The 56,093-nt window shown below is 70.2% G+C and carries 52 protein-coding genes and 5 tRNA genes (1 of these 57 running past the window's edge); 22 read left to right on the forward strand and 35 right to left on the reverse strand.

Translation table 11 applies throughout. The features are described from left to right. Positions 1–42 precede the first annotated feature (42 nt). Positions 43–228, forward strand: coding sequence for a 50S ribosomal protein L28 (gene rpmB / locus ACFPQ9_RS20505; protein WP_003993230.1), 186 nt, complete (start codon positions 43–45; stop codon positions 226–228). A 127-nt stretch (positions 229–355) separates the two neighbouring features. Here rpmB and thiD read toward each other — a convergent pair whose 3' ends face one another. Continuing rightward, the gene (thiD, locus tag ACFPQ9_RS20510) at positions 356–1,147 is read right to left on the reverse strand and encodes a bifunctional hydroxymethylpyrimidine kinase/phosphomethylpyrimidine kinase (RefSeq protein ID WP_380854837.1); all 792 of its coding nucleotides are present in this window, start codon (positions 1,145–1,147) and stop codon (positions 356–358) included. Continuing rightward, the gene (locus ACFPQ9_RS20515; protein WP_380854839.1) at positions 1,144–2,112 is read right to left on the reverse strand and encodes a thiamine-phosphate kinase; all 969 of its coding nucleotides are present in this window, start codon (positions 2,110–2,112) and stop codon (positions 1,144–1,146) included. The genes thiD and ACFPQ9_RS20515 overlap by 4 nt, the downstream gene beginning before the upstream one ends. Before the next feature lie 206 nt (positions 2,113–2,318). Here ACFPQ9_RS20515 and ACFPQ9_RS20520 point away from each other — a divergent pair, with 206 nt between their 5' ends. Next, on the forward strand, positions 2,319–2,552 hold the full coding sequence (locus ACFPQ9_RS20520; protein WP_380854841.1) for an Lrp/AsnC family transcriptional regulator: 234 nt from the start codon (positions 2,319–2,321) through the stop codon (positions 2,550–2,552). 20 nt (positions 2,553–2,572) lie between these two features. Further along, the gene (locus ACFPQ9_RS20525) at positions 2,573–3,082 is read left to right on the forward strand and encodes a DUF3515 domain-containing protein (protein ID WP_380854843.1); all 510 of its coding nucleotides are present in this window, start codon (positions 2,573–2,575) and stop codon (positions 3,080–3,082) included. 12 nt (positions 3,083–3,094) lie between these two features. Here ACFPQ9_RS20525 and ACFPQ9_RS20530 read toward each other — a convergent pair whose 3' ends face one another. The 3 genes from ACFPQ9_RS20530 to ACFPQ9_RS20540 all read right to left on the reverse strand — a co-directional run bounded on the left by ACFPQ9_RS20530 (position 3,095) and on the right by ACFPQ9_RS20540 (position 6,111). Continuing rightward, on the reverse strand, positions 3,095–4,252 hold the full coding sequence (locus ACFPQ9_RS20530; RefSeq protein ID WP_380854845.1) for a D-alanine--D-alanine ligase family protein: 1,158 nt from the start codon (positions 4,250–4,252) through the stop codon (positions 3,095–3,097). Between the two features lie 69 nt (positions 4,253–4,321). Then, complete coding sequence (locus ACFPQ9_RS20535) at positions 4,322–5,332, reverse strand: NAD(P)H-dependent glycerol-3-phosphate dehydrogenase (RefSeq protein WP_380854847.1); 1,011 nt, start codon at positions 5,330–5,332, stop codon at positions 4,322–4,324. After that, positions 5,329–6,111, reverse strand: a complete 783-nt coding sequence (locus ACFPQ9_RS20540) for a lysophospholipid acyltransferase family protein (RefSeq protein WP_380854849.1) — start codon at positions 6,109–6,111, stop codon at positions 5,329–5,331. The genes ACFPQ9_RS20535 and ACFPQ9_RS20540 overlap by 4 nt, the downstream gene beginning before the upstream one ends. Before the next feature lie 213 nt (positions 6,112–6,324). Between ACFPQ9_RS20540 and cofC the strand changes: the two genes are divergently transcribed. Beyond that, complete coding sequence (gene cofC / locus ACFPQ9_RS20545; RefSeq protein WP_380854851.1) at positions 6,325–7,020, forward strand: 2-phospho-L-lactate guanylyltransferase; 696 nt, start codon at positions 6,325–6,327, stop codon at positions 7,018–7,020. Positions 7,021–7,030: 10 nt separating this feature from the next. Next, on the forward strand, positions 7,031–7,234 hold the full coding sequence (locus tag ACFPQ9_RS20550; RefSeq protein ID WP_380854853.1) for a hypothetical protein: 204 nt from the start codon (positions 7,031–7,033) through the stop codon (positions 7,232–7,234). A gap of 63 nt (positions 7,235–7,297) precedes the next feature. Here ACFPQ9_RS20550 and ACFPQ9_RS20555 read toward each other — a convergent pair whose 3' ends face one another. From ACFPQ9_RS20555 to leuC, 4 genes are all read right to left on the reverse strand, one after another. Next, on the reverse strand, positions 7,298–7,939 hold the full coding sequence (locus ACFPQ9_RS20555) for an HU family DNA-binding protein (protein WP_380854855.1): 642 nt from the start codon (positions 7,937–7,939) through the stop codon (positions 7,298–7,300). Positions 7,940–8,076: 137 nt separating this feature from the next. Continuing rightward, positions 8,077–8,307 (reverse strand): SCO5555 family protein, encoded by a 231-nt coding sequence (locus tag ACFPQ9_RS20560; RefSeq protein WP_380854857.1) that lies wholly within the window; start codon positions 8,305–8,307, stop codon positions 8,077–8,079. Positions 8,308–8,572: 265 nt separating this feature from the next. After that, positions 8,573–9,166: a 3-isopropylmalate dehydratase small subunit gene (gene leuD, locus ACFPQ9_RS20565; protein WP_380854859.1), complete on the reverse strand. Its 594-nt coding sequence runs from the start codon at positions 9,164–9,166 to the stop codon at positions 8,573–8,575. A 6-nt stretch (positions 9,167–9,172) separates the two neighbouring features. Continuing rightward, the gene (leuC, locus tag ACFPQ9_RS20570) at positions 9,173–10,603 is read right to left on the reverse strand and encodes a 3-isopropylmalate dehydratase large subunit (RefSeq protein ID WP_380854861.1); all 1,431 of its coding nucleotides are present in this window, start codon (positions 10,601–10,603) and stop codon (positions 9,173–9,175) included. A 202-nt stretch (positions 10,604–10,805) separates the two neighbouring features. On the opposite strand from leuC, the gene ndgR reads away from it, so the two are divergent. Further along, entirely contained in the window at positions 10,806–11,522 is a 717-nt protein-coding gene (gene ndgR, locus ACFPQ9_RS20575) for an IclR family transcriptional regulator NdgR (RefSeq protein WP_031485194.1), read from the forward strand. 71 nt (positions 11,523–11,593) lie between these two features. On the opposite strand, the gene ACFPQ9_RS20580 is transcribed toward ndgR, so the two are convergent. Further along, entirely contained in the window at positions 11,594–12,118 is a 525-nt protein-coding gene (locus tag ACFPQ9_RS20580) for a DUF4188 domain-containing protein (RefSeq protein ID WP_380854863.1), read from the reverse strand. An 88-nt stretch (positions 12,119–12,206) separates the two neighbouring features. On the opposite strand from ACFPQ9_RS20580, the gene ACFPQ9_RS20585 reads away from it, so the two are divergent. Beyond that, positions 12,207–12,851, forward strand: coding sequence for a MerR family transcriptional regulator (locus ACFPQ9_RS20585; RefSeq protein ID WP_380854865.1), 645 nt, complete (start codon positions 12,207–12,209; stop codon positions 12,849–12,851). A gap of 53 nt (positions 12,852–12,904) precedes the next feature. Here the strand turns inward: ACFPQ9_RS20585 and ACFPQ9_RS20590 are convergent. From ACFPQ9_RS20590 to ACFPQ9_RS20635, 10 genes are all read right to left on the reverse strand, one after another. After that, positions 12,905–12,977, reverse strand: a tRNA-Glu gene (locus ACFPQ9_RS20590). A 28-nt stretch (positions 12,978–13,005) separates the two neighbouring features. After that, a tRNA-Gln gene (locus tag ACFPQ9_RS20595) sits at positions 13,006–13,077 on the reverse strand. A gap of 20 nt (positions 13,078–13,097) precedes the next feature. After that, positions 13,098–13,170, reverse strand: a tRNA-Glu gene (locus tag ACFPQ9_RS20600). Positions 13,171–13,189: 19 nt separating this feature from the next. Next, a tRNA-Glu gene (locus ACFPQ9_RS20605) sits at positions 13,190–13,262 on the reverse strand. 21 nt (positions 13,263–13,283) lie between these two features. Then, positions 13,284–13,355, reverse strand: a tRNA-Gln gene (locus ACFPQ9_RS20610). A gap of 92 nt (positions 13,356–13,447) precedes the next feature. Further along, on the reverse strand, positions 13,448–14,179 hold the full coding sequence (locus ACFPQ9_RS20615; RefSeq protein WP_380854867.1) for an HAD family hydrolase: 732 nt from the start codon (positions 14,177–14,179) through the stop codon (positions 13,448–13,450). A gap of 109 nt (positions 14,180–14,288) precedes the next feature. Next, positions 14,289–14,702, reverse strand: coding sequence for a hypothetical protein (locus tag ACFPQ9_RS20620; protein ID WP_380854869.1), 414 nt, complete (start codon positions 14,700–14,702; stop codon positions 14,289–14,291). A 198-nt stretch (positions 14,703–14,900) separates the two neighbouring features. Beyond that, positions 14,901–16,385, reverse strand: a complete 1,485-nt coding sequence (gene gltX / locus ACFPQ9_RS20625) for a glutamate--tRNA ligase (protein WP_380854871.1) — start codon at positions 16,383–16,385, stop codon at positions 14,901–14,903. Continuing rightward, positions 16,378–17,163: a fumarylacetoacetate hydrolase family protein gene (locus ACFPQ9_RS20630; RefSeq protein ID WP_380854873.1), complete on the reverse strand. Its 786-nt coding sequence runs from the start codon at positions 17,161–17,163 to the stop codon at positions 16,378–16,380. Before ACFPQ9_RS20630 ends, gltX begins: the two co-directional genes overlap by 8 nt. 133 nt (positions 17,164–17,296) lie before the next feature. Further along, positions 17,297–17,479 (reverse strand): hypothetical protein, encoded by a 183-nt coding sequence (locus ACFPQ9_RS20635; protein ID WP_380854875.1) that lies wholly within the window; start codon positions 17,477–17,479, stop codon positions 17,297–17,299. A 563-nt stretch (positions 17,480–18,042) separates the two neighbouring features. Between ACFPQ9_RS20635 and ACFPQ9_RS20640 the strand changes: the two genes are divergently transcribed. The 9 genes from ACFPQ9_RS20640 to ACFPQ9_RS20680 all read left to right on the forward strand — a co-directional run bounded on the left by ACFPQ9_RS20640 (position 18,043) and on the right by ACFPQ9_RS20680 (position 31,647). Further along, entirely contained in the window at positions 18,043–21,747 is a 3,705-nt protein-coding gene (locus tag ACFPQ9_RS20640) for a sensor histidine kinase (RefSeq protein WP_380854877.1), read from the forward strand. Between the two features lie 9 nt (positions 21,748–21,756). Next, the gene (locus tag ACFPQ9_RS20645) at positions 21,757–22,170 is read left to right on the forward strand and encodes a roadblock/LC7 domain-containing protein (protein ID WP_005479910.1); all 414 of its coding nucleotides are present in this window, start codon (positions 21,757–21,759) and stop codon (positions 22,168–22,170) included. Between the two features lie 115 nt (positions 22,171–22,285). Next, on the forward strand, positions 22,286–22,684 hold the full coding sequence (locus ACFPQ9_RS20650; protein ID WP_003997626.1) for a DUF742 domain-containing protein: 399 nt from the start codon (positions 22,286–22,288) through the stop codon (positions 22,682–22,684). Beyond that, positions 22,665–23,240, forward strand: coding sequence for a GTP-binding protein (locus ACFPQ9_RS20655; RefSeq protein WP_030051303.1), 576 nt, complete (start codon positions 22,665–22,667; stop codon positions 23,238–23,240). Before ACFPQ9_RS20650 ends, ACFPQ9_RS20655 begins: the two co-directional genes overlap by 20 nt. 387 nt (positions 23,241–23,627) lie before the next feature. Beyond that, complete coding sequence (locus tag ACFPQ9_RS20660) at positions 23,628–26,876, forward strand: sensor histidine kinase (protein ID WP_380854880.1); 3,249 nt, start codon at positions 23,628–23,630, stop codon at positions 26,874–26,876. A 10-nt stretch (positions 26,877–26,886) separates the two neighbouring features. Then, the gene (locus tag ACFPQ9_RS20665; protein WP_004983065.1) at positions 26,887–27,300 is read left to right on the forward strand and encodes a roadblock/LC7 domain-containing protein; all 414 of its coding nucleotides are present in this window, start codon (positions 26,887–26,889) and stop codon (positions 27,298–27,300) included. 94 nt (positions 27,301–27,394) lie between these two features. Continuing rightward, positions 27,395–27,967: a DUF742 domain-containing protein gene (locus ACFPQ9_RS20670; RefSeq protein WP_030948717.1), complete on the forward strand. Its 573-nt coding sequence runs from the start codon at positions 27,395–27,397 to the stop codon at positions 27,965–27,967. Further along, positions 27,948–28,529 carry a GTP-binding protein gene (locus ACFPQ9_RS20675; RefSeq protein ID WP_026248371.1) on the forward strand — a complete coding sequence of 194 codons (582 nt, stop codon included), beginning with the start codon at positions 27,948–27,950 and terminating at the stop codon, positions 28,527–28,529. Before ACFPQ9_RS20670 ends, ACFPQ9_RS20675 begins: the two co-directional genes overlap by 20 nt. Positions 28,530–28,629: 100 nt before the next feature. Next, positions 28,630–31,647 (forward strand): NACHT domain-containing protein, encoded by a 3,018-nt coding sequence (locus ACFPQ9_RS20680; RefSeq protein WP_380854884.1) that lies wholly within the window; start codon positions 28,630–28,632, stop codon positions 31,645–31,647. A gap of 61 nt (positions 31,648–31,708) precedes the next feature. On the opposite strand, the gene ACFPQ9_RS20685 is transcribed toward ACFPQ9_RS20680, so the two are convergent. The 3 genes from ACFPQ9_RS20685 to ACFPQ9_RS20695 form a co-directional block, all read right to left on the reverse strand. Continuing rightward, entirely contained in the window at positions 31,709–31,900 is a 192-nt protein-coding gene (locus ACFPQ9_RS20685; RefSeq protein WP_380854887.1) for an acyl-CoA carboxylase subunit epsilon, read from the reverse strand. Between the two features lie 46 nt (positions 31,901–31,946). Beyond that, positions 31,947–33,530, reverse strand: a complete 1,584-nt coding sequence (locus ACFPQ9_RS20690) for an acyl-CoA carboxylase subunit beta (RefSeq protein WP_380854890.1) — start codon at positions 33,528–33,530, stop codon at positions 31,947–31,949. A gap of 154 nt (positions 33,531–33,684) precedes the next feature. Then, positions 33,685–36,006 (reverse strand): polysaccharide lyase 8 family protein, encoded by a 2,322-nt coding sequence (locus ACFPQ9_RS20695; protein WP_380854893.1) that lies wholly within the window; start codon positions 36,004–36,006, stop codon positions 33,685–33,687. Between the two features lie 129 nt (positions 36,007–36,135). Between ACFPQ9_RS20695 and ACFPQ9_RS20700 the strand changes: the two genes are divergently transcribed. Continuing rightward, positions 36,136–36,741: a YceI family protein gene (locus tag ACFPQ9_RS20700; RefSeq protein WP_380854896.1), complete on the forward strand. Its 606-nt coding sequence runs from the start codon at positions 36,136–36,138 to the stop codon at positions 36,739–36,741. A gap of 52 nt (positions 36,742–36,793) precedes the next feature. Here the strand turns inward: ACFPQ9_RS20700 and ACFPQ9_RS20705 are convergent, their stop codons facing one another. Beyond that, on the reverse strand, positions 36,794–37,363 hold the full coding sequence (locus ACFPQ9_RS20705; protein WP_380854899.1) for a YdeI/OmpD-associated family protein: 570 nt from the start codon (positions 37,361–37,363) through the stop codon (positions 36,794–36,796). A 58-nt stretch (positions 37,364–37,421) separates the two neighbouring features. Beyond that, a complete protein-coding gene (locus ACFPQ9_RS20710; RefSeq protein WP_380854902.1) occupies positions 37,422–38,042 on the reverse strand; it encodes a TetR/AcrR family transcriptional regulator in 621 nt (206 codons plus the stop codon). Between the two features lie 74 nt (positions 38,043–38,116). On the opposite strand from ACFPQ9_RS20710, the gene ACFPQ9_RS20715 reads away from it, so the two are divergent. After that, entirely contained in the window at positions 38,117–39,139 is a 1,023-nt protein-coding gene (locus tag ACFPQ9_RS20715; RefSeq protein ID WP_380854905.1) for a DMT family transporter, read from the forward strand. Positions 39,140–39,374: 235 nt separating this feature from the next. Then, positions 39,375–40,157 (forward strand): S1 family peptidase, encoded by a 783-nt coding sequence (locus ACFPQ9_RS20720; protein WP_380854908.1) that lies wholly within the window; start codon positions 39,375–39,377, stop codon positions 40,155–40,157. Positions 40,158–40,296: 139 nt separating this feature from the next. On the opposite strand, the gene ACFPQ9_RS20725 is transcribed toward ACFPQ9_RS20720, so the two are convergent. Next, positions 40,297–41,304 carry a GlxA family transcriptional regulator gene (locus ACFPQ9_RS20725; protein WP_380854911.1) on the reverse strand — a complete coding sequence of 336 codons (1,008 nt, stop codon included), beginning with the start codon at positions 41,302–41,304 and terminating at the stop codon, positions 40,297–40,299. A 159-nt stretch (positions 41,305–41,463) separates the two neighbouring features. On the opposite strand from ACFPQ9_RS20725, the gene ACFPQ9_RS20730 reads away from it, so the two are divergent. Then, positions 41,464–42,042 (forward strand): cysteine hydrolase family protein, encoded by a 579-nt coding sequence (locus ACFPQ9_RS20730; protein ID WP_380854914.1) that lies wholly within the window; start codon positions 41,464–41,466, stop codon positions 42,040–42,042. A 140-nt stretch (positions 42,043–42,182) separates the two neighbouring features. On the opposite strand, the gene ACFPQ9_RS20735 is transcribed toward ACFPQ9_RS20730, so the two are convergent. Beyond that, positions 42,183–43,535 carry a hypothetical protein gene (locus ACFPQ9_RS20735; protein ID WP_380854917.1) on the reverse strand — a complete coding sequence of 451 codons (1,353 nt, stop codon included), beginning with the start codon at positions 43,533–43,535 and terminating at the stop codon, positions 42,183–42,185. A gap of 369 nt (positions 43,536–43,904) precedes the next feature. Here ACFPQ9_RS20735 and ACFPQ9_RS20740 point away from each other — a divergent pair, with 369 nt between their 5' ends. Next, complete coding sequence (locus tag ACFPQ9_RS20740) at positions 43,905–45,767, forward strand: lectin (protein ID WP_380854920.1); 1,863 nt, start codon at positions 43,905–43,907, stop codon at positions 45,765–45,767. Positions 45,768–45,771: 4 nt separating this feature from the next. Here ACFPQ9_RS20740 and ACFPQ9_RS20745 read toward each other — a convergent pair whose 3' ends face one another. The 7 genes from ACFPQ9_RS20745 to ureA all read right to left on the reverse strand — a co-directional run bounded on the left by ACFPQ9_RS20745 (position 45,772) and on the right by ureA (position 53,661). Beyond that, positions 45,772–46,206, reverse strand: a complete 435-nt coding sequence (locus ACFPQ9_RS20745) for a VOC family protein (protein WP_380854923.1) — start codon at positions 46,204–46,206, stop codon at positions 45,772–45,774. A gap of 55 nt (positions 46,207–46,261) precedes the next feature. After that, positions 46,262–47,866: a citramalate synthase gene (gene cimA / locus ACFPQ9_RS20750; RefSeq protein ID WP_380854926.1), complete on the reverse strand. Its 1,605-nt coding sequence runs from the start codon at positions 47,864–47,866 to the stop codon at positions 46,262–46,264. Between the two features lie 319 nt (positions 47,867–48,185). Further along, entirely contained in the window at positions 48,186–49,472 is a 1,287-nt protein-coding gene (locus tag ACFPQ9_RS20755; RefSeq protein WP_380854929.1) for a TolB-like translocation protein, read from the reverse strand. Positions 49,473–49,587: 115 nt separating this feature from the next. Further along, a complete protein-coding gene (locus ACFPQ9_RS20760) occupies positions 49,588–50,187 on the reverse strand; it encodes a TetR/AcrR family transcriptional regulator (protein ID WP_380854932.1) in 600 nt (199 codons plus the stop codon). A gap of 9 nt (positions 50,188–50,196) precedes the next feature. After that, complete coding sequence (locus ACFPQ9_RS20765) at positions 50,197–51,237, reverse strand: agmatine deiminase family protein (RefSeq protein WP_380854935.1); 1,041 nt, start codon at positions 51,235–51,237, stop codon at positions 50,197–50,199. 10 nt (positions 51,238–51,247) lie between these two features. Next, entirely contained in the window at positions 51,248–52,960 is a 1,713-nt protein-coding gene (locus ACFPQ9_RS20770) for an urease subunit alpha (RefSeq protein WP_380854938.1), read from the reverse strand. After that, the gene (gene ureA, locus ACFPQ9_RS20775; RefSeq protein WP_380854941.1) at positions 52,957–53,661 is read right to left on the reverse strand and encodes an urease subunit gamma; all 705 of its coding nucleotides are present in this window, start codon (positions 53,659–53,661) and stop codon (positions 52,957–52,959) included. The genes ACFPQ9_RS20770 and ureA overlap by 4 nt, the downstream gene beginning before the upstream one ends. A gap of 138 nt (positions 53,662–53,799) precedes the next feature. Here ureA and ACFPQ9_RS20780 point away from each other — a divergent pair, with 138 nt between their 5' ends. Then, positions 53,800–55,251 (forward strand): cytosine permease, encoded by a 1,452-nt coding sequence (locus ACFPQ9_RS20780; protein WP_380854944.1) that lies wholly within the window; start codon positions 53,800–53,802, stop codon positions 55,249–55,251. Here the strand turns inward: ACFPQ9_RS20780 and ACFPQ9_RS20785 are convergent. Beyond that, on the reverse strand, positions 55,248–56,093 hold the 3' portion of the coding sequence (locus tag ACFPQ9_RS20785) for a branched-chain amino acid aminotransferase (RefSeq protein WP_380854947.1). It continues 243 nt past the right edge of the window; 846 of the gene's 1,089 nt are visible here — the last part of the coding sequence; the start codon falls outside the window, past its right edge; it ends in the stop codon at positions 55,248–55,250. The two genes, ACFPQ9_RS20780 and ACFPQ9_RS20785, sit on opposite strands and share 4 nt — an antisense overlap.

Raw genomic sequence — 56,093 nt, forward strand, 5'->3', positions numbered from 1 at the left:
CGGGATCATCCGTAAGTGCATCTGAAGTCTTTGGAGTGACCCGTGGCTGCCAACTGCGACGTCTGCGGCAAGGGGCCGGGCTTCGGCAACAACATCTCGCACTCGCACCGCCGTACGTCCCGCCGCTGGAACCCGAACATCCAGCGCGTCCGTACCGTGGTCGGCGGGACGCCGAAGCGCGTGAACGCCTGCACCTCGTGCATCAAGGCCGGCAAGGTCTCGCGCTGACGCCCACAGCTGAGCGCGCGGCCACTGCTGGTTCGCTGCACTGAGCCGGTCCACCTCGGGTGGACCGGCTCTTTGCTGTGCCCAGCTGCCGCGCCCGGCGACCGTGCCCGGCAGCCGCCCGCGAGGCCTACGCGCCGTCGCGGAACCGCCACCCGTGATCCACGGGCCCGATGCCCCCGCCCAGTGCGAACCCGGCCTCGATCGCCCCGGTCACGTACTCCTTCGCCGCCGTCACGGCCTCCGGTACGGCGAGCCCCTTCGCGAGCCCCGAGGCGATCGCCGAGGCGAGCGTGCAGCCCGTCCCGTGCGTGTGCCGGTTGTCGTGCCGGGGTGCCCGCAGCCAGTGCTCCGCGGAACCGTCCGTGAGCAGATCCACGGCGTCGCCGGTCAGATGACCGCCCTTGATCAGCACCCAGCGCGGACCGTACGCCAGCACGGCCGCCGCGGCCTCCCGCAGCTGCTCCTCGGAGTCCACATGCACGCCGGTCAGTTGCGCCACCTCGTCGAGGTTCGGCGTCGCCACGGTCGCCACGGGCAGCAGCTTCGTGCGCACCGATGCGAGCGCGGAGGCCGCCAGCAGTGAGTCGCCGTGCTTGGAGACGCCGACCGGGTCGACCACGGCGGGCGCGTCGGTGCCGCCGATCAACTCGGCCACCGCCTCGACCAGTTCGGCCGACGCGAGCATGCCCGTCTTGACCGCCTGGACGCCGATGTCGTCGACGACGCTGCGGTACTGCGCCCGCACCGCCTCCACCGGCAGCTCCCAGGCACCCTGCACACCGAGGGAGTTCTGCGCGGTGACCGCGGTGATCACGCTCATGCCGTGCACGCCGAGCGCGAGCATGGTCTTGAGGTCGGCCTGGATGCCCGCTCCCCCACCGGAGTCGGAGCCGGCCACCGTCAGAACGTTGGGGATCATGACTCGATGTCCCCGCCGAAGTGGTCCCAGCCGCCCTTCCTGGTCCACGGCGCCCCGTCCACCGTGACCTGGGGCAGCGCCGAGGGGTTGAGGACCTCGCCGATGACCTTCCAGCGGGCCGGCAGCTTCACGTCCGGCGGGAAGGTCGCCACGATCGCGTGGTCCTCTCCCCCGGTCAGCACCCACTGCATGGGGTCGACGCCGACCGCCTGGCCGATGTCGTTCATCTGGGTCGGGATGTCGATCGCACCAGAGCGGATGTCGATACGGACCTTGCTGGCCTCGGCGATGTGCCCGAGGTCGGCGATCAGCCCGTCGCTCACGTCGCACATCGCGGTCGCGCCGAGCCCCGCAGCGGCCGGACCCGCGTGATACGGCGGCTCGGGGCGCCGGTGCGCCTCCACGAAGGCGCGCGGCGAGCGGAAACCACGGGAGAGCACGGCGTATCCGGCCGCGGACCAGCCCAGCCAGCCGGTCACGGCGACCATGTCGCCGGGCTGCGCGCCGGCCCGCGTAACGGGTTCCTGGTTGCGCAGATCGCCGAGTGCGGTGATCGACACCATGATCGTGTCGCCCCGTACGACGTCGCCGCCGACCACCGAGGCACCGGCGACCTGGCACTCGTCGCGGATGCCGTCCATCAGCTCGCTCGGCCAGGTGACCGGGAGTTCGGCCGGCACGACCAGGCCCAGCAGCAGCGCGGTCGGCACGGCGCCCATGGCGGCGATGTCCGCGAGGTTCTGCGCGGCGGCCTTGCGGCCGACGTCGTAGGCCGTGGACCAGTCGCGGCGGAAGTGCCGTCCCTCCAGCAGGATGTCCGTGCTGGCGACCACCCTGCGGTCGGGCGCGGCCACCACCGCGGCGTCGTCGCCCGGGCCGACCCGGACCGCCGGGGTGGTGGTGAGACGGGAGGTGAGCTCCCTGATGAGCCCGAACTCCCCGAGCTCACCAACAGTGCCCTTCATTGCCCTTACGCCCCTTCTGTCCCAGTCCGCACCCGGTCACGGGTCCCTGCGGTGCTCGCTACGGTCGAGATGTACGTCAACTTCGGTCGTCCCCGCACCACGGCGCGGGGGCCCTGGCCATCGAGGGTCTCCCCGTGACGAGCGGCAACGCGATACCGTGGCGTTCCTTTTCCCCACATGATCCTCGTGGCCGCCCTGGAGGTTCCGTGGTACAGGCGTACATCCTGATCCAGACGGAGGTCGGCAAGGCGTCGACCGTCGCCGAGACGATCAGCAAGATCCCTGGCGTCATCCAGGCCGAGGACGTCACGGGACCGTACGACGTCATCGTGCGCGCCCAGGCCGACACGGTCGACGAACTGGGTCGCATGGTGGTCGCGAAGGTCCAGGGGGTGGACGGCATCACCCGCACCCTGACCTGCCCGGTCGTGCATCTGTAGCCCCCGTCTACCCTTGGCCGGTGAACTCTTTCCGTCACCGGCACATTTCTGTCCTCGGGCTGCCCGCGCTCGTCCTGCTGATCACCGCGGCGGGCTGCTCCTCCGCAGACGACAGCAGGTCGGCCGCGGTTCCCAGTCCCGACGCGACCGTGGCCGGGCTGTGCCGGAATCTGGACAAGGTACTGCCGGCCAAGGTGGACGGAGAGCGCCGTGAGGACCCCTCGCCCGCTTCCGCACTGACGGCGGGCTGGGGGGACTCGGCGATCATACTGCGGTGCGGTGTCACGCGACCGCCGAAGATGATCGACCCGGACGTGGCCAACGGGCACGACGCCGACGCCGTTCCGGGCGGGGTCGAGGGCGTCGACTGGCTGATGGAGAAGCAGGACGCGGGCGCGTTCCGCTTCACCACCGCCAATCGGGACGCATATGTCGAGGTGACGGTGGTGTCCGGGGAGGACACCTCGGGTGTGCTGATCGACCTGGCTCCGGCGATCAAGAAGGCGATTCCGGAGCGCAGGACCATCTGAGCACCGCGGGGTTCAGCGCAGCCCGGTCGACCGCCGCAGCGCCGCCTCGATCAGCCGGTCCACCAGGTCCGCGTAGCCGATCCCACTGGCTTGCCACATCTGCGGGTACATCGAGATCGGCGTGAAACCGGGCATCGTGTTGATCTCGTTGATCACGAACTCCCCGTCCTCGGTGAGGAAGAAGTCCGCGCGCACCAGGCCCTCGCAGGACGCGGCGTCGAAGGCGTCCACGGCCAGCCGCTGCACCTCGGCCGTCTCCTCGGGCGTCAGCGGCGCCGGGACGATGCCGGGCGTGGAGTCGATGTACTTGGCCTCGAAGTCGTAGTACGCGTGCGCGTCAGGGGGCGGGATCTCCGCCGGTACGGAGGCACGCGGGCCGTCCTCGAACTCCAGCACCCCGCACTCGATCTCCCGGCCGCGCAGGGCCGCCTCGACGAGGATCTTCGGGTCGTGCCGCTGCGCCTCGGCGATCGCGTCGTCCAGGCCGGACAGGTCCTCGACCTTGGTGATGCCGATGGACGAACCCGCGCGCGCGGGCTTCACGAAGAGCGGCCAGCCGTGGTCGCCGGCCAGGTCGATGATCTTCTTGCGGGCGGCGGACTCGTCCTGCTGCCACTCGCGCGGCCGGATCACCACGTACGGGCCCACCTTGAGCCCGAAGGAGGTGAACACCCGCTTCATGTACTCCTTGTCCTGGCCGACGGCCGAGGCGAGCACGCCCGCGCCGACGTACGGCACCCCGGAGAGCTCCAGCAGGCCCTGGAGGGTGCCGTCCTCGCCGTAAGGCCCGTGCAGCACCGGGAAGACCACGTCGATCTCGCCGAGGGCCTTGGGCACCGATCCGGGCTCGGTGTAGACGACTTCGCGGTTCGCGGGGTCGACGGGGAGCACCACGCCGCCCTCGCCGGACTCGGCCAGCTGCTCGACGTTGGGCGTACGGCGCTCGGTGATCGCCATGCGTTCCGGTTCGTCGGCGGTGAGCACCCACCGGCCACTCTGCGTGATGCCGATCGGCAGGACGTCGTACTTGGTCCGGTCGATCGCGCGCAGCACGGCGCCGGCGGTGACCATGGAGATCCCGTGTTCGGAGCTGCGTCCGCCGAACACGACGGCCACGCGCGGCTTGCGCTGCGACCGGTCTGGGCTCTGGGGGAGGTTCTCGGTGCTCATATCGCGTTGAGAGTACCCGCCCGTAGGGTCCGAGTCAGCGTCCGGAGGGTGGCGTTCCCCCGGCGTCGCTCAACGTCGCTCCGGCTTGGCGCTGCGCGACATCAGCTCCTTGAGGGCGACGACCGGCGGCTTGCCCTCGTGCACGATGCCGACGACCGTCTCCGTGATCGGCATGTCGACGCCGTGCCGGCGGGCCAGATCTGCCACCGACTCGCAGGACTTGACGCCCTCGGCGGTCTGCTTGGTGACCGCGATGGTCTCCTGGAGGGTCATGCCCTTGCCGAGGTTGGTGCCGAAGGTGTGGTTGCGCGACAGCGGCGAGGAGCAGGTCGCCACCAGGTCGCCGAGGCCGGCGAGTCCGGAGAACGTCAGCGGGTCGGCGCCCAGGGCGACCCCGAGCCGGGTCGTCTCGGCCAGGCCGCGGGTGATGAGCGAGCCCTTGGCGTTGTCGCCGAGGCCCATGCCGTCCGCGATGCCGACGGCGAGGCCGATGACGTTCTTCACGGCTCCGCCCAGTTCGCAACCCACCACGTCCGTATTGGTGTACGGGCGGAAGTACGGCGTGTGGCTGGCGGCCTGGAGGCGCTGGGCGACGGACTCGTCGGTGCAGGCCACCACGGCCGCGGCGGGCATGCGGGAAGCGATCTCGCGGGCCAGGTTGGGGCCGGTGACCACGGCGATGCGGTCCTGGCCGACCTTGGCGACGTCCTCGATGACCTCGCTCATCCGCATGGTGGTGCCGAGTTCGACGCCCTTCATCAGCGACACCAGGACCGTGCCCGGCGCCAGCATCGGCGTCCACTCGGCGAGGTTGGCACGCAGTGTCTGGGAGGGGACGGACAGCACCGTGAAGTCGGCGCCGGCCATGGCCTCGGCGGGGTCGGTGGTGGCCCGCATGCCCTGCGGGAGCTCTACGCCGGGGAAGTAGTCGGGGTTCGTACGGGTCGAGTTGATGGCGTCGGCGACCTCGGGGCGGCGCGCCCACAGAGTGACCTCGCAGCCGGCGTCGGCCAGCACGATGCCGAAGGCCGTGCCCCACGAACCGGCACTCAGGACTGCCGCCTTGACGGGCTTGCTCACGTGCCCTGCCCCTCTTCCTGCTCGGCGTTCGCCTGCCGGTTGTTCTGCGCGGCGGTCCTGCGGCGCTGCTCGATGCGCTCCTGGCGCGGGTCGTACGTCGTCTCGGGCGCCTTCTCGCCGCGGATCTCCTCCAGCTGGCGGGTGATGGCGGCCATGATGACCTCGGTCGCCTCCTTGAGGAGGTCCGGGGTCATCTCCTTGTCGTAGAAGCCCGTCAGGTCCACGGGCGGGCCCGCGAGAACCTGGTGGGTCTTGCGCGGCAGGAGGTTGAGTTTCTTGGCGTAGGGCGGCAGCAGTTCGTTGGCGCCCCACTGCGCGACCGGAATCACCGGGCACTTGGTCTGCAGGGCCACGCGCGCGGCGCCGGTCTTGCCGGTCATGGGCCACTGGTCCGGGTCGCGGGTGATGGTGCCCTCCGGATAGAAGGCGACGCATTCGCCGCGCTCCACGGCCTCGATCGCGGCCCGGAAGGCGCTCAGCGCGTCCGTGGTCTCCCGGTAGACGGGGATCTGACCGGTGCCGCGCATCGCGGCGCCGACGAATCCCTTCTTGAAAAGCCCGCTCTTCGCCAGGAATCGCGGAACCCGGCCGGTGTTGTACTGAAAGTGCGCGTACGCGAAGGGATCGATGTGCGAATTGTGGTTCACCGCGGTGATAAATCCGCCCTCGGCCGGAATGTGCTCCATTCCACGCCAGTCCCGCTTGATCAGAACCACCAGCGGCGGTTTGCAGAGCACCGCGGCGAAGCGGTACCAGAAGCCGATTCTGCGGCGGGGCACGCGTGCACCTTCCTCTAGGGAGCAAACGACGTCGGGCCTGGGGGCCGCACAAGTGTCGCCCCAGGCCGCCGGTCTGTCGAGAACACCGTACGCCCGCCCGTCTCCCACCCCCACCCTTGTACGAGCTTCGCACCCCTCCCCGGCCGCAACCACCAGATGGCCCTGGTGACGGCTGAGTGACAATGACCGCGACTAGAGAGGGACGGAACACCGGTGCAGTGGACCTTGGTCGTACCCCTGAAGCCCTTGGCTCGGGCGAAGAGCAGGCTTTCGGACACCGCGGCGGACGCACTGCGTCCGGGCCTGGCGCTCGCGTTCGCGCTGGACACCGTGGCCGCGGCGCTGGCCTGCCCGGCGGTGAAGGATGTGGCCGTCGTCACGGACGACGCCCTGGCCGGGCGCGAGCTGGGCGCACTTGGCGCGCACATCGTCCCCGACGAGCCCGGCGGCGGCCTGAACGCCGCACTGGCGCACGCGGCGGCGGTCGTACGCATGTCCCGACCCGAAACCCCGGTCGCCGCCCTCAACGCCGATCTTCCGGCGCTGCGCCCGCTGGAATTGGCCCGGGTACTGGACGCGGCGACGGAATTCCCGCGCGCTTTTCTCGCCGACGCGGCGGAGATCGGCACGACTCTGCTGGCCGCGTCCCCCGGATATGAATTGGCGCCCGCATTCGGCGAGGATTCCCGGTCCCGGCACCGCGCTTCGGGCGCGAGGGAACTCGATCTCGAAGACGTCGACTCCGTACGCCAGGACGTGGACACCGGAGCTGATCTACGAGCGGCGCTTGCCTTGGGCGTGGGCCCGCGGACGGCGACGGCGGCGGCACACCTGCCGCGTCCCGAAGGGGCGCGGGGAACTGCGCGACCAGCCCCCACCAGGCCGCACCCGAACCCCAACCCGTCATAGGCTGACGCCCATGCAGGCCACCGCATACACCTACGACGCCGACACCCGCTCGGGCAGCGTCCTCCTGGACGACGGCACCCCCGTCAACTTCGACGCCCCCGCCTTCGACGCCGGAGGCCTACGCCTGCTGCGCCCAGGCCAGCGGGTCCGCATCGAGACGGAAGGCGAGGGCGAGACCCTGCGCATCACCCTGGTGACGTTGCAGACCCTCTGAAACACGCCGCGGGCCGGACTCCGTGCGGAGTCCGGCCCGGCGCGTGAGTGCCCCTGTGCGGTCCTACCTGCTGCGCGTGGTCCTCTTGGCCGTGGACTTGCGCGCGGTCGACTTCTTGGCCGGTGCCTTCTTGGCGGTGGCCTTCTTCGCCGGAGCCTTCTTCGCCGTCGCCTTCTTGGCGGTGGCCTTCTTCGCCGCGGTGGTCTTCTTGGCGGCGGCCGTGGTCTTCTTGGCCGTCGTCTTCTTCGCGGTGGTCTTCTTGGCGGCGGCCGTGGTCTTCTTGGCCGTCGTCTTCTTCGCGGTCGTCTTCTTGGCGGCCGCCTTGGCGGTCTTCTTGGCGGCGGCCTTCTTGACCGTCGCCGCGGCACCACCGGTCAGGCTGCCCTTGGGCGCCTTCTTGACGGCGACCTCGCCGCCCCGGGGGAGCTTCTTCGAGCCGCTCACCAGGTCCTTGAAGCCCTGACCCGCACGGAAGCGCGGAACGGAGGTCTTCTTGACCCGAACCCGCTCGCCCGTCTGAGGGTTACGGGCGTACCGGGCCGGGCGGTCGACCTTCTCGAACGAACCGAAGCCGGTGACCGAGACCCGCTCACCCGAGACAACCGCGCGGACGATCGCGTCCAGTACGTGGTCGACAGCATCGGCGGCCTGCTGGCGGCCGCCCATCTTGTCGGCAATCGCTTCTACGAGCTGCGCCTTGTTCACGTCTTCCCCTTCGGAGACATCGCCAGAACGAAAGTGTTCAAGCTTTTTCGCACGTTAGGCAGATATATACCGCAAATCAAACACGAAACGGGCTAATCACCCTTGTGCCGCAACAGACTCGACGGTCTCGAAGGTGTTCAGCGTTCCTCTTCGGGGAATCGCCCCGCGTCGAGATCCGCCATGAACCGCTCCAGACGCCTTGTCGCTTCGGCGACGTCGTGCTTGGCCGCGGCCGTAATGACCAGCAGCTTCCGGGTCAGCGCCATCCGTACGCCCTCCGGGACTTGCAGTGCGCGCACCCTTGTGTGCGCTTCCTTCAGTTGGACCGCGACTGCCGCATAGAGCTCGAGTTGGCCGTCGTGTTCCATGCACAGATTGTGCCATCTGGGGCGAGTTGTCGCCTGCCAGGGGTGCAACTCCGGCCTCAAATGGCCTTCCGGGCACTTGCGGAAGTCGCCTGCGCATCACTCGCGTACCCCGGTAACACCCGCCCTAACGTGGGAAGTTGAGCGGCGCACGTATCCGGCACAGGACCGTTCGGGTGCAGACATGCCAGTACCCCCGATCGGGCTGATCGGGGGTACTGGGAGGGTGTTGCGGTGTCCGAAAGTCGCCTTGCGGACGGGCCTCGGGTCAGATCTGGAGCGTGCGGGGCTTGAACGACGGCCGCTTCGCCTCGTAGGCGGCGATGTCGTCCTCGTTCTGGAGGGTGATCGAGATGTCGTCGAGGCCGTTCAGCAGCCGCCAGCGGGAGTTCTCGTCCAGCTCGAAGGAGGCGGTGATGCCCTCGGCGCGCACCTCACGGGCCTCCAGGTCGACCGTGACCTCGGCCTGCGGGTCCTTCTCCGTGAGCTCCCACAGCGCGTCCACGATCTTCTGCTCCAGAACCACCGTGAGCAGGCCGTTCTTGAGCGAGTTGCCGCGGAAGATGTCCGCGAAGCGCGAGGAGATGACGGTCTTGAAACCGTAGTTCTGCAGCGCCCACACGGCGTGCTCGCGGGAGGAGCCGGTGCCGAAGTCGGGGCCGGCGACCAGGACCGTGGCGCCCTGCCGCTCGGGCTGGTTGAGGATGAACGTCTCGTCCTTGCGCCAGGCCTCGAACAGCCCGTCCTCGAATCCGTCCCTGGTCACCTTCTTGAGCCAGTGAGCAGGGATGATCTGGTCGGTGTCGACGTTGGAGCGGCGCAGCGGAACGGCCCGGCCGGTGTGCTTGGTGAATGCTTCCATGGCTGATCAGACTCCAGCGGGCGTACGGGTCTCGGCGTCGGACAGATCGGCCGGGGAGGCCAGGTGGCCCAGAACCGCGGTGGCCGCCGCGACCTGCGGCGACACCAGGTGCGTACGACCGCCCTTGCCCTGCCGGCCCTCGAAGTTGCGGTTGGAGGTGGACGCGGAGCGCTCACCGGGGGCCAGCTGGTCCGGGTTCATGCCCAGGCACATCGAGCAGCCCGCGTGCCGCCACTCGGCGCCGGCCTCCTTGAAGACGACGTCCAGGCCCTCGGAAACGGCCTGCAGACCGACCCGCGCGGAGCCGGGGACGACCAGCATCCGTACGCCGTCGGCGACTTTGCGGCCCTTCACGAGCTCGGCGGCAGCGCGCAGGTCCTCGATACGGCCGTTGGTGCACGAGCCTACGAAGACGGTGTCCACCTTGATGGAGCGCAGCGGCTGACCGGCCTCCAACCCCATGTATTCCAGGGCCTTTTCGGCGGCGAGGCGCTCCGAAGCGTCTTCGTACGAAGCAGGATCGGGGACGGACGCCGAAAGCGGCGCGCCCTGGCCCGGGTTGGTGCCCCAGGTGACGAACGGCGACAGCTCGGCGGCCTCGATGACGACCTCGGCGTCGAACTCGGCGTCCGCGTCCGTCTTCAGCGTCTTCCAGTACGCGACGGCGGCGTCCCAGTCCTCGCCCTTGGGCGCGTGCGGTCGGCCCTCGAGATAGTCGAAGGTGGTCCGGTCGGGGGCGATCATGCCCGCGCGGGCACCGGCCTCGATCGACATGTTGCAGATGGTCATCCGGGCCTCCATCGAGAGCTTCTCGATGGCGGAACCGCGGTACTCCAGGACATAGCCCTGGCCGCCGCCCGTGCCGATCCGGGCGATGATCGCCAGGATCAGGTCCTTGGCGGTGACACCGTCGGGCAGCTCGCCGTTGACCGTGATGGCCATGGTCTTCGGGCGGGCCATGGGCAGCGTCTGGGTGGCCAGCACATGCTCGACCTGGGAGGTGCCGATGCCGAACGCCAGACCGCCGAAGGCGCCGTGGGTGGAGGTGTGGGAGTCACCGCAGACGACGGTCATGCCCGGCTGGGTCAGGCCCAGCTGCGGGCCGACGACGTGCACGACACCCTGCTCGACGTCGCCCAGCGGGTGCAGGCGCACCCCGAACTCGGCGGCGTTCTTGCGCAGCGTCTCCAGCTGTACCCGGGAGACCGGGTCCGCGATCGGCTTGTCGATGTCGAGGGTCGGGGTGTTGTGGTCCTCGGTGGCGATGGTCAGGTCGAGCCGGCGCACCCGGCGACCGCTCTTGCGGAGGCCGTCGAAGGCCTGCGGGCTGGTCACCTCGTGCAGCAGGTGCAGATCGATGAAGAGGAGGTCGGGCTCGCCCTCGGCGCGCCGGACGACATGGTCGTCCCAGACCTTCTCCGCGAGTGTCCTACCCATCGCTTTCCCTTCGGCCGGTCTACGGTCCACCGGCCCAACTAGAGATCTTGAGAAGGCGACCGCCGCCCGCGCCCCTGCTTCCGGGCGTCCGCCGCCAGGCCCGCTCTGGTTTACGGGCCGCTCTGCCTTCGTTCTTCCAGAGTGGCGTGTTCCACGGAAAATTGAACTTGCGTTTCACAGAGTGAGACGCGAGTATCGTTTCATGGACAACAGTAGCGGCGTCGGCGTTCTGGACAAGGCAGCCCTTGTCCTGAGCGCCCTGGAGTCCGGTCCGGCCACCCTCGCAGGGCTCGTCTCGGCCACCGGACTGGCACGACCCACGGCCCATCGACTGGCCGTGGCTCTGGAACACCACCGCATGGTGGCGCGTGACATGCAGGGCCGTTTCATTCTCGGCCCTCGCCTGGCAGAACTGGCCGCGGCCGCGGGTGAGGACCGTCTCCTGGCCACTGCGGGACCGGTCCTCACCCACCTCCGTGACGTCACCGGCGAGAGCGCACAGCTCTACCGCCGCCAGGGCGACATGCGCATCTGCGTCGCCGCGGCGGAACGCCTGTCCGGCCTTCGGGACACGGTCCCGGTCGGCTCGACGCTCACGATGAAGGCCGGTTCGTCGGCACAGATCCTCATGGCCTGGGAGGAGCCGGAGCGGCTGCACCGCGGCCTCCAGGGCGCCCGCTTCACGGCCACCGCGCTCTCCGGCGTACGGCGCCGGGGCTGGGCCCAGTCGATCGGCGAGCGCGAGCCGGGCGTCGCGTCCGTCTCCGCGCCGGTGCGGGGCCCGTCGAACCGCGTGGTGGCCGCCGTCTCGGTCTCCGGCCCCATCGAGCGCCTCACCCGCCACCCGGGCCGTATGCACGCCCAGGCGGTCATCGACGCCGCGGCCCGCCTCTCGGAGGCCCTGCGCCGCACGGGCTGACCCGGGACACTTCAGCGGGGAGGGCCCGCCTCAACGCCGCGGCAGGCCCTCCCCGTCCCCCGAGCCCCCCGTCATTCGGCTTCTTCGGCCACCTTCGCCTTCGCCGACCGGTGCGCGAACCGGTCCTTGGCGTAGCGGCCCCGCTTCTCCACCGGCACCTGCCCGTGCGCCGCGGCGAGTCCGAACGCCGGCATGTCCGAGTAGATCGACTCGTACGACCCCTCCGGCACGACGTATGCCTCGTGCCACATCCCCACGTGCTGCCTGACCTTCCCCGCCTTCTCCCTGCGGTTGAAGATCGTCCATGCCCGGCGGTGCGACATGTCCGCCGCGTGCGCGTAGGCGTAGAGCTTCGCCTTCGATTCCCAGTACTGGACGACGTAGTACGTCCGCGGCGAGGCCGTCAGCAGGACATGGCCGAGCAGTCCACGCTCGGGCGCTTTCCCCAGCTCGCGCAGCATCCGCATCATGCCCACCGCCACCGGCAGCCAGTGACGCACGGCCCGGAAGTGGTTGATGCGCATGCCGATCAGCAGGACGACCACCTCGCCCTCGGCGTCCGCGGTGGTGCGACCCGGTACCGGCCTGGCGAGCATGTCGAGCCCCGTTTCCTCTATCGGATAGCGGCACTATCCTTCCAAGTGGTGCTTGGATAGTGGCACTCCCCAAAGAAGGGCGCAAGAGATGCGGCTGGCCGAACTGAGCGAGCGCAGCGGGGTGTCCACCGCGACGATCAAGTACTACCTGCGCGAAGGCCTGTTGGCGCCCGGCCGCCAGATCAACACGACGACGGCCGAGTACGACGAGGAGCACCTGCGGCGGCTGCGACTGATCCGCTCGATGATCCAGGTCGGCCGGGTGCCGGTGGCGACGGTCAGGGAGGTCCTGGCGCATGTCGACGACGACTCCCTGCCCCGCGCGATCCGCCTGGGCGCGGCGATGTGGACGCTGCCACAGGTGCCGGAGCCGGACGAGGACGACGAGTACGTCCGGGCCGCACACCAGGAGGTCACCGAACTCCTGGACCGGCTCGGCTGGGGGAACGCCAAGCAGCTCACGACCATCTCCCCCGCGTACCGCTCGCTGGTGGTGGCGGTGGCCGCGTTCCGCCGGCTCGGCTACGGCTTCGGGGCCGAACTGCTCGCGTCTTACGCCGAGTTGATGCACCGGACGGCCGTCCTCGACCTGGACAACATGGAGACGTACGCAACGGAGGCGGAGCAGATCGAGTTCGCGATCCTGGGAGCGATCCTCAATGAGCCGGTGCTGCAGGCGCTGCACCGGCTGGCCCAGGAGGAGGAGACGACGCGGCGGTACGGCTTCGAGTGACCGGTGCCGGGCACGACGAAGGCCCTCCGCCTAAGCGAAGGGCCTTCATGGTGTACCCCCGACCGGATTCGAACCGGCGCTACCGCCTTGAGAGGGCGGCGTGCTAGGCCGCTACACAACGGGGGCGTGGATCTTACGTTTCCGCAGATCCGAGCTGGTCTACCTGGACTCGAACCAAGACTAACTGAACCAGAATCAGTCGTGCTGCCAATTACACCATAGACCAATGTGGTTTAGACCAGTTCGTACCCCCGACCGGATTCGAACCGGCGCTACCGCCTTGAGAGGGCGGCGTGCTAGGCCGCTACACAACGGGGGCCTTGATCCCTGAGGATCCGTACCCCCGACCGGATTCGAACCGGCGCTACTGCCTTGAGAGGGCAGCGTGCTAGGCCGCTACACAACGGGGGCTTTGCAGATGAGCTCTGCGAGCTGGCCTACCTGGACTCGAACCAAGACTAACTGAACCAGAATCAGTCGTGCTGCCAATTACACCATAGGCCACTGGAACGCAAGCCCCTGGGGGGATCTTGTTCTAGTTTTGCTCCTCCGGTTCCCGGCCTTTCGGCCCGCTCCCCGGCGGCGCAGGAAGAACATTACCTGAAGGTGGACGGGGCTCCAAAACGGGTATCCGAGCCGAGGATCGCGGGGAGTTCGGACAGGGAGGCGATCCGGTGCGGTCCGCCGGGGTCGTCGTCGCTGGTGTACGCCCCGTCGCGGTCGATCCAGACCGACATCAGCCCGGCGTCCGCGGCACCCCGCCCGTCGATCTCCGGGTGATCCCCGACGTACGCCACGTCGTGCGGGGCGAGGCCGAGGGCGGCGCAGGCGGCGTGGAAGGCACCGGCCTCCGGCTTGGAGATGCCGAGCTCGGCGGCGCAGAGGATCGCCTCGAAGCGGTCGTGGACGCCGAGGACACGCAGCTTGCGGTCCTGGACGTGAATGCTGGAGTTGGACAGCACCGCGTGCCGGTGGCTGGCGGCGAGGGCGTCGAGGGCGGGCAGGACATCCGGGAAGAGGGCCCAGGCGGCCTCGTAGTGCCCGATGTACCGCTGGAACCAGGCGTCGGCCTCCGCGTCGCTCAGTTCCTCGCCCAGGAAGACTCGCACCCGGTCCCAGCGCTGGCCTTCGAAGGACACCTCCCCCGCGGAGAACCGCCTCCACTGGACATCGGTGATCTCCCGCCAGCGCGAGAGGGCCTGCTGGACGCTTTCGTATGCGTCCAGCAGGCCCTCGGCCGCCAGGTGTCGGCGCATTCCGGCACGGTCGGACCCTGTGTAGTCGAAGAGGGTGTCGTCAACGTCCCAGAGCACGGCACGAATGCTCATGATCCGACAGTAGCCTGTGGCGACCGACTCCGTCCGTGAACCGTGGAAGTCCTTGATTAGGTGCGGCGAAGCAGCTGGTCACACGGCCCCGAAAGGGGGCACTCGTGAACTAGTTGGCGGCGCAGGCCAGATCCCAGCCGCCGTAGGAGCCGCTGACATAGGCGCCGTTGTCCACGTGGCCGACGCGGAAGTAGAAGCAGGCGTTCTCGTTCATGTCGGTGTCGTAGACGTACGCATTGTTCAGGTCGTACCCGGTGTAGCCGCCGGTGTAGTCCACGTGAATCTTGGTGTGGCTGGTGGAGGGGCTGCCGGTCGTGGGGCTCGTGTACTGCAGGCGCACGCCCTTGCCGTCACTGCACACATCGAGGAACTTGAAGGTGTCGCCGTTGTCGATGAAGTACACGGCACCGCAGCTGTTGCTGGACGCGTTCGTGTACGTGGTGGCGTAGGACGAGGTGGCCGTCCCAAGGGTGAGGGCCGAGGCCGCGAGAGCCGCAATGGCGAAGCGTCTGGCGTTGGACATACGTCTCCTTGTGGTGAGCGCAGGACTATGTGTCAGCGGGTAAACGGGCGCAATTCGAGGTGGAATTATGTGCGACTCGTGATCTTCGTGCAAGAGTTCGAGATCAAGCTCCGACACTCCCGCCCCTCGCGCTGTTTCCTACGCGCAAACGGTGAGGGGCGGCAGCCGTGGCTGCCGCCCCTCACCCGACGCCATGGGCTACGCCATCAGCTTCGCCAGCGCCGCGTCGATCCGGGCCAGCGTCGTGTCCTTGCCCAGGACCTCCAGGGACTCGAACAGGGGCAGGCCCACCGTGCGGCCGGTGACGGCCACGCGGACCGGGGCCTGGGCCTTGCCGAGCTTGAGGCCGTGGGCCTCACCGGCGGCCAGGACCGCCTCCTTGAGGGACTCGGGTGACGTCCAGTCGGCCGACTCCAGCTTTTCGCGGGCCGTGCGCAGGAGGGCGTCGGAGCCCTCCTTCATGGCCTTCGCCCAGCTGGCCTCGTCCTGCACCGGCTCCGCGAGGAACAGGAAGTCGACGTTGTCCGTGATCTCCGACAGCACCTTCAGCCGGGTCTGGGCGTGCGGGGCGATCGCGTGCCACTTGGCCTCGTCGAAGTCCTCCGGCGCCCAGGGGGCGAACGGGGCCTTCAGCCAAGGGGCGCAGCGCTCGGTGAAGTCCTTCACGTCCAGCATGCGGATGTGGTCGCCGTTGATCGACTCGCACTTCTTGAGGTCGAAGCGGGCCGGGTTGGGGTTCACGTCCGCGATCTCGAAGGCCGCGACCATCTCGTCGATCGTGAAGATGTCCTGGTCGGCGGAGAGCGACCAGCCGAGCAGGGAGAGGTAGTTGAGCAGGCCCTCGGGGAGGAAGCCGCGCTCGCGGTAGAGGTTGAGCGACGACTCGGGGTCGCGTTTCGACAGCTTCTTGTTGCCCTCGCCCATGACGTACGGGAGGTGGCCGAACTGCGGGATCCCCTTCGCGACGCCCAGCTCCATCAGCGCCTTGTACAGGGCGATCTGACGGGGCGTCGAGGAGAGCAGGTCCTCGCCGCGCAGGACGTGGGTGATCTCCATCAGGGCGTCGTCGACCGGGTTGACGAGCGTGTACAGCGGGGCGCCGTTGGCGCGGACGATGCCGTAGTCCGGGACGTTCTCCGGGGTGAAGGTCAGCTCGCCGCGGACCAGGTCCGTGAAGGTGATCGTCTCGTCGGGCATGCGGAAGCGGACGATCGGGGCGCGGCCCTGGGCCTTGTACTCCTCGACCTGCGCGTCGGTCAGGTCGCGGCAGTGGCCGTCGTAGCCGGAGGGCTTGCCGGCGGCGCGGGCGGCCTCGCGGCGGCTGTCCAGCTCCTCCTGGGAGCAGTAGCAGCGGTAGGCGTGGCCGCCGTCCAGGAGCTTGGCCGCGACGTCCTTGTAGAGGTCCATGCGCTGCGACTGGCGGTAGGGCGCGTGCGGGCCGCCGACCTCGGGGCCCTCGTCCCAGTCGAAGCCCAGCCAGCGCATCGAGTCGAGCAGCTGGTCGTAGGACTCCTCGGAGTCGCGGGCCGCGTCGGTGTCCTCGATGCGGAACACCAGGGTGCCCTGGTGGTGCTTGGCGAACGCCCAGTTGAACAGGGCGGTGCGGACCAGGCCCACATGGGGGTTACCGGTGGGCGAGGGACAGAATCGGACGCGGACTGGGGAGCCGGGTGCGCTAGCCACGCTTGACAACCTTGTTGGTGAGAGTGCCGATGCCTTCGATGGTGACGGCGACCTCGTCGCCGACGTTGAGGGGGCCGACCCCTGCCGGGGTGCCCGTGAGGATCACGTCGCCGGGGAGCAGCGTCATGGCCTCGGAGATGTTGACGATCAGGTCCTCGATGCCGTGGATCATCTCGCTGGTGCGGCCGAGCTGGCGCTGCTCGCCGTTGACGGTGAGCTGGATGGTGAGGTCGGACGCGGTCTGAAGGTCCAGGCCGGTCTCCACCCAGGGGCCCAGCGGGCAGGAGCTGTCGAAGCCCTTGGCCCGGGCCCACTGCTTCTCGCGCTTCTGGACGTCCCGGGCGGTGATGTCGTTGGCGCAGGTGAAGCCGAAGATGACGTCCTTGACGCGCTCGCGCGGGACCTCGCGGCACATCCGGCCGATGACGACGGCCAGCTCGGCCTCGTGGTGGAGGTCCTCGGTGAAGGACGGGTACTGGATCTCGTCGCCGGGGCCGATCACCGATGTGGAGGGCTTGAAGAAGGCGAACGGGGCGTCCGGCACCTCGTTGCCGAGTTCACGCGCGTGCTCGGCGTAGTTGCGGCCGAAGGCCACGACCTTGTTGGGGAGCACCGGCGGCAGCAGCCTCACCTTGCTCAACGGGACCTTCGTACCGGAGAGCTCGAAGTCCGCGAACGGGATGCCCTTGATGATGTCGAGGACGAGCTCGTCCGGCCTGTCGCCCTCGACCGCGCCGAAGGCGACGTTCCCGTCGATGGAGAATCTGGCGATGCGCACGGGATCCTGCGCCCCTCACTTGAGCCGGCTGGAGTCTGACGCTCCAGGCTAACGCGGCAAGGGGCGGGCGCCTCGCCCGTCACACGGGCCGATTGTTCGTACGTGATTGAACAATCGGCCGATGTCCCGCGTACTACTGCGCGGCGGCGGTGACGGGGATCTCTTCGAGGGTGGTGCGCCTGGGGTTGGCGGTCTGAGCGGGAAGATCGACGGAGTGTTCCGGCTGCTGCGGGAGGTGCAACTCCCCGGCGTCGGCGAGGTGGGCCAGCGTGGTGCGCCGCGGGTTGGCTATCGTGCGGATCATCGTCGTCTTCACGGCTGTACTGGGTCCTGTCGTAGCGGGTTGGCAGAATCATCCCTCTTGTAAAACGTCAGGCTAAACATGCGATTCCCGCAAGAAGCCGTGAAGACCGCTTGATCGGTATGTGAGTTTGCTCACTGAGTCGCGGTCAAAACGGTCAATTCAGACGCGCATTTCAGTCCGACGAAACGGACATTGCCCACCTGAAGCCGTCATTCCGCTCCTGATCATGGCGACTGGGACACCTTCCGCGCACGAGCGGCTCGCGGGCATAAGTCCGTTATGAGAGAGATTAGTTTCTACAGCAGGTAATCTCGCACTCACGTGGTGTCACGTATGTCACGGCTCGACCTACGGGCCTTGTTGGAGATCCTGCACTGTGCTGGAATCTCACGGACCGCCGCAGGATCGAGCCGGCGCGCAGGGGGCGTTTCGAGCGCCGAGCGGCGGCGAGAAGGGGGAGCCAGCGCCGGTCACTCACGACCATCAGGGAGCGTGTTCAGGACGCTCCCTAATACGCCGACACCGTGTCCGTCCGTTCACGCGGAAGGACGCCTGGTCCAGAGGTTGCGACGCTAGTGCAGGGACGTTTCAAGAGGGATGGCAGCGCTTCGGCGGAGCCGGAGCACGGCGGGACCGACCGAGGTCCCTCGCCCCAGCACGCCCAGAACCCGGGCCCGACCGCGTCGGTGGACGGCGGTGAGCGCTCCGGGCGCCCCGCCGTGTCGGCGTCCTCGAGCACGGCGAACCCCACCGCGCCGCCGGCCAAGGCTCCGAAGAGCCCCGTCGGCCCGGGATCGCGAATAGCCCTGCGCAACTGGCGTATCTCCACACGCCTCGTCGCGCTGCTGACGCTCCCGGTGGTCGCGGCCACCTCGCTGGGCGCACTGCGCATCAGCGACAACATGGACGACATCCAGCAGCTCGAGAACATGCGGCTGCTGACGGACATGACCAAGCGGGCCACCGAGCTGGCCGCCGCGCTCCAGGAGGAGCGCGACCAGTCCGCCGGTCCCCTCGCGCACGGCGCCAAGGCCTCCGACTACACCGTCAAGGGCTTCCGGGACAAGACGGACCGGGTCATGACGGGCTTCATCGAGGCCTCCGAGGAGATCGACGACAACAGCAAGGACGGCGAACTCAAGGGCGTCCGCGACAACCTGGTCCTGCTCCTCAGCGATCTGAACGCCATCGAGAAGATCCGCAACACCGCCTACGAGGCCGACGGCAACTCCACCCAGACGGTGGAGGCCTACCACCGGCTGATCACCAACCTGCTGAGCCTCTCCCAGGACATGGCGGAGGCGACCAGCAACCCGGAGATGATCCAGAGCACGCGTGCTCTGTCCGCCTTCTCCACCGCCAAGGAGTACGCCTCCATCCAGCGCGCGGTCCTCGCCGCGGCGCTCCCCGCGAACAACACCTCGCGCGGCGACCTCACCGAGAACGACCGCCTGTACGCGTCCTCCGCGCTGGCGAGCCAGAAGTCCGAGCTGCGGCAGTTCAAGAGCATCTACGGCGCCGAGTCCGCCGAGCTGCTCAAGCCCATCGAAGAGGGCAACCCGACCATCGCGGCCACCGACAAGTACGCCGGCCGCGCGCTCATCAACCCCAACGGCCTCGCCGACCTGGACCGCCGCTCCTACCGGGACTGGGTCGACGACAGCACCACCAAGCTCCAGGGCATGCGCGCCATCGAGACCACGCTGCTCGAGGAGATGGAGCAGAAGGCCCGCGAGCTGCGCAACGCCTCCGAGCGCGAGGCGATCATCTCCGGTGCGCTGATCCTGCTCGTCCTCGGTGTCTCGCTCGTCGGCGCCTTCGTCGTGGCCCGCTCCATGATCCGCTCGCTGCGCCGCCTGGAGGAGACCGCCACCAAGGTCGCCCAGGACCGGCTGCCCGAGCTGGTCAAGCAGCTCTCGGAGTCGGACCCGCAGGACGTCGACACCTCCGTCGAGTCGGTCGGTGTGCACTCCCGGGACGAGATCGGCCAGGTGGCCGCGGCCTTCGACGACGTGCACCGCGAAGCCGTACGACTCGCCGCCGAGCAGGCCCTGCTGCGGGGCAACGTCAACGCGATGTTCACCAACCTCTCGCGCCGCTCCCAGGGCCTCATCCAGCGTCAGCTCTCGCTCATCTCCGAACTGGAGTCCCGCGAGGCCGACCCGGACCAGCTGTCCTCGCTGTTCAAGCTCGATCACCTCGCGACGCGTATGCGCCGTAACGGTGAGAACCTCCTCGTCCTCGCCGGTGAAGAGCCCGGCCGTCGCTGGACCCGCCCGGTCCCGCTGGTCGACGTGCTCCGTGCCGCCGCCTCCGAGGTGGAGCAGTACGAGCGCATCGAGCTGGCCGCCGTGCCGACCACCGAAGTGGCCGGCCGCGTGGTCAACGACCTCGTGCACCTGCTCGCCGAGCTGCTCGAGAACGCGACCTCCTTCTCCTCGCCGCAGACCAAGGTCAAGGTCACCGGTCACGCGCTGCCCGACGGCCGCGTGCTGATCGAGATCCACGACACCGGTATCGGTCTCTCCCCCGAGGACCTCGCGGCGATCAACGAGCGGCTCGCCTCGCCGCCCACCGTGGACGTCTCCGTCTCCCGCCGCATGGGTCTGTTCGTGGTCGGTCGACTGTCGCAGCGGCACGGCATCCGCATCCAGCTGCGCCCGTCCGACTCCGGTGGTACGACCGCGCTGGTCATGCTGCCGGTGGACGTCGCCCAGGGCGGCAAGAAGCCGGCCGGTGGCAAGCCCGGCCCGAGCGGCCCCGGCGCCTCCGGCGGTCCGGCCGCCGCGCAGGCCGCCGCGGGTGTGGCAGCCGCGCGCCGTCAGGCCCAGGCCGGTGGCGGCCAGCTCGGCGCGGGTGCTCAGGGCGGTGCCCTCGGTGCCGGTGCCTCCGGCGGTGGCCGGCTCGGCGCCGGTCAGGGACCGCGGGCCGCGCTGCCCGGACGGGACGGCGCTCCGCAGGGTGGACCGCGCGGACAGCAGGGTCCGGGTGCCCCGCCGCAGGGCCGGCCGGCTCCGGCCGGGGCGGGCGCGGGCTTCGGCGGCCAGGCTCCGGGTGCCCCGCAGGGCATGCAGTCCGCGGGCATGGACGCGTTCGGCTCGGGCCAGGACGCCTTCGGCGCCAACCGCGGCTCCGGCCGCGAGCAGTCCCGCCCGGGCGGCTCCTCCGCTCCGCAGTCGCCGCCCCCCGGTGGCGAGAAGGGCCGTCGTGGCCGTACGCCGCAGCTGCCGCCGCGCGGTGGTCCGCGTGCCGAGCTGCCGGGTGCCGGTCAGCCCTCCCGCCCCAGCTGGAGCGACGAGAACGCGCAGCCGCCGGTGCCGCGTGCCTCGCTCGACGCCCCGCGCGGGCACGACGAGGACCCCGCACAGACCTCCCGGATGCCGCGCATCGACGACCGGCAGGGCGCCGCCTCCACCTCGGAGTTCGCCCGCCCGGACTTCGACGCCGCGTCCCCCACCTCGTACAACCCGCAGAGCACGGGCCAGTTCCCCCGCCCCGGTGCGAACGGGCAGCAGAACACGGGTCAGTTCGTCCGCCCGGACGTCTACGGCGCCCCGGGTCAGAACAACTCCTCGCAGACGGGCCAGTTCGCCGTACCGCAGGCGTACGACGGCAGCTCGACGGGACAGCACAGCGTGCCCGGCCGCCAGAACGCCGACTCCACCGGCCAGTTCGAGCGGCCCCAGGTCAACGGCACCTACGGCGGCAACTCCGGCCTCGTCGGCCCGGCGCAGCCCCCGGTCCCGCCGCGTCCGCAGCAGCGGCCGCGCCAGGAGCCCGAGGCCCTGCCGCCCGCGACCGGTCCCGGCGACGGACGTACCCCGCTGTACGACACGCTGGAGACCAACTGGTTCCACGGCGGTCCGCAGGGACGTCAGAACGGTGCCGGTGGTTCGGCCCCCGCGGCCGCCCCGCACCAGGAACCGCAGGCTCCCACCGAGCGGCCGCAGCAGCCCCCCGCTCCCCAGCGTCCCGCGTCGACCGCCTGGCGCAGCTCGCCGAACGACGATCTCGTCCGGCAGGCTGAACGCGTCCGGCAGCCGGCCGCGGGCGGTGTCACCACCTCCGGCCTGCCGCGCCGGGTGCCCAGGGCGAACCTCGTCGCGGGTACGGCTCAGCAGCAACAGCACCAAACCGGTCCGCAGGTCTCGCGTGCGCCCGATGACGTACGCGGTCGGCTGACCAATCTCCGTCGGGGTATCGCACAGGGTCGTCAGGCCGGTACCGGTACCGGTCAGACCGGCAGCTTCCCGAGCCCCACTCACCAGCAGGAGCGTTAGTTGAGCCAGATGAGCCAGGCGGCACAGAATCTCAACTGGTTGATCACCAACTTCGTGGACAACACCCCTGGTGTGTCCCACACCGTCGTCGTGTCCGCCGACGGTCTGCTGCTGGCGATGTCGGAAGGCTTTCCGCGCGACCGAGCCGACCAGCTGGCGGCCGTCGCGTCGGGCCTGACCTCGCTGACGGCGGGCGCGTCCCGGATCTTCGAGGGCGGCGACGTCGCCCAGACCGTCGTGGAGATGGAACGAGGGTTCCTTTTCCTGATGTCGGTCTCGGACGGCTCTTCCCTCGCCGTCCTGGCTCACCCCGAATGCGACATCGGCCTCGTCGGCTACGAGATGGCGCTGCTGGTCGACCGCGCGGGCGCGGTGCTCACGCCCGACCTGCGCGCCGAACTGCAAGGCAGTCTGCTCCACTGATCGCCCGGATCCAACCCGTCTCACCAAATCACCGTCCGGCCGCCACAATCCCCCCACTGGCCCCCTCACCCAGACGGCTTGACTGACCGACTTGCTGTCCCAGCCCGGAGGATTCATGACCCCGCCCACCGCCTCTCATGATCCGTACGCGGAGCCGTACGAGGATGAGGGCGACCAGCCGCTGGTACGTCCGTACGCGATGACCGGTGGCCGGACCCGGCCGCGGTACCAGCTGGCCATCGAGGCCCTGATCAGCACGACGGCCGACCCGGCAGCGCTCATGGGGCTCCTCCCGGAGCACCAGCGGATCTGCCATCTGTGCCGTGAGGTGAAGTCGGTCGCCGAGGTCTCCGCTCTGCTGTCCATGCCGCTGGGCGTGGCCAGGATCCTCGTCGCGGACCTTGCCGAGGCCGGCCTGGTCGCCATCCACCAGCCGGGCGGCGACGAGAACAACGGCGGCGCTCCGGACGTGACGCTGCTCGAAAGGGTGCTCAGTGGACTTCGCAAGCTCTGAACCGGGTCGGGCGACCACTTCCGCCAAGATCGTGGTGGCGGGTGGCTTCGGCGTGGGCAAGACCACGTTCGTCGGCGCCGTCTCGGAGATCAACCCGCTGCGCACCGAGGCCGTCATGACGTCCGCGAGCGCGGGCATCGACGACCTCACGCACACCGGCGACAAGACCACCACCACGGTGGCCATGGACTTCGGCCGTATCACCCTGGACCAGGACCTGATCCTGTACCTGTTCGGTACACCGGGGCAGGACCGCTTCTGGTTCATGTGGGACGACCTGGTGCGCGGCGCGATCGGCGCGGTGGTGCTCGTGGACACCCGGCGCCTGGCCGACTGCTTCCCCGCGGTCGACTACTTCGAGAACAGCGGTCTGCCGTTCGTGATAGCCCTCAACGGTTTCGACGGGCACCAGCCCTACACGCCCGACGAGGTGCGCGAGGCGCTGCAGATCGGTCCGGACGCGCCGATCATCACCACGGACGCCCGGCACCGGGCCGATGCCAAGAGTGCGCTGATCACGCTGGTCGAGCACGCGCTCATGGCCCGGCTGCGGTAGGGCAAGTCGGCAGCGCCATACGGCAGTTGTCGTAGATGTGCCGGAGCCGGCTGTGGCCTTTGACACGGTCGGCTCCGTTGTTCATAACGTTTCGGCAGAGGAATCGGGTGGTACGGCCACTCGTCGCGGTCGGACGGTCTCGCTGCGCGTACAAAAGCCCCGCCTTTTGGCGGGGCTCGCTCTTTATGACCGTTTTATCTAGGGCATTCATGGCCCAGAATCTGTTCCTTCCACTGTTTGGAAGAGCGCAGGCCCACGTGCTGGAATGCCAGAACTGCCCAATAGTCAAAGACGTACTCAGCAGTACTGCGTACTCGATGACGAACTGGGCTCTGAGACACAGCGGCACGACGTAGGTGCCGACCCCGCCGGAAGGTTGTTGGTCGAGTGAGGCGAAGCAAGAACAGTCCCGAGCCGTCGGCCCGGGGCAACTTCACCCCGCCGCCGCGCGGAGCGGCGCCCGCCCCTGTGCCCGGATCGGAACCGACGGCGGCGCCCGCGCCCAGTGGCGGCCGCCTCTCGCCGCGCAACTGGCGCGTGCCGACCCGGCTGAACGCGATCCTGCTCATACCCGTGCTGGTCGGCCTCGTCATGGGCGGCTTCCAGGTGAAGAGCTCGATCGACACCTGGCAGGAGGCCGAGGACGCGGAGAACACCGCGCGTCTGGTCGCCGCCGCCCTCACCTACGGCGACGCCCTGCTCGTCGAGCGCGATGTGTCCGCCGCTCCCCTCCTCCAGGGCAAGGGCGAGGACGACCCGACGGTCGTCAAGGTCCGCGCCGCGACCGACAAGGCCGCCGACGCCTTCGACGAGGCCGCCCAGAACATGCCGGACCGGCCGAACCTGGAGCGCCGTCTGCAGCGCTTCCGCGAGGTCGAGCCGGACCTGACGGACCTGCGTGCCGCCGCCTACACCAACAAGCTCGAAGGCGTGGAGACCGAAGAGGGCTACGTGGCGGTCGAGCACCGTCTGCTCGAGTTCTCCAACGAGCTGGGTCTGGGCACCGGAAACATCACCAGCTACGGCCGTACCGTCTACGCCATCTCGCTCACCAAGGGCGCTCTCTCGCTGGAGCGCTCCATCGGTATGCACATGCTGGTCAAGCCGGGCCCCAAGGCCACGGACCTGGCCCGGCAGCGCGTCGCTCTCTCCTCGTACGCCTACCTGGAGGGCATCGCCATCCAGGAGTACACGAGCGGTGGTACCGAGCAGGACATCCAGAAGCTGGAAGACAAGACCGAGGAGATCAAGGCCGAGGGCGCCGCGATGGCCAAGGCGGCCAAGCAGAAGGACCCCGACTACGTGCCGCCGCCGGCCAAGACCGAGCAGCTCGTCGGGGCGCTGGGCCAGCTGAGCTCCACGGACACCAGCGAGCGAGCCGCGCTCGCCTCGAAGGGCATCACCGCCGAGAACTGGTGGGCGGTCAACACCCTCAAGTACAACGCCTACCGCGACATCGAGAACGACCTCGCCAACACCGCGGTGAACGAGGCCGCCACGATCTCGGACGACGCCAAGCGCGACGCCCTGATCACCGGTGCCGTCGTCGTGGTCGCCCTGCTCGCCGCGTTCATCCTGGCCGGCATGGTGGCCCGCCAGATGTCCCGCTCGATGCGCCAGCTGCGCAACGCCGCCTTCGGCATCGCCGAGCAGCGCCTGCCGATGCTGGTCGACCAGCTCTCGCGCACCGACCCCGGCCGCGTCGACACCCGGGTCGCGCCCATCCCGATCAACACCCGGGACGAGATCGGCGAAGTCGCCCGCGCCTTCGACCAGGTCCACCGCGAGGCCGTCCGGCTCGCCGCCGAGCAGGCTCTGCTGCGGGGCAACATCAACGCGATCTTCACCAACCTCTCGCGCCGCAACCAGTCGCTGATCGAGGGCCAGCTGACCCTGATCACCGACCTGGAGAACAACGAGGCCGACCCGGACCAGCTGGAGAACCTCTTCCGCCTGGACCACCTCGCGACCCGTATGCGCCGCAACGGCGAGAACCTCCTGGTCCTCGCCGGCGAGGAGCCCGGCCGCCGCTGGGACCAGCCGGTCCCGCTGGTGGACGTGCTGCGCGCCGCCTCCTCCGAGGTGGAACAGTACGAGCGCATCGAGCTCTCCGGTGTCCCGGAGGCCGAGATCCACGGCCGCGCCGTGACCGACCTCGTGCACCTGCTCGCCGAGCTGCTGGAGAACGCCACGACGTTCTCCTCCCCGCAGACCAAGGTTCGCGTGACCGCCACCCGTCTCCCCGACGGTCGGATCATGATCGAGATCCACGACAAGGGCATCGGCCTGACCGCCGAGGACTTCGCGGACATCAACCACAAGCTGGCCAACCCGCCGACCGTCGACGCCGCGATCTCCCAGCGCATGGGTCTGTTCGTGGTCGGCCGGCTGTCCGACCGGCACGGCATCCGCGTCCAGCTGCGCCCCTCCGGCGAGCAGGCCGGCACGACCTCGCTGGTCATGCTGCCGGACGCCATCACCCACGGTGGCGGCGGCGAGCATCAGCCCTCCCAGGACGAGTTCACCGTCTCGCAGATCATCCCGGAGCAGCAGTTCCAGGGTGAGAACTTCAACCAGGCGCCGATGCGTACGGCCGCCGAGCTGGGCTTCGACGACAGCCGCTACACCGAGGTCCCGGACGACCTGCGCGATCTGGACCCGGTCGGCCGCTCCCTGATGCGTGAGGAGCGCCGCGCGGCCCTGGAGGCCGAGATCCACGGCCCGGGTCAGGAATCCCCTGAGCGGCCCGGCTACGCCGACGACTTCCCGGCGCAGCCCTCCTACGACAACGGTCCCGGCGGCTTCGGCGACCAGCGCGAGGACTACGACCGGCAGCAGGCGTACGAGGAGCAGCAGCAGACGGCGTACGACGAGCCGCAGATGCCGTCGTACGACGAGCAGCGTCCGGCGTACGACGACACGTACTACGCGCCGAACGGCGGCCTGCCGCGCAACGATACGTTCTCGTCCGGCGGCGGCTACCCCGAGCCCTCCTATGCGGAGCCCGCTCGTGAGGAGCCCGCGGCCGCCCGTCCGTCCGCCTCGGAGTCCTTCCCGGCCTTCGAGCAGCGGCGTCACCAGGACGACTGGCCGCAGCAGGACGGCTACCGCAACGGCTACCCGGACCAGTACGCTCCGCAAGCGGAATCCGCGCAGGCCGATGACGTGAGTGAGCGGGACCGCGTAGGCTTCGACCGTCCCGGAGCGGCCCCCACCGCCGGCCACACGATGACCGACGCCGGGCTTCCGCGCCGCGGTGCCCCCGCGAACGGCACCAATGGCGCCCGGCCCGCGCGGCAGGAAGCGCCGACGCCGGCGCCCGTACCGGACAACAACGGCGACGACGCCTGGCGCTCGCAGAACGACGAGCGCTGGCAGCAGGCCTCAGCGCTCCGCAAGCCCAAGGCAGGCGGGGTCACCTCCTCCGGTCTGCCGCGGCGGGTACCCAAGGCCAACCTGGTCCAGGGAGCCGCCGAAGCCACCCCCCAGGGCGGCCCACAGGTCTCCCGCGCTCCCGAGGACGTCCGGGGCAGGCTGAGCAACCTGCGCCGGGGTGTCCAGCGGGGCCGCAGTGCGGGAAGTGAAACGAACGGCCAGGGCTTCGGTCCTGACAGCACCTACAACCAGGAGCGTTAGTGTGAGCCCGATGAGCCAGGCGGCACAGAACCTGAACTGGTTGATCACCAACTTCGTGGACAACACCCCCGGGGTGTCGCACACGGTGGTGGTCTCCGCCGACGGACTCCTTCTGGCGATGTCCGAAGGCTTTCCGCGCGACCGCGCCGACCAGCTCGCGGCCGTCGCCTCCGGTCTGACGTCTCTGACGGCAGGCGCCTCCCGCATCTTCGAGGGTGGCAGCGTGAACCAGACGGTTGTGGAGATGGAGCGGGGATTCCTCTTCATCATGTCCATCTCCGACGGTTCGTCCCTCGCCGTGCTCGCACATCCCGAGGCGGACATCGGCCTCATTGGGTACGAGATGGCGCTTCTGGTCGACCGTGCCGGTACGGTCCTGACGCCGGATCTGCGTGCGGAGCTCCAAGGGAGCCTGCTCAACTAACAGACAGCGGTGCGTTTTGGCGTCCCGTGGCCGTAAGGTTTCGGGACGCGGCTCCACATGATGGGTGCCAGGCACAGTCGGAGGAGGAGAGAAAGTGGCAACACCCCCAGACGGTTCGTCATCGGGCAACTGGTCGTACGGCCCTGCCCAGGGCCAGAACGACGGTTCCCAGAACCGGTACAACTTCCCCTCCCAGCCGAGCCAGAGGCAGCCGTACGCGCCTCAGGGTCCCGGGCCCTCGCCGTACGACCAGCCGCCCGCGCCGCGCATCCAGCCGGTGCAGCCGCAGCGACGCGCCCCTGAGCCGGCGCCCGCCGGGGCGTCGAACAACCCCCTGGTGCGCCCGTACGCCATGACCGGCGGCCGGACGCGCCCGCGCTACCAGCTCGCCATCGAGGCGCTGGTGCACACCACCGCGCAGCCGCACCAGATGCAGGGCCAGCTGCCCGAGCATCAGCGGATCTGCAACCTCTGCCGGGAGATCAAGTCGGTAGCCGAGGTCTCGGCTCTCCTCACGATCCCTCTCGGCGTGGCCAGGATCCTCGTCGCCGACTTGGCGGAGGCGGGACTGGTCGCGATCCATCAGCCCGGCGGCGACGAGAACGCCGGCGGCCAGCCAGACGTGACACTGCTCGAAAGGGTGCTCAGTGGACTTCGCAAGCTCTAGCGGCGGTCCTTCCCGCTCCACCACCTCCGCGAAGATCGTGGTGGCGGGCGGCTTCGGCGTGGGCAAGACCACGTTCGTCGGCGCCGTCTCGGAGATCAACCCGCTGCGCACCGAGGCCGTGATGACGTCAGCTTCGGCGGGCATCGACGACCTCACTCACACCGGGGACAAGACGACCACCACGGTCGCCATGGACTTCGGCCGTATCACCCTGGACCAGGACCTGATCCTGTACCTCTTCGGTACGCCGGGCCAGGACCGTTTCTGGTTCATGTGGGACGACCTGGTACGCGGCGCCATCGGCGCGATCGTGCTGGTGGACACCCGCCGTCTCGCCGACTGCTTCCCCGCGGTCGACTACTTCGAGAACTCGGGTCTCCCCTTCGTCATCGCCCTCAACGGCTTCGACGGCAACCAGCCGTACAACCCGGACGAGGTCCGTGAGGCGCTCCAGATCGGTCCCGACACCCCGATCATCACGACCGACGCGCGCCACCGCGCGGACGCGAAGTCGGCCCTGATCACCCTGGTCGAGCACGCGCTGATGGCGCGCCTGCGCTAGCGGCCCGCCTCTTCGGCTCGTTTCGGTTGCGGCCTCCGTTCCTCCTGTGGGAGGGATGGGGGCCGTACTTCGTTCTACGGGATACGGAGGGGATACGGGGATGAGCGCTGAGGCGGCCGCCTTACGGCTGGGGACGACCGTGGCGAGCACGGCCGCGCAGATCTGGCTCGGGGGCAAGCGGCGCGAGCAGGAACGCCATCTGCCCATCGAGGAGTTGGCCCGGGTGCGGGTGCCCGGGGTGAAGTTCTCGCGGAGTGTGAAGCGGCAGTTCGAGCAGATCGCCGACGCGGTGTTCGACCGTCTGGAGCCGTTCCTGGAGCACGAGTTCAGGGCTCTGGAGGAGTCGGGCCGCCAGGCGGTCATCGACGCCGTGTGCGACACCTTCGCGGCGGCGGACCTGTCCGACGAGGCGCTGCTCGCGGCGGACGCCCAGCCGGCCGAGCTGATCCGCCGGATCACCCGCTCGGTGCGGGCGCCGGTGGGGCTCGGCGAGGCCGAAACCAGCCTGTACGAGCGGCTGTTCGCCGAGTGCGTGGAGTACTACGTCCGCATCGTGCGCAGCCTGCCGGTGTTCGAGGAACGGGCGGCGGCGGAACTCCTGGCGCGGACCGCGACCCTGGGCGGCGAGGTGGCCCGCATCCTCGAACGGCTCCCGGACCGCTCCCTGTTCGCGCCGGACGGCACGGACCAGGACACCGCGTTCCGGCGGCGCTATCTGGAGCTGGTCAGCGACAGCCTGGACGAGGTGGAGCTGTTCCGCCGCGCCTCCGACCGCGCGGCCGCCCAGGTACGGCTGTCGGTGGCCTACGTCAGCCTGCGCGCGACCGGGGACGACGGCGCGTGGCGGCGTACGGCGCGGTCGCTGCCCCGGCTGCGGGCCGACATGAGCGACTGGGAGGAAGTGGGCAGCGAGGGCTCGGGGATGCGCGTGGAGGCGGCTCTGCGGGGTTCCTCGCGGGTGTTGCTGCGGGGCGAGGCGGGCTCGGGCAAGACGACGTTGCTGCGCCGGCTGGCGGTGACGGCGGCGCGGGGCGCGTTCGCCGGGGAGCTGGCGGACTGGAACGGCCTGACGCCGGTCTTCGTGAAGCTGCGGGAGTACAGCGGCCGGCCGCTGCCCGCGCCGGAGGCCATGCTGGACGGGGTCGCGGCGCCGCTGACCGGGATCATGCCCAGGGGCTGGGTGGAGCGGCAGCTCGACGGCGGGCGGGCGCTGCTGCTGATCGACGGCGTGGACGAGCTGCTCGACCGGGAGCGGCGGGCGGTGCGGGAGTGGTTGCGGCGGCTGCTGTCGGCGTACGGCGAGGTACGGGTGGTGGTCACCTCGCGTCCGGCAGCCGCCGGGGCGGACTGGCTGCGCCGGGAGGACTTCGCGGCCCTGCACCTGGACCGGATGACTCCGCCGGACTTGGCTGCCTTCGTCCGGCAGTGGCATCAGGCGGTGCGGGAGCTGGGCGACGAGCTGCCGTGCGCGGTGGACGAACTCCCGCAGTACGAGCAGTCGTTGCTGACGAGCCTGAAGGACCGGGCGCATCTTCAGTCCCTGGCGGGGACGCCGCTGCTGGCGGCGATGCTGTGCGCGATGCATCTGAACCGGGGGCGGCAACTACCGCGGGACCGGATGGAGTTGTACCGCAGCGCGCTGCACACGCTGGTGCATGACCGGGACGCGGACCGGAACGTGCCGAGTGCGGTGGACAGCGCGCTGAGCCTCGGCGACAAGCTGATCCTGCTGCGGGACCTCGCCTGGCGGCTGTCGGACAACCACCGCAGCGAGATCACGCTGGAGCAGGCGGCGGTTCATGTGGGGGCGCGGCTGCGGGCCATGCGGCATCTGGAGCCGATGGACGGCGAGGCGGTGCTGCGGCAGTTGCGGGACCGGGCGGGGCTGCTCCGCTCCCCCGCGCAGGGGCGACTGGACTTCGTGCACCGGACGTTCCAGGAGTACCTCGCCGCTCAGGAGGCCGCCGAGGAGGACCGGATGGGGAATCTGGTCGGGCGGGCGCATCTGGATCTGTGGCGGGAGACGGTCGTCATGGCGGCGGGCCATGCGAACGCCCGGCAACGTGAGGAGCTGATCGGCGGCATCCTGGACCGGGCGGAGGCGGAGCCCCGGTACGCGCGGGTGCTGCGGTTGGTGGCGGCGTCGTGCCAGGAGACGTTGCCGGAGGTCTCCGACGGGTTGGCGGGGCGGCTGGAGGAGGCGGTGTCGCGACTGCTGCCGGCGCGGCGGGAGACGGACCCGCCGGCGTTGGCGGCGGTGGGGCCGAGTTTGTTGCGGTGGTTGCCTCGGTCGGGGGCGGGGCTGACGGAGAGGGCCGCAGAGCAGACGGTGCGGACCATCGCGCTGATCGGTGGGGAGGAGGCGTTGGGGGTTCTGGAGGGGTTCGTCGGGGACGACCGGGGCGTGGTGGTCCGTGCGCTCATCGATGCGTGGGCCTACTTCGATGCGGATCTCTACACGGACCGAGTGCTGTCGCGGCTGCCCCTCGAAGCCCGATTGGTCAAGCTCACCCACTCCGGCCAATGGCGACCCACGACCCGGCTGGAGTCGGTCACCCGCCTGGAAATCGACTATCCCTTCACGGAGTTCGCGGCGTTGGGTGAGCTGTCGGCCCTCACCGAACTGGCCCTGCTGGAGCTGCGCGGCGAGGTCGACCTCCAAGTGCTCCGGAGCCACCCCGCTCTGAACTTCCTCGCCCTGATCGGCGACATGTCGGTGAAACACCTCGAAGTCCTCGGCGAACTGGAGCGACTCACGGCACTGTTCCTCCACCTTCCCGACACTTCTCAGCTCGGCGACCTGCGACTCGGGGCGAGCGTCCACACCGTCGGGCTCAGCCGCGTGAGCGCATCCACGGACCTGGCCGTTCTCGGCGACTGCTCCCACCTGAGGACGCTGCATCTGTACGCCGACGAACCCTGTCTGCCCGACGGTCTGCACACGATGTTCGCACTGGCCGGTCTACGCCTGGCCCTCCACGGCTTGGACATCGCCGCCTGGCTGGCATCGCCGGACTTCGCACCGCCCAAAGTGCGGCAACTCAGCCTGTACCGCTGCGCCCTGCCATCGGACCGCAGCGTCCTGGACTTCCCCGGCGTCGACGTCAGCATCCGCTGAACACACACCACGGCCCCGCCCTCCCTCTCGGGAGACCGGGGCCGTGGCCTCACTCGGAAACTCAGCGCCAGCTGTGCGGGGCGCGGAAGCCGGGCTCGCGATCCAGGCGGCGCCAGCCGGCCTTCGGGCGGCCACGGTGGGTCGGTGCGGCGGTCGGCCGGGCGGCGGCGCGGGCCAGGAGGATCGCCGTGATGGCGGCGACTTCCTCGGGGTCGGCGTGACCCTTCTCGACGCGGATGTCAGGGAGGTTCATGGGTGTCAGTCTCCGTGAGAGAGGTTTCCGCAGAGGTACCGGTGGGTTACTGCGGGGGGTTGCCGTGCTTGCGGGACGGCAGGTCCGCGTGCTTCGTGTGGAGCATCGCCAGGGACTTGACGAGGACTTCGCGGGTTTCCGCGGGGTCGATGACGTCGTCGACCAGGCCGCGTTCGGCCGCGTAGTAGGGGTGCATGAGTTCGGACTTGTACTCCTTGACCATGCGGGCCCGCATGACCTCGGGGTCCTCGGCCTCGGCGATCTGGCGGCGGAAGATGACGTTGGCCGCGCCTTCCGCGCCCATCACGGCGATCTCGTTCGTCGGCCACGCAAAGGTGAGGTCGGCACCGATGGACTGGCTGTCCATGACGATGTACGCGCCTCCGTACGCCTTGCGCAGGATCAGCGAGATCCGCGGCACGGTCGCGTTGCAGTAGGCGTAAAGGAGCTTCGCGCCGTGCCGGATGATGCCGCCGTGCTCCTGGTCGACACCCGGAAGGAACCCGGGGACATCCAGGAAAGTGACGATCGGGATGTTAAAAGCGTCGCACATCTGGACAAAGCGCGCAGCTTTTTCCGACGCCTCGATGTCCAGTACACCGGCGAGCACTTGCGGCTGGTTGGCGATGATGCCGACGACCTGGCCGTCGAGGCGGGCCAGCGCGCAGATGATGTTCCGCGCCCAGCGCTCGTGGACCTCCAGGTACTCGCCGTCGTCGACGATCTCCTCGATGACCTTGGCCATGTCGTACGGGCGGTTGCCGTCCGCCGGGACCAGGTCGAGGAGCACCTCGCTGCGGCGGTCGGGCGCGTCCGCGGACTCCGCCCGGGGCGGGTTCTCGCGGTTGTTCTGCGGGAGGAGGGAGAGGAGGTAGCGGACCTCCGCGATGCAGGTCTCCTCGTCGTCGTACGCGAAGTGGCAGACGCCGGAGGTCTCGGCGTGCACGTCGGCGCCGCCGAGGCCGTTCTGGGTGATCTCCTCGCCGGTGACCGCCTTGACCACGTCCGGGCCGGTGATGAACATCTGGGACGTCTCGCGGACCATGAACACGAAGTCCGTCAGCGCCGGGCTGTACGCCGCGCCGCCGGCGCACGGGCCGAGCATGACCGAGATCTGCGGGATGACGCCGGACGCCTTGGTGTTGCGCTGGAAGATGCCGCCGTAGCCGGCGAGCGCCGAGACGCCCTCCTGGATCCTGGCGCCCGCGCCGTCGTTCAGGGAGACCAGCGGCGCACCGGCCGCGATGGCCATGTCCATGATCTTGTGGATCTTGGTGGCGTGGGCCTCGCCCAGCGCGCCGCCGAAGATCCGGAAGTCGTGCGCGTACACGAAGACCGTGCGGCCCTCGACCGTGCCCCAGCCGGTGATGACACCGTCGGTGAACGGCTTCTTGGCCTCCAGGCCGAAGCCCTGGGCCCGGTGCCGGCGCAGCTGCTCGACCTCCCGGAAGGAACCCGGGTCCAGGAGCAGCTCGATGCGCTCCCGGGCGGTCAGCTTGCCCTTGGCGTGCTGCGCCGCGGTCGCCTTCTCGCTCGGGCCGGCCAGCGCCTGCGCACGGATCTCGTGCAGCTCGGCCGTCCGCCCGCGGGCGTCGATCGGCTCACCCGGTGCCTCATCCAAAACGGTCATGTAGCGACCTTACGAAGGACGCGCGCCAAAGCGAGCCGTTGACTCCGTACAGTCTCCGGACCCATTTCCTGGTGCCACTGAACAGAACCCTGACCGCATGCAGCCTTTCCGACTGCTCAGAGGGCGTGCGCGTTGTGGAGGTCGTACAAAGCCGTCAGGCGAGAGCCGCCTCACATCGATGGGTCGCGCATACCATCCCCGGAGTGACACGGACGCGCAGTCGGCGTCCTGTCGCGAGGATCTCGACCGACTCGTCAGCCCACAGGATCCGTCGGACCGGATGGTCCCAGACGATCTCCAGCGGCTCGCCGGTGCGGGGCGGCTCGCTCACGCAGAGCGTAGCGGTACGGCCCCGGCGCCGGAGCAGCACACCGGCGCCGGCGGAGGCGGTGAGCGGGCCCGCCGTGCCCGGTCGCCAGAAGTTGGCGGCGGTGAGGCCCAGGGAGGGGATGTGGACCGCCTGGCGGCCGGCGTCGTTGGCCAGGACCGACAGCCATGTCCGGTCGGCGGCTCGGGCGGCCACCTCCGCGCGGCGGGCGCCGGGCATGAGCAGATAGACGTAGGTGGCGTCCGTCGGGTCGGTGCCGTGATCCAGCCACAGGGTCTGCCAGTGGCGGGTGCGGCGCTCGGTGGTGCTGGTGGTGTTGATGTCGGCCCAGGCTCCGGTGCGCTCCTCGCGCAGGGTGCGCAGTGCGCCGTAGGGCACCACCCAGCCGCCGTGGCCCGTCAGGTGGGCCCAGCGGGGGCCTCGGGTGAGGGCCTGGGTGCCGTTCTCCCCGAGATTGCGGTTGTCGACGACCGTCTCGACGGGCACACCGTCCGTGCAGGTGATCCCGGCCCCGAGGCAGATCACGGCGTCCGCGGCGCAGAACCACGACTTGCGGGCCTCCAGGGTCGAGCCGAGCCCCTTCAGGTGCTGTCCGATCGCCGCGTAGTCGCCGTCGGTCGTGCCGCCGACCCAGCGCACGGCGGGTTTGGGCTCTCCCCACTCGCCGCCGGCCCGGTCGGGGAGCCGGCGGGTGGAGACGGTCGTGCCGGGGAGGCGGTACCAGTCGACGGTCGGCCAGTACCAGTCCGTGTACTGGTCGCCCAGACCGTCGGCCCACCAGGAGAGCATTCCGGCGCCGGTGTGCCAGCCGCGCGGGTTCTCGCCGTTGCCGCACTCGTAGTGGGCGATGCGGTCGCTCGCCATGGCGATGTGCGCGACGAAGCGCGGGCGGCGGTGCACCGCCCGGTCCATCGCGGCGAAGAGGTGGTGGCCGACGGGGTCGGAGGCGGCGGGGACCGGTGACGCGGCGACGGCGTGCAGCCGGGCGAGGTCGGCGACGTCGAACTGACGCGCCGTCAAGATCGGTGCGACGGTGTCCCGTTGGATCCAGCCCTTGATCCTGCCGTACCAGCGCTCGCGTTCCGCCGCGCTCGCGCCGCCCGCGAGCAGCGCGATGGCGGCGATGATGCCCTGCCCGTGGTAGTGGTCGCTGCGCATCACCTGCCGGTCGTCGCTCTTGAGGTAACCCCTGCTGATGGCGCGGCCGTTGACACCGTCCATCACCAACCCGTCGTGGATGAGGGGCGCGTAGGCGCGTTCGACGCTGTCGAGGACGATCTGCCGGTTCGGGTCGGTCACCTCCCACTCGGATCCGGCGAGCAGCGCGAAGAGGCGGCCGAGGCCGTCGAGGAGGACCTGGCCGTAGGTGCCGGAGTAGGCGACCCAGGTGTGCTGGACGAAGGAGCCGTCGGCGTGGAGGCCGTCGCCCTTGGTGACGTACGGGAAGACCGGGGAGAGCGCGTCCCGGGCGAGCGCGATCTTCGCCGGGGCCCGGCCCAGGACGCCGCGCAGGGCGACGCTGCGGCACAGGTCGACACGGTTGGCGCCGGTGGAGGTGCCGGAGTAGTCGGTGAGCATCGCGTCCGGGATGAAGTGGTCGACGGCCGCGCAGGCTGCCGCGATGCGGTCGTCGGTGAGGTGGTCGTACAGCGCCGCCGTGATGTCCGTCAGCAGGCGGGGGCTGCCGATCTGCCACTCCCACCAGTTGCCGTAGCGGGTGGTGGAGGGGTTGTAGACCGTGGCCGAGAGGTGGTCGAGGCCGCGCAGGACGTCGGCGAGGAGGCCGGGGTCGGCGGTGGATCCGGTGCCCTGCTGGACGTAGGCCTTGGTCATGGTCCACAGGCGGCCGTAGCTCTGGGTGATGCCGGCGGGTGGATCGAAGGGGTGGCCGGGCCACAGGGAGGTGGGGGTGGGCGCCATCGTGGCGCGGAAGCCGCGGGCGAGGGTGCCGGTCTCGGCGAGGCGGCCGGCGTACGGCTCCGTCGCCGGGTCGTAGCCGGCCCCGAGGGAGATGTCGAGCCAGCGCAGACGCAGGGCGTCATAGGGGTCGGCGTCGGCCGCGCGGGCCGGGGTTCCGGTGGCGTGGGCGGAGGTGGCGGCGAGGGCGGCGGCGTACAGGAAGGCACGGCGCGTCGGAGTCATGTTCATGCCCTATCACGCGACGGCGAGTAACTCCACGGACACACCCCAGAAGATGTTGAACGCTGAACGGAATAGGTCTACGGTGGTCCGCGTTGAGTAGTTCAACATTCAACATCACCTCCCGAGGAGCACCCCATGGGCATCTTCAACCGCAAGGACACCGACGCCGCCACCACGACCGCCGCCGCCGTCAGCCCCGACCTGGCCGCGCTGACCGGTGAGTACACGATCGACCCGGCGCACTCCACGATCGGTTTCGTCGCGCGGCACGCCATGGTCACCAACGTCAAGGGCAAATTCCTCGACTTCAGCGGCTCGCTGCACCTCGACGGCAGCGACCCGTCGGCGTCCACGGCGTCCCTCGACATCAAGATGGACAGCATCGACACCGGCTCCGCGGACCGTGACGGCCACCTCAAGAGCGCGGACTTCTTCAAGATCGAGGAGTTCCCGACGATGACCTTCCGCTCCACCAAGGCGGAGGCCCTCGGCGGTGACGACTACCGCATCACCGGCGATCTGGAGATCCTCGGCACCACCAAGTCGATCACCATCGACCTGGAGTTCAACGGCGCCGCGAAGGACCCGTTCGGCAACGAGCGCGTCGGTTTCGAGGGCAAGGCGGAGATCCTGCGCTCCGAGTGGGGCCTGACCTGGAACGCCGCGCTGGAGACGGGCGGTGTGCTGGTCTCCGACAAGATCAAGCTGAACTTCGACATCTCGGCGATCCGGAACGCGTGACACCACGCACGCTTCGAAGCGGCACTCCTCGAAGCGCCGGTGAGCACCACGCTCACCGGCGCTTCGTCATGTCCCGCAGGATCGCGGAGACCTGGGCCGTCCGGGCGCGCTCGGTCCGGGCGCGCAGGAGGCCGAGCATGACCTGGTAGCGCTCGGTCCTGCCCAGCCTCTCGAAGGCCGCCGCGGCGAGCGGGTTCTCGGCCAGCGCCGCGGCCAGCTCGGCCGGGACCTCCGCCACGGCCTGCGACTCGTACGCCCCGGCCCATCGGCCGTCCGCCTTGGCCGCCGCCACCTCGGCGAGGCCCGAGGGACGCATCCGGCCCTCGGCGGTGAGCTCCGCCACCCGTCGCACATTGACCATCGACCAGAGGCTGCCGGGCCGGCGCGGAGTGATCCGCTGCAGGTAGGAGGTGGCGTCGAGCCCCTTGCGCTGCCCCGTGATCCAGCCGTGGCACAGGGCCACGTCGTTCACCTCGGCGGCGGTGACGGAAGGGACGCCGGAGCCCTTCTTGGCGACCTTGATCCAGAGGCCGGGGTGCGGGGCGGGGTGGCCTGCCAGCCAGGCGTCGAGGGCGGCGGCGGACTCGAAGGCGAGGGGCCGGCTGTCGTCGGAGGGGGTCATGGGTGCACGTTAGGCGGCGAAGAGGCCGGATCCTGTCCTAATGGGGCCCCGGGTCGGCTCAGGTTCCGGTGGCCGTGGCGTCGAGGAGGGCCGCCGCCTGGTCGCGGGCGTGCGTCACGGGATCCGGGAACACGTCCAGGCCGTGGGCGACCAGGGCGCCCTCGTGGAGCAGCATAAGCGTCCGGCCCAGACGCTCCGCGTCATCCGTGCCGCCCGGCACGACGTCCCGGGCGAGGCCGGTGAACAGGGCGAGCATCCACTCCTTCTGCCCGGCGATGACGGGGAAGGCCGGGTGGGAGGGGTCGCTGATCTCGGCGTGCGCGTTGACCATGCTGCACCCCTTGGCGCCGTACCGCGCCGACCATGCGCGAGAGGCGTCGAACACGGCCAGGACGCGCGCCCGCGGTGTCGCGTGCGCGGCGTCGAGGTGCTCGTCGAGGTACTGCGCGAGGAAGGCCCGCCAGCGCTCGTCGCGACCGGTGAGGTACTCCACGACGATCCGCTCCTTGGAGCCGAAGCGGTCGTAGAGGGTCTTCTTGGTCACTCCCGCCTCCGCGGCGATGAGATCGACGCCGACGGCATGGATGCCGCGCTCGTAGAACAGCCGCTCGGCGGCCTCCAGGACGCGCCGCGCGGCACGCGTCATCGTCACCTGCTGCGGCTTCTCTGCGGTGCCCATGCCGGAAAGTATACCGATCTGTATACTCGGACACCGGAGCCAGGTATACCGATCTGTCTACTGGATGTGGTGTCGTGAACGCCCTGCTCTCGATCGCGTTCGTCCTGTGCTGGAGCTCCGGGTTCATCGGGGCCAAGCTCGGCGCGGGCAGCGCGGCCGCGGTCACGGTCCTGATGTGGCGGTTCCTGCCGCTCGCCGCGATCCTGATCGTCGTCGCCGCCACGCTGGGCCGCGCGTCCTGGCGGGGGCTCGGCGCGCGGGACGTCGTACGGCAGGCCGCGATCGGTGTGCTGTCGCAGAGCGGCTATCTGCTCACCGTCTACTACGCCATCGAGCTCGGCGTCTCCAGCGGCACCACGGCTCTCATCGACGGCGTCCAGCCGCTGGTCGCCGGGGCGCTGGCGGGGCCGCTGCTGCACCAGTACGTCTCACGCCGGCAGTGGCTCGGTCTGTGCCTGGGGGTGGGCGGTGTCGCACTCGTCACCACGGCCGACGCCATGGCCGCGACAGGTGTCGCCGCGTGGGCCTACCTCGTGCCGTTCCTCGGCATGCTCTCGCTGGTGGCGGCCACGTTCCTGGAGAGCCGCTCGCGCACGCCGGTCGCGCCCGGGGTGGCGCTGACGGTCCACTGCGCCACCAGCGCCGCGCTGTTCACGGTGTTCGCCGTGAGCGCCGGAGCGGCCGCGCCGCCCGCCGAGACCGGCTTCTGGGCGGCGGTCGTCTGGCTGGTCGTGCTGTCCACCTTCGGCGGGTACGGGCTGTACTGGCTCATCCTGCGCCGCTCCGGCGTGACCAAGGTCAACGCGCTGATGTTCCTCATGGCTCCGGTCACGGCGGTCTGGGGAGCGCTGATGTTCGGTGAGCCGTTCGGTGTGCAGACCGGCCTGGGCCTCGCCGTCGGTCTCGCGGCCGTCGTCATCGTGCAGCGCGACGGCCGCGCGGCCCGGCGGAACACCGGCCGCTCGGCGCAGAACACCCGTGACTCCACGCGGAAGGCCGGTCGTCACTCCTCACTCTCGGATCCGACCAGCCCGCCTCCGTGTGCGGTCCCGAGGTCTCAGGGCTCCGGCCGCCGACTCTCCGGTGGCCGCTCATGATGGCTGCCTGAGCGGCGTTCGCGCTCTCTGCGGCCCCATCGGAGGCTCTGCGTCGTCAACCGAGCGGGCGTGGCCGGAATTTGCCCCTTGTGGTGCGCTCGCGGCATTCCCATAATCCAGCACATGAATTGACCGGCGCATGTCAGCAGTAGCTCACTCCCCCTTGCTTGGCATGCCCCCAACATTGCAGCGCTCTGAACGTTCGTATGTCCAACCCCCCACGGAAGGCATCACGTTGAAGAAGCTCATCACCGCGCTCAAGAGATGCGCGGCCCTCGGCGCCGCCGCTCTCGCGATCGTCAGCCTTCAGCCCGTCTCGGCCGCGCAGGCCGCGGACTCCCGTGTCGTCGGCGGAACCCGTGCCACGCAGGGCGAGTTCCCGTTCATGGTCCGGCTCTCCATGGGCTGTGGCGGCGCGCTCTACACCCAGCAGATCGTGCTCACCGCCGCGCACTGTGTGGGCGCGACCGGCGCGAACACCTCCATCACCGCCACCGCGGGCGTCGTGGACCTCCAGTCCACCAGCGGCCGGGTGCAGGTCCGCTCCACGTACGTGTACCGGGCCCCGGGCTACAACGGCGACGGCAAGGACTGGGCGCTGATCAAGCTCGCCCAGCCGATCAACCTGCCGACGCTGAAGATCGCCACGACCGCGCAGTACAACACCGGCACCTTCACCGTGGCCGGCTGGGGCGCCGCCACCGAGGGCGGCGCCCAGCAGCGCTACCTGCTCAAGGCCAACGTGCCGTTCGTCAGCGACGCCCAGTGCCGTTCGTACAGCGGCTACGGCGGTCTCATCGCGAACGAGGAGATCTGCGCCGGCCTGCCCTCGGGCGGCGTCGACACCTGTCAGGGCGACTCGGGCGGCCCGATGTTCCGCCGTGACAGCGCCAACCAGTGGATCCAGGTCGGCATCGTCAGCTGGGGCATAGGCTGCGCCCGCCCCAACGCCCCCGGCGTCTACACGGAGGTCTCCACGTTCGCCTCCGCCATCGCCTCGGCGGCGTCCTCGCTCTGACCCCGGCAACTTTGCTGATCCGCCGGCGAGTTCGCCGAACCCGGCGGCCCGCCGAGCACACGGCGGTCCCGGCCCACCGGCCGGGTGACGGCCCGGTGTCCCCGGACACCGGGCCGTCACCGTGCCGTATGCCGCGCGATCAGGCCGTTTCGGACGTCACCCGGGTCGGGGCGGTGCGGAACCGGGCCCGGTACTCGCTCGGTGTCGTGGCATGCCGACGACGGAACGCCCGGATGAGGGTGTCGACCGTGCCGAACCCGCAGGCGGAGGCGACCCGTTCGAGCGTGTGGTCGGTCGTCTCCAGCAGATTGCCGGCCAGTTCGACGCGGGCCGCCTCGATGTAGGCGTGCGGGGTCGTGCCCAGCTCGGTCTTGAAGATCCGGGTGAGCTGCCGGTCGCTGACATGCGCGTACGCGGCCAGGTCCGGGACGGTCAGGCGCCCGTCGATGTTGTTGAGGATGTGGTGCCTGAGGTCCTCGATGCGCCGTGTCGTGGACACCCGCTCCAACGGCACGCTGAACTGCGACTGCCCGCCGGGCCGCTTCAGATACATCACCAGCTGACGGGCGACGCGCAGCGCTACCTGTTCCCCGAAGTCCTCCGCGACCAGGGCGAGAGAAAGGTCCAGGCAGGCGCTGATGCCGGCCCCCGTCCAGACCTCTCCCTCCTCGCGGATGAAGATCGGATCGGCGTCGACCCGGACCGCCGGATGGTCGGCGGCGAGCCGCCGCGCGGTCGACCAGTGCGTGGTGGCGCGTTTGCCGTCCAGGAGTCCCGCGGCGGCGAGGATGTGCGCGCCGACGCACACCGACGTCACCCGTCGGGAGCGGGTGGCCAGCGCCTTCACCCGGGCCACCGTGCCGGGGTCGGTCACGGGGTGGATGCGGCCCTCGCCGTCCACCTCGACGGAGCCCGGTACCAGCAGGGTGTCGATCGCTCGTCCGGCGACTTCGTGGAACGTGACGTCGGGCAGGATCCGCACCCCGGCCGCGGTCGTCACCGGGTCCCTCGTCTCGGCGGCCAGCACGACCTCGTAGCCGACTCCCCCGGCGGTCTCCCGCGGGACGAGGGAGAACACCTCCGGTGGGCCGGTGACATCCAGCAGGTCCACGCCCTCGAACAGCACGATCACGATCAACCGGTTCACGGCCCCACCCTCCAGCCCTCGCTCCCTCCGCGGACGCGGGCGTCGGTTTCTGCGAACAGCACGTCATTGCCGACCGCTCGATGCGCGCCATAGCGTCGCATACGTGTTCAACGCCCTGTTGAACAACTCGGTGGAGCCCCCGACCCTTGGAGAAGACCTGTGGCGAGCAAGACGCTGCGCGAACTCGGCGGTGCCGACGACACCCCCGCGGCCCTCGCGTCCTCGACGCTGATCCTCGTCGACTACCAGAACACCTACACCCGCGGTGAGATGGAACTCGAAGGCTGGCGGCCCGCCCTGGCGGCGGCGTCGGATCTGCTGTCCCGTGCCCGCGCGGCCGGAGCCGCGGTCATCCACGTGCAGCACGACGACGGCGAGGGTTCGGCGTACGACATCCGCGCCGAGATCGGGGCGATCCACCCCGACGTGGCACCGATCGAGGGCGAGCCCGTGGTCGTCAAGCAGGCCCCGGACTCCTTCCACGGCACCGAACTCGGCGAGCTGGTGGACCGGGCCGGGAACACGACAGTGATCGTCGCCGGCTTCATGACCCATATGTGCGTCGCGTACACGTCGGCGTCAGCGGCCCTGCGCGGCAACCCGCCCACGGTCCCGGCGGACACCTGTGCCACCCGGTCGATCGTGAACGTGTCCGCCGACGAGCTGCACCGCAGCGCGCTGGCGGCCGTCGCGGACGCGTACGGCGTCGTCGTCGCGTCCGCGAAGGAGCTTGCCTGACGTGAAGGAGCTTGCCTGACGTGAAGGAGCTTGCCTGACCTGGCGGAGCGGGGGCAGGACCGCACGTCCCGCCCCCGCTGGTACCTGAAGGCCGACGGCACCGATCTGGCCGGCCTGCCCCGGAAGCCGGAAACCGGGTCTCAGAAGCCTCCGCCGAAGTCCCCACCGCCGCCGAAGTCGCCGCCCCCGAACCCTCCGCCGTCGAAGCCGCCGCCGAAGTCCCCGCTGTCGAAGTCCGCGCCGGAGACGTCGCCGCCCTCGTATCCGCCGCCGTAGCCGTAGCCCGCGCCGTAGTCGGCCGCGTAGGACGGGGTGGCCATCAGGGAACCCAGCAGGGTGCCGACGAGCAGGCCGGGGAGGAGGCCGCCGCCGAAGTAGCCGCCGGCCCAGGGGCCGTAGGCGGGGCCGGCCTCCCAGTACGGGCGGCGGCCCTGCTCGGTGTCGACCTCGCGGACCACCGGGTCGCGGCCCTCGGACAGCCGGGTGCGGTCGGCCGCGCAGACCGGAACCTCGCGGCTGGTGCCGCCGGGTGGCGTCCAGGTCTCGTCGGCCACCGACAGCCCGTGCCGCGGGTCGAAGAAGCACGGCGGCCGGCGCTCCGGCAGCGGCCGGTGCTCCCGGCGGGCGGCCAGCTCGGCGAGGGAGAAGCGGCCGTCGTCCAGGGCCTGTGTGACCGCCTTGACGTCCTCCGGTCTGCGGGCGGAGTCCATCAGCCGTTTCGCCTGGTCGTAGGAGTCCAGGGCCCGCTCGTAGTCCGCACGCATCGCGTCGTCGGCGCCCGCCTCCGCCGGATGGAAGTCCAGGCGGTCCAGTTCCTCGCCGAACGCGGTGATGTCCTCGTCGACCACGACCCGCAGCTTCTCCAGCGCCGCCCGCTGCTCCGCCTCGTGGCGCCGCCGGTTGCGCCGGACCAGCGCGTACGCGCCCGCGCCGCCCGCGAGCACCACCGCGCCGACGGCGATCAGACCGCTGACGTCCACGCCCGCGCCGCCACCGTCGCTCCAGCTCGCCGGCGCGGTGCCGCCCACGTTGCGCAGCGCCGAGTCGACGAAGTCGTTCAGCTGGGCCTTGGGGTCGCCGGCCTGCTGGACCGAGGCGACCAGGTTGTCGACCGCCTGCCGGGACATCACCGAAGCGTCGGCCGCCGCGTCGAAACGGTCGCCGACCCGGACGCCGTACAGGCCCGTGACGCCGGTCTCCGTGCGGAGGTTCAGCAGCAGGTTCCCGGTCGGCTGGTCGGCCGGGAGGACGGCGACGAAGACCGGTTTGTCGGCGTCCTCGATCTTGTCGGCGAGCGCCTCGGCGTCCGACGACGACAGCTGGTCCGAGGCGGCGGGGTCCACATACACGGGACCGTCGCGCAAAGCCTCGGCGACCTGCGAAAGGTCCGTGGCCGCATGTGCGCCGGGCGCGCCTGCCGTGAGCACCGCGAGTGCGGCGGCGGCCGGCACGATCAGCGAGCGCATGAGGCCCCGGAAGAGCGGAGTCCTCATACCCTCGACGCTACCTGATGAGACGGGCAAAGGCGCCGGCCCCGGTGGCTGGATCCCACCGGGACCGGCGGCCGCACGGCATCCCGCCGCGTGCCGTACGGCGGCTCGGGCCGCGCAGGGCGGTTCTCCGCATGGAACGTCCCTCGCTCTCACAATTGACCCATGACTTACCTCACGGCTTGAGTTAACTCGTGACGCCATTTGGCGTCAAGACTTCACGTCAGAACCGGTGCGACCCCAAATCCCCGCCGGATCGGCAGTGTTGTCCCTTCATCTCATGAACGCGCGACCCCTTGACGCGTACACGAAGCCGTCATTTACTCACGCCTCGCACGCCCCCTATCCCCCACCCCAGAAGGGCGGCGCTCCATGAGGAGATCCACTCGGACGCTCGGGCTGCTTGTCGCCGGGCTCCTCACCACGGCCGGTTTCTCGGCCGCCACGCCCGCGCAGGCCGCGGGCGAGCAGGTCACCGCCTGGCTCACCACCACGGACGACTCCGGCGGCCGTCATGTGGTCCGCGGGCTCCAGCAGCAGACGCCGTTCGCCTTCCAGGCCGGCTCCGGCGGCGGTGGCGAGAACATCACCGTCGACGAGAACACCCGCTACCAGTCCTTCACCGGCGGCGGCGCGTCCTTCACGGACACCGCGGCCTGGCTGATGGACGGCAGCGGCGCGCTGTCGCAGGCCACGAAGGACGACACGATGCGCAAGCTGTTCTCCCCGACGGAGGGCATCGGGCTGTCGTTCCTGCGCAACCCCATGGGCGGCTCGGACCTCGCCCGCTTCGGCTACACCTACGACGACGTGCCGGCCGGGCAGACCGATCCGGATCTGTCCGAGTTCACGATCGCACACGATCTGCAGGACGTGGTGCCGCTGACCAGGCAGGCCCGGCAGCTGAACCCCAACCTGACGGTGATGGCCTCGCCGTGGACGGCTCCCGCCTGGATGAAGGACAACGGGCAGCTCAACGGGGGCTGGCTGAAGGCGGAGTACTACGGGGCGTACGCCTCGTACTTCGTGAAGTACGTGCAGGCCTACCAGGCCCAGGGCGTGCCGATCTCGTACGTCACCGCGCAGAACGAGCCGACGTGCTGTTCGGGCTACCCGTCGATGAGCTGGAACGCGAGCGGTCTCGCGTACTTCACCAAGAACGAGCTGCTGCCCAAGTTCCAGGCGGCCGGGCTGTCCACCAAGGTGCTGGCGCACGACTGGAACTGGGACACCTACGACGCCTACGCCGCCCAGACGGTCGACGACGCGGCGGTGCGCAGCCACCCGAACTTCGGCGGGATCGCCTGGCACGGCTACGGGGGCGACGTGGCCAAGCAGACGCAGGTGCACAACCAGTACCCGCAGCTGGACGCGTTCGGCACCGAGCACTCGGGCGGTACCTGGATCGCGAATCAGCAGCGCGAGGACATGATGAACATCATCGACTACACCCGGAACTGGGCGAAGTCGGTGACGAAGTGGTCGCTGGCGGTGGACCAGAACCGGGGGCCGCACAACGGTGGCTGCGGGACCTGCGACGGGTTCATCACCGTGCACAACGGTGACTCCCGGCACGGGCAGGTCGACTACACCATCGAGTACTACACGATGGGCCATCTGACGAAGTTCGTGAAGCCGGGGGCGCAGCGGATCGCGTCCACGGCGTCTTCGTCCGTGCCGAACGTGGCATGGCGGAACACCGATGGTTCGAAGGCGCTGATCGCCTACAACGACTCGTCGGCGGCGAAGACGGTGACCATCAACTGGGGCTCGCAGCACGCCACTTACTCGCTGCCGGGCAAGACGTCGGCGACGTTCACCTGGTCGGGCACGCAGACCGAGGGGCCGTCGCAGTCCGGGGCGTTGGTGGGTCTCGCGGGCAAATGCCTTGACGTGGCGGGCGGTTCCTCGGCCAATGGTGCGGCGGTGCAGCTGTACGACTGCAACGGGTCTTCCGCGCAGCGGTGGAGCGTACAGGCCGACGGGTCCGTGCGGGCGCTGGGGAAGTGTCTGGACGTCACGGCCGGGGCGGTCGCGGACGGGGCGAAGGTGCAGCTGTACGACTGCAATGGGACGGGTGCTCAGCAGTGGTCGTACAACGCCTCCACCGGGGACGTGGTCAACCGGGCCGCGAGCAAGTGCCTGGACGTGACGGACAACTCGTCGGCGAACGGTTCCCGGGCACAGATCTGGAGTTGCACGGGGGCCGCGAACCAGAAGTGGCGTCTTCAGTGACGGATCAGGTGTACGGCTGACCGACGCCCAGCAGGTTGCCCTCGCTGTCGTGGAACCAGGCGGCGCGCTCCCCGCGGAAGCCCTTGCTCGGGTAGTGCCCCTCGATATCGGCGATGCCGTCGACCGTGCGCAGGCCGGGCACGTCGACCTCCTCGAACTCGACACCGCGCCGCCCGAGTTCCGCGACCACCGCAGCGACGTCCTCGACCTGCCAGCCCATCTGGGTGAAGGTCCCGGGGGAGGCTCCCGTCGACTGGTAGACGGCGAATTCCGTGTCCCCGCACCGGTACAGCAGCCCGCCGGGCCGTTCGTCGGCGGGCTCCAGGCCGAGCTTCTCGGCGTAGAAGCGCCGGGCCCGCTCCAGGTCCTGGGCGGGCAGCCGGGTCGCCGTCCGCCCCCGAGCGAGGAAGTGCCTTGGGTCCGTGTCCTTGTCGTCCATGGCTCCACTGTGCCGTGGACGACGGGGCCGGGGGCGGCGGCGACGTCCGTTCGGCCTACTCCGCCGGCGTCACCCCGGCCCGCAGCAGGCCGTACGTGTACGCATCCTCCAGGGCCTGCCAGGACGCGGCGATGACGTTCTCGGCCACGCCGACCGTGGACCACTCCCCCGCGCCGTCGGACGTGGAGATCAGGACGCGGGTCGTGGACTGGGTGCCGTGGACGCCCTCCAGGATGCGGACCTTGTAGTCGACGAGGTCCAGCTTGGCGAGCTGGGGGTAGATCTTTTCGAGGGCCACACGGAGCGCGCGGTCGAGGGCGTTGACCGGGCCGTTGCCCTCGGCCGTGGCGACGATGCGCTCGCCCTTGGCGAAGAGCTTGACCGTGGCCTCGTTGGCGTGGCTGCCGTCGGGGCGGTCCTCGACGATCGCCCGCCAGGACTCGACCTGGAAGTAGCTGAGGGGCTTGCCCTCGACCTCGGCGCGCAGGAGGAGTTCGAAGCTGGCGTCCGCCGCCTCGTAGGTGTAGCCCTTGAGCTCGCGCTCCTTGACGCGCTCCACCACCCGGCCGACCAGCTCGCGGTCGCCGCCGAGCTCGATGCCGAGTTCCTTGCCCTTGAGTTCGATCGAGGCGCGGCCCGCCATGTCGGAGACCAGCATCCGCATGGTGTTGCCGACCTGCTCGGGGTCGATGTGCTGGTACAGGTCCGGGTCGACCTTGATCGCGGAGGCGTGCAGGCCCGCCTTGTGCGCGAAGGCGGAGACGCCGACGTACGGCTGGTGGGTGGAGGGGGTGAGGTTGACGACCTCCGCGATGGCGTGGCTGATGCGCGTCATTTCGCGCAGGCGGCCGTCGGGGAGGACCTTCTTGCCGTACTTCAGTTCCAGGGCGGCGACCACCGGGAACAGGTTGGCGTTGCCCACGCGCTCGCCGTAGCCGTTGGCCGTGCACTGCACATGGGTGGCGCCCGCGTCGACCGCGGCGAGGGTGTTGGCGACCGCGCAGCCGGTGTCGTCCTGGGCGTGGATGCCGAGCCGGGCGCCGGTGTCGGCGAGGACGGTGGAGACGACCGCCTGGATCTGGGCGGGGAGCATGCCGCCGTTGGTGTCACAGAGGATCACGACGTCCGCGCCGGCCTCCGAGGCCGTACGGACCACGGATTTCGCGTACTCGGGGTTGGCGCGGTAGCCGTCGAAGAAGTGCTCGCAGTCGACGAAGACCCGGCGGCCCTGCTCACGGAGGTACGAGACCGTGTCGCGGACCATGTCCAGGTTCTCGTCCAGGGTGGTGCGCAGGGCCAGCTCGACATGGCGGTCGTGCGACTTCGCGACCAGGGTGATCACCGGGGCGCCGGACGCCAGGAGCGCGTTGACCTGCGGGTCCTCGGACGCCTTGGCGCCCGCTCGGCGGGTCGCGCCGAAGGCGACCAGCTGGGCGTGCCGGAAGTCGATCTCCTGCTGGGCGCGTGCGAAGAACTCGGTGTCGCGCGGGTTGGCGCCGGGCCAGCCGCCCTCGATGAAGCCCACACCGAACTCGTCCAGGTGCCGTGCGATGGCCAGCTTGTCCGCGACCGTGAGGTTGATGCCCTCCCGCTGCGCGCCGTCGCGCAGGGTGGTGTCGAAGACGTGGAACGAATCGTCGCGCTCGCTGGTTGCGGTCATGGTGTCAAGGCTCCTGCTGTTGGATCCCGTTGGATCGCGGTCTTTACCGGAATGACCGGCTCCACCGTCCTCCTATGATCCCTCGCGCTTTGCTCCCGGCTGAAGGTGGGCCAGAAAAAGCGAAAAACCCCTCGCGGGTGCGAGAGGTCTGCGCGCGGGTCGAGGACGACGGTGTCCACCCGTACCTGGTCGTACGTGGTGGTCACTGCGGACCGGCGCGCCTGCTGCCAATAATCATGGCGAACGAGAGCACGGGGGCAGTCTGGCACAGACCGCCCCCGGGCTCACCGTCCGTCTCAGGATGCGAGCACTGTGTTGATCACCGCGTCCGGCGGACGAAGCCGTCGCCCGCGTTGTTGGTGTCCCCGGTGACGAGCTGGGACGAGGCGCTGCTGAGGCCGAGGCGTTCCGCCCCCGCGCTCACCGACTCCAGCCACACCGACGCGTCCGTCACCGGTCCCCCGTCGACGGACTCGCTGACCAGGCGGGTGCTGCCGGTGCGCAGATCACGGAGGTAGACGTTGGCCGGGCCGGGCGTGCCGTCGGGCAGGCGCGGGGTGGCCTCGTAGCCCACGTACCGGCCGTCCTCACTGAGGACGGGGCGGTCGGGCATGCGCTCGCCGTCGGGGCCGGCGTCGATCCGCCGGGTGACGTCCGTGCGCAGGTCGCGGACGTAGATGTCGGACGCGTCGGGGCCGCCACCGGGGAGCAGGTCCTCGTCCCCGTTCTGGAAGGCGACCGAGCGGCCGTCCCCGGAGAGCGTGGCCGGCATCGCGTAATGCGGTGCCGGGGAGCCGTCGGCCTTGAGGTTGACCCGCTCCTCGGCGCCGGTGCGACGGTCGTGCACCCAGGTCACCCCGTTGGAGCTGCGCGGGACGAGCTGGGTGTAGAGCACGTACCGGCCGTCGGCGCTCACGTCCTGGAAGAGCGCCGGGTTGCTGGGCCGGTCCGGGTTGCTGATCCGTTTCGTGGTGCCGGCGGTGCGGTCGAAGACGTACACCGCTCCGAACAGGTCAGCGGCGCCGTCCTCCATCCGGTCGGCCTTGGCGTTGAAGGCGATGTAGCGGGCGTTCGCCGACATGGCCGCGCCGGCCGCGTAGGCGGAACCCCCGTCGAACGCGACGCTGATCCGCTTCGTGGTGCCGGTGCGCCGGTCGTGCAGATAGATGTCGTCGGCGCCCGCGTCGGCCGGCGGGGTGTCCCAGTGGACCAGGTTCCTGGCGTTGGAGCGGAACAGGACGTAGCGGCCGTCGGCGCTGATGCCCTGCACGGTCGACCGCTGGTCGGCCTGGGTGCCGTCCGAGGCGACGCTGACCCGCTCGACCGCCCCCGTGCGCAGGTCGCGCACGAAGACGTCCGACACGTCGTTGGTGTCGCCGGACACCAGGTTGGACGCGTCCGCCGTGAACGCCGCGAAGCGGCCGTCGGCGCTGAACTCCGGCGCGTAGGAGTGGCCGTTGCCCTGCTCCCCCGTCGCCGACAGGGTGACCCGCTCGACGGTCGGGACCCGTGGCCCGGCGCTCGCGTGTGTCCCGGCCAGGGCCGCCGTGGTGGCGGCCAGGGCCACGGTGACGGCGAGCGCGCGAACTCGCTTGGTGCTGTGCATGGTTGTTCCCCCGTGGACGCTTTTCCCCCGGCCCTCGCCGAAGGCTCCCCACGAGGCAAACGCATCGCGCGTTACATGGTCAATCCCCCATATTGCGTACAACCGGGGCGTGGGCTCAGGAGTCCGCGAGGAGGCTGTCGTCGAGGAACTCCCTTACGTGGCGCAGAATCTGCGCTCGGTCCGTGCCGCGCAGTCCGATGGCGACATGGATCGAGAACCCGTCGAGGAGCGCCCGCAGCCGCGCCGCGAAACGGTCGGGGTCGACCGCCCGGAACTCGCCCCTGGACACCCCTTCCGCCAGCAGCGCCACCAGGTCTCGGTGCCAGGCTCCCTCGATCGCGGCCTGGCGTGCGCGGGCGTCGTCGTCGGCGTTCTGCGAGCGGTTCCAGACCTCCAGCCACAGGGTCCAGTGCGGGTCGCGGTGGCCGACGGGGACGTACAGGTCGACGTAGGCGTCGAGCCGCTCGCGGGCGGCGGCGGCCCGGGTGAGGAGCCGGCCGCGCTCGGTGCCGAGCCGCCCCTCGCTCCACTCCAGGGTGCGCAGCAGCAGCTCGTCCTTGGAGTGGAAGTAGTAGAGGAGATGGCCGCTGCTCATGCCGACGGCTGTGCCGAGCGCCGCCATGGTGAGTTTCTCCAGACCGCGCTCGGCGATCATCTCCATGGCGGCGGCGAGCACCTCGTCACGGGGCGGCGCCTGCCTGCGCCCACCGGCCATCTGCGGCTCCTAGATCCTCGGCTGCTGCTGTGTGATGCAGTGGATGCCTCCACCACCCGCGAAGATCGTACGGGCGTCGACGAGGGTCACCGTCCGCTGCGGGAAGAGCCGCCGGAAGATACCGGCCGCGATCTCGTCGCGCGGGTCGTCGAAGCCGCAGAGCACCACGCCGCCGTTGCAGAGGTAGTGGTTGATGTAGGAGTAGTCGGCCCAGTGGCCGTCGGCCTCCAGGACGGTCGGCGCCGGGACCTCGACGACCTCCAGGCTGCGGCCCCGCGCGTCCGTCTGCGCCCGCAGCAGCCCTACGACCTCCTTCGTCACCTCGTGGTCGGGGTGCGCCGGATCCGGCTGGACGTGGGCCACGACCACGCCGGGGCGAGCGAAGGCGGCGACGATGTCCACATGGCCCAGGGTGCCGAAGCCGTAGGGCGGGTAGTCGCCGGTCAGGCCGCGCGGGAGCCAGATCGCCTTGCGGGTGCCGAGCATGCCGTGGATCTCGGCCTCGACCTGCTCCCGCGTCCAGTGCGGATTGCGCTCCGGACCGAGCTGGACCGTCTCCGTCAGCAGCACCGTCCCCTCACCGTCGACATGGATCGCACCGCCCTCGTTGACGAGCCGCGAGGCGTACGTCCTCGTCGAGCCGGCCAGGTCGGACACGTACGCGGCGATCTTCGCGTCGTGCTCCCAGCTGGCCCAGTCCTGGGCGCCCCAGCCGTTGAACGTCCAGTCCACGGCGGCGAGTTCACCGGCCCCGTTGGTCAGGAAGGTGGGGCCGATGTCGCGCATCCAGGCGTCGTCGAGGTCCCGCTCGACCGTATCGACGCCGTCGCCGAGCAGCGCGCGGGCCTCGGCCGACTGACCGGGTCCGCACACCACCGTCACCGGCTCGAACCGGCGCACCGCGCGGGCGACCGACGCCCAGGCGAGCCGGGCCGCCATGAGGTCCCCGGCGTCCTCGAAGGTCGCGTTCGGCCCCGGCCAGGCCATCCAGGTGCGCTCGTGCGGGGTCCACTCGGCGGGCATACGGAAGCCGTCGGCGGCAGCAGACATGGAGGGTTCCTTAGAGGAAGTAGAGGCGGTTGAGTGAGACGGACTCGGCCGGCTCGGAGTGCAGCGGCGCACCGTCGAGGGTGACCAGGCCGGTGCGCTGGTCGACGTCGACGGATCCGGTACGGGAGTTCAGGCGCAGGTCCGCGGGCCCGATGCCGCGGGTGCCGCGCACGCCGACCCTGCGGCGCCGGGTCGGCATCGTGTCGTTCCCCTGGTCGACGGCGGCCTGCGCGACGAAGGCGACGGAGATGTCGGCGGGGGTGGCGCCGTACGCCCCGAACTGCGGTCCCAGGACGAGGGGTTCGCAGGTGTCGGTGGCGGCATTGGGGTCGCCGGTGACGCCGTACGCGGGGAACCCGGACTTGAGCACCAGCTGCGGCTTGGCGCCGAAGTACTCCGGGCGCCACAGCACGATGTCCGCCAGCTTGCCGACCTCGATCGAGCCGACCTCGTGGGCGAGTCCGTGGGCGATGGCCGGGTTGATGGTCAGCTTGGCCATGTAGCGCAGGACGCGCTCGTTGTCGTGGCCGTCGTCCGGGGCGCCGAACTCGGCCTTCATCTTCCCGGCCATCGCGAAGGTGCGGCGGACGGTCTCGCCGGCCCGGCCCATGCCCTGCGCGTCGGAGGAGGTGATGCCGATCGCGCCCAGGTCGTGCAGCACGTCCTCGGCGCCCATCGTCCCGGAGCGGATGCGGTCACGGGCCATCGCGGCGTCGCCGGGCAGGTCGGTCTTCAGGTCGTGGACGGAGACGATCATCCCGTAGTGCTCGGCGACCGCGTCCCGCCCGAAGGGCAGCGTCGGGTTGGTGGAGGAGCCGATGACGTTCGGCACCCCGGCCATCTTCAGCACGTTGGGGACGTGTCCGCCGCCGCAGCCCTCGATGTGGAAGGCGTGGATGGTGCGGCCCTCCAGCACGCGCAGGGTGTCCTCCACCGACAGGCACTCGTTCAGCCCGTCGCTGTGCAGGGCGACCTGGACGTCGTGTTCCTCGGCGACCCGCAGTGCCGTGTCCAGCGCCCGGGTGTGGGCGCCCATGTCCTCGTGCACCTTGAAGCCGGACGCGCCTCCTTCGGCGAGGGCCTCGATCAGGGGAGCCTCGTGCGAGGACGAACCCCGCCCGAGGAAGCCGATGTTGACCGGCCAGGCGTCGAAGGCGTTGAACGCGTGCCTGAGCGCCCAGGGCGAGTTGACGCCGACGCCCCACACCGGTCCGAACTCCTGGCCGATGATCGTGGTCACCCCGGAGGCGAGCGACGCCTCCATGACGCGCGGCGACAGCAGATGGACATGGGTGTCGACGGCGCCGGCGGTGGCGATGAGCCCCTCGCCGGACACGATCGAGGTGCCCGTGCCGACGACGACGTCGACCCCGTCGAGGGTGTCGGGGTTGCCGGCCCGGCCGATCGAGCAGATCCGGCCTTCCCGGATCCCGATGGAGACCTTGCGGATCCCGAGGGCCGCGTCGATGACCACGACGTTGCTGATGACGACGTCGCAGGTGTCGCGGACGGCGGCGGCCTTGAGATGCAGCCCGTCCCGGGCGGTCTTGCCGAACCCGGCGAGGAACTCCTCGCCGTAGCGCTGCGCGTCGGACTCGACCCGGATGGTCAGCCCGGAGTCGCCGAGCCGGATGCGGTCGCCGGCGCGGGGGCCGTGCGCGGCCGCGTACTCGTGCGGGGTGAGGTGTCCTGCCTCGGCGGGGTGGCCCCCCGGACGACTCATCGCCGGCCCTCCTGATCAGCTGTTTCCATGGCTCCGAGGTAGCCGCAGGCGGCGGCGCGGCGCAGGGCCTCCGCGCGGGCGCCGGGCGCGTCCAGCGGCCCGTCGACGAGTCCCGCGAACCCGATCGCGATCCGTTCACCGCCGATCGGCACGAGTCCGACGTCGACGCTCTCCCCCGGCCCGAAGCGCACGGACGACCCGGCGGGTACGGCGAGCCGCATGCCGTAGGCCCGTTCGCGCGGGAAGTCGAGGCGCGGGTTGGCCTCGAAGAAGTGGAAGTGGGAGGTGACGGAGACGGGCACGGTGGCGGTGTTGGTGACCGTCAGCCGCACGGCCGCCTCCGGCTCGGCGTGCCGAGGGCCCGGCAGCAGCGCGCCGGGGGCCTCGGGGCCGAGCCCGCCGCCGATGGGGTCGGAGACGACCGCGAGCCGTGAGCCGTCGTCGAAGACCGCCTCCACGTGCACCTCGGTGACGACGTCCGCCACGCCGGGCAGCACGTCGTCCGGTCCGAGGACACCGCGGGCGCGCTCGATCGCCTCGGCGAGCCGCGCCCCGTCCCGGGCGGCCTCGCACACGGTGTCCGCGATCAGCGCGGTCGCCTCCGGGACGTTCAGCCGCAGCCCTCGGGCCCTGCGTGCCCGGGCCAGTTCGGCGGCTCCGAAGAGCAGCAGCCGGTCACGTTCCGTGGGGGTCAGTCTCACGACACGGCACCTCCTTGCCAGACTCGACTTTAGAGCATCACTCTAAACACGAAATTCCGCCGATCGAAAGGTTGACAGTCAATCTCGGACACCTCAGATTGAACGTCACTCAAATCACGGGAGCCGAGGGAGCCACCCATGCCGATGGAACAGCGCGGAGTCGACACCATCCCCGAGGAGGAACGCACCAGCGGCCCCCGGGACCTCGTCTCGATCCTGCTCGGGTCGAACCTCTGCCTCGGGGTGATCGTCTTCGGCTGGCTGCCCCCGTCCTTCGGCCTGGGCTGGTGGGCGTCGGTGAGCTCGATCGTGGTGGGCACGGTGGTCGGCACGGCCCTGACCGCCCCGCTCGCCCTGATCTCCCTGCGCACGGCGACGAACCTGTCCACGTCCTCCGGCGCCCAGTTCGGCGTACGCGGCCGCCTGGTCGGCTCGGTGGTGGGCCTGCTGCTCGCCCTCGGCTACACGGCCCTGACCGTGTGGATCGGCGGCGATGTGATGGTGGGCGTGCTGGGCCGGCTGGTCGGGCTGCCGGCGAACGGGGTGTCGTACGGCGTGGTCTACGGGCTGCTGGCCGCGGCGACCGTCGCGGGCGCCGTGTACGGCTACCGGGTGCTGCTCGCCATGTCCCGTGTCCTCGCGGTCGGCATGACGGCCCTGCTGGTCCTCGGCGTGCTCGCCTACGCCCCGCACTTCACCACGGACGCGCTGCCCGAGGCGGGCGGCTATCTGCTGGGCGGCTTCTGGCCGACATGGCTGCTCGCGACGGTGGCGGCGGGTCTGTCCGGCCCGATCGCCTTCATCACCCTCCTCGGCGACTACACCCGCTACATCTCCCCGGCCCGCCACACCTCGCGCCGGGTACTGCACGCGACCTGGCTCGGCCTGCTGCTGGGGCTGCTGGTTCCCCAGCTGTTCGGCACCTTCACGTCGTACGCGGCCCGGGCCGCCCTCGACTACGCGGGTCCCCTGGTCGACGCCTCCCCCGGCTGGTACCTGGTGCCGCTGCTGCTCGCCGCCTCGGCCGGCTCGGTCGGCAACGCGGGCCTGATGCTCTACTCCATGGGCCTCGACCTCGACGCCATCCTGCCGCGCGCCTCCCGCGCCCGCGCCACCTACACGGTCGCCGTCGTCGCCACGATCTGCGTCTTCGTCGGCCACTACGCCTCGACCGCGCAGGACGCGATGACGTCCTTCGTGCTGCTGCTGACGGCCGTCGGCACGCCATGGGCGGTCATCACGCTGATCGGCTTCGCCCGCTGCCGGGGCGTCTACGACGCGGACGCCCTCCAGGTCTTCAACCGCCGCGCGCGGGGCGGGATCTACTGGTACCGGGGTGGCTGGAACATCCCGGCGACGGTGGCCTGGGGGCTGGGCGCGGCGGTCGGCCTGCTCGCCGTGTCCCTGCCGTCGTACGAGGGACCGCTGCTGGGACTGACCGGCGGGGTGGACTGCAGTTTCCTGCTGTCGGGGGTGGTGGGGGGTGTGGTGTACGTGCTGCTCACGCTCGGCGAGTCCGCTCCGGCACGCGAAAGGGCCGCCACGGACACGGAGTCGGTGGCGGCCCTGACGGGCACGTCCGAGAACTAGCCCAGCTTGTGCATCCAGCCGTGCCGGTCGTCGGCCTTGCCCCGCTGGATGTCGAGGAGCGCCTGGCGGAGCTTCAGCGTGACCTCGCCGGGCTCTCCGTCGCCCTGCCGCCACTGCGCGCCCGTGCGCTTCACCGTGCCGACCGGCGTGATCACGGCGGCCGTGCCGCAGGCGAAGACCTCCGTCAGCGTGCCGTTCTCGGAGTCCCGCTGCCACTGGTCGACGGAGACACGGCCCTCCTCGGCCTCGTAGCCGAGGTCGCGGGCGACCTGGAGCAGGGAGTCACGGGTGACGCCCTCCAGGATGGAGCCGGTGAGGGAGGGCGTGACGATCTTGTCGCCGTACACGAAGTACAGGTTCATGCCGCCGAGCTCCTCGACCCACTTGCGCTCGACCGCGTCGAGGTAGCAGACCTGTGCGCAGCCCTCGGCCGCGGCCTCGGCCTGGGCCAGCAGGGACGCGGCGTAGTTGCCGCCCGTCTTGGCGTCGCCCATGCCGCCGGGCACCGCGCGGACGTGGTCCTCGGAGACCCAGATCGAGACCGGCTTCACACCGCCGGGGAAGTAGGCGCCGGCCGGGGAGGCGATGACGATGAACAGGTACTCGCCGGCCGGCTTGACGCCCAGGCCAACCTCGGTGGCGAACATGAACGGGCGCAGGTAGAGGGACTCCTCACCGCCGTGCGCCGGCACCCAGCCCTCGTCCTGCCTGACCAGCGCGTCGCACGCCTCGATGAAGGTCTCGACCGGCAGCTCCGGCATACCGAGCCGGCGGGCCGAGGCCTGGAAGCGCCTGGCGTTCTTCTCGGGCCGGAAGGAGGCGACGGTCCCGTCGGGCTGCCG

This window comes from Streptomyces coerulescens (genome assembly GCF_042657965.1).
Lineage (GTDB): Bacteria > Actinomycetota > Actinomycetes > Streptomycetales > Streptomycetaceae > Streptomyces > Streptomyces coerulescens.

Bases quoted from the DNA above. Each gene is read 5' to 3' on its own strand.
- thiD (WP_380854837.1), bottom strand. From the start codon at position 1,147: ATGATCCCCAACGTTCTGACGGTGGCCGGCTCCGACTCCGGTGGGGGA.
- ACFPQ9_RS20515 (WP_380854839.1), bottom strand. From the start codon at position 2,112: ATGAAGGGCACTGTTGGTGAGCTCGGGGAGTTCGGGCTCATCAGGGAG.
- ACFPQ9_RS20530 (WP_380854845.1), bottom strand. From the start codon at position 4,252: ATGAGCACCGAGAACCTCCCCCAGAGCCCAGACCGGTCGCAGCGCAAG.
- ACFPQ9_RS20550 (WP_380854853.1), top strand. From the start codon at position 7,031: ATGCAGGCCACCGCATACACCTACGACGCCGACACCCGCTCGGGCAGC.
- ACFPQ9_RS20560 (WP_380854857.1), bottom strand. From the start codon at position 8,307: ATGGAACACGACGGCCAACTCGAGCTCTATGCGGCAGTCGCGGTCCAA.
- leuD (WP_380854859.1), bottom strand. From the start codon at position 9,166: ATGGAAGCATTCACCAAGCACACCGGCCGGGCCGTTCCGCTGCGCCGC.
- leuC (WP_380854861.1), bottom strand. From the start codon at position 10,603: ATGGGTAGGACACTCGCGGAGAAGGTCTGGGACGACCATGTCGTCCGG.
- ndgR (WP_031485194.1), top strand. From the start codon at position 10,806: ATGGACAACAGTAGCGGCGTCGGCGTTCTGGACAAGGCAGCCCTTGTC.
- ACFPQ9_RS20580 (WP_380854863.1), bottom strand. From the start codon at position 12,118: ATGCTCGCCAGGCCGGTACCGGGTCGCACCACCGCGGACGCCGAGGGC.
- ACFPQ9_RS20585 (WP_380854865.1), top strand. From the start codon at position 12,207: ATGCGGCTGGCCGAACTGAGCGAGCGCAGCGGGGTGTCCACCGCGACG.
- ACFPQ9_RS20615 (WP_380854867.1), bottom strand. From the start codon at position 14,179: ATGAGCATTCGTGCCGTGCTCTGGGACGTTGACGACACCCTCTTCGAC.
- ACFPQ9_RS20620 (WP_380854869.1), bottom strand. From the start codon at position 14,702: ATGTCCAACGCCAGACGCTTCGCCATTGCGGCTCTCGCGGCCTCGGCC.
- ACFPQ9_RS20645 (WP_005479910.1), top strand. From the start codon at position 21,757: ATGAGCCAGGCGGCACAGAATCTCAACTGGTTGATCACCAACTTCGTG.
- ACFPQ9_RS20650 (WP_003997626.1), top strand. From the start codon at position 22,286: ATGACCCCGCCCACCGCCTCTCATGATCCGTACGCGGAGCCGTACGAG.
- ACFPQ9_RS20665 (WP_004983065.1), top strand. From the start codon at position 26,887: ATGAGCCAGGCGGCACAGAACCTGAACTGGTTGATCACCAACTTCGTG.
- ACFPQ9_RS20680 (WP_380854884.1), top strand. From the start codon at position 28,630: ATGAGCGCTGAGGCGGCCGCCTTACGGCTGGGGACGACCGTGGCGAGC.
- ACFPQ9_RS20685 (WP_380854887.1), bottom strand. From the start codon at position 31,900: ATGAACCTCCCTGACATCCGCGTCGAGAAGGGTCACGCCGACCCCGAG.
- ACFPQ9_RS20690 (WP_380854890.1), bottom strand. From the start codon at position 33,530: ATGACCGTTTTGGATGAGGCACCGGGTGAGCCGATCGACGCCCGCGGG.
- ACFPQ9_RS20695 (WP_380854893.1), bottom strand. From the start codon at position 36,006: ATGAACATGACTCCGACGCGCCGTGCCTTCCTGTACGCCGCCGCCCTC.
- ACFPQ9_RS20700 (WP_380854896.1), top strand. From the start codon at position 36,136: ATGGGCATCTTCAACCGCAAGGACACCGACGCCGCCACCACGACCGCC.
- ACFPQ9_RS20705 (WP_380854899.1), bottom strand. From the start codon at position 37,363: ATGACCCCCTCCGACGACAGCCGGCCCCTCGCCTTCGAGTCCGCCGCC.
- ACFPQ9_RS20710 (WP_380854902.1), bottom strand. From the start codon at position 38,042: ATGGGCACCGCAGAGAAGCCGCAGCAGGTGACGATGACGCGTGCCGCG.
- ACFPQ9_RS20735 (WP_380854917.1), bottom strand. From the start codon at position 43,535: ATGAGGACTCCGCTCTTCCGGGGCCTCATGCGCTCGCTGATCGTGCCG.
- ACFPQ9_RS20740 (WP_380854920.1), top strand. From the start codon at position 43,905: ATGAGGAGATCCACTCGGACGCTCGGGCTGCTTGTCGCCGGGCTCCTC.
- ACFPQ9_RS20745 (WP_380854923.1), bottom strand. From the start codon at position 46,206: ATGGACGACAAGGACACGGACCCAAGGCACTTCCTCGCTCGGGGGCGG.
- cimA (WP_380854926.1), bottom strand. From the start codon at position 47,866: ATGACCGCAACCAGCGAGCGCGACGATTCGTTCCACGTCTTCGACACC.
- ACFPQ9_RS20755 (WP_380854929.1), bottom strand. From the start codon at position 49,472: ATGCACAGCACCAAGCGAGTTCGCGCGCTCGCCGTCACCGTGGCCCTG.
- ACFPQ9_RS20760 (WP_380854932.1), bottom strand. From the start codon at position 50,187: ATGGCCGGTGGGCGCAGGCAGGCGCCGCCCCGTGACGAGGTGCTCGCC.
- ACFPQ9_RS20765 (WP_380854935.1), bottom strand. From the start codon at position 51,237: ATGTCTGCTGCCGCCGACGGCTTCCGTATGCCCGCCGAGTGGACCCCG.
- ACFPQ9_RS20770 (WP_380854938.1), bottom strand. From the start codon at position 52,960: ATGAGTCGTCCGGGGGGCCACCCCGCCGAGGCAGGACACCTCACCCCG.
- ACFPQ9_RS20780 (WP_380854944.1), top strand. From the start codon at position 53,800: ATGCCGATGGAACAGCGCGGAGTCGACACCATCCCCGAGGAGGAACGC.